The organism is Streptomyces spinosisporus, from assembly GCF_022698145.1.
GTDB lineage: Bacteria > Actinomycetota > Actinomycetes > Streptomycetales > Streptomycetaceae > Streptomyces > Streptomyces spinosisporus.
In genome coordinates this window covers 57,672-112,698 of record NZ_JALDAX010000019.1, presented here as the reverse complement: position 1 = coordinate 112,698, position 55,027 = coordinate 57,672, and the positions used below count along the sequence as shown (strand labels likewise).

Sequence of the window (55,027 nt, the reverse complement as noted above, 5' to 3'; positions counted from 1 at the left end):
ACGGCACCCCGGAGCTCGCCGGCCGCTCGGCCAGCCGGTGGGTGACATCGGCGAGCCACTTCGGATCGCGGTCGCCCAGGATGCGCAGCAGCAGGGCCGGTGAGGTGCGCGACCAGCGCATGTCGGCGGCGGCGATCCAGGCCGCCACGGCCGCCGCGCCCGTCTGGCAGGCCACCCCGGCGACATACAGCGGCGGATAGGCGCGGCGCGAGCCGGCGTCCCAGGGAGCCGCCCGCAGCTCCTTGCGCAGCGCCTTCAACTCCCCGAAGACCGCGCGTCGTTCGGCATCCGTCATCTCGTCGAGCAGGCTCACCGCCTCGGCGGTCCGTCCCGCCCGCACCGCATCCATCAGCGCATTCATCGCACACCCCCGTCGACCCGTGTCCTGCCCTGCTCCACCGCGGCGCCGCCCCGCCGCACCATCCGCACCGCCAGCGCGTGCTTGCACGGCCCCCGGCCGCCGCGGTACTTCGCCCACCACAGACAGCTGCAGCTGAGCACCCCCGCCTCGTCCCGCACCCGGTGCACATGACCGTCCTCGGCCGTCACCGTCCCGAGGGGGCCGTCCAGCGTGACCGCTCCCGCGGCCACCAGCGCCCGGGCCGAGCGCAGTCTCGGGTTGTGCCGCTCCACCCGCTCGGCGTCGTAGGGCAGTTCGCGGTGGAAGTAGGCCGCCTCCGCCGTGTCGTAGCCCACGCGGCCGGAGGTGCCCAGACGGACCAGGGCGGCACGGACCCGCTCGGCGGTGAGACCCGAGGAGGCGGCCAGGTCGGACACGTCGATACGGGGCTCCCAGGCGAGCAGCACCGAGATCAGCTCCGCGTCCTCGGCGGCCTCGTCGGTGGCGAGCGCGTCGAGGACCCCGCCCTCGCCGGAGAACCCGCGCGAGGCGTCCGGCGACAGGGTGAGCGTCAGCCGCATCCCGGGCAGGACGGCCTCCCAGGCACTCGCCACGGAGGCGGCGCCCGCGGCCGCGGGGCCGTAGACCCGCAGCGCCGAAGCGTGCCGCAGGACACGCCGGAGCGCGATCAGCCGCTCCGGTCCGGGCAGGCAGACCGCGCCGGGCACCGGCCGTGTGGTCGGGCGCAGGGTGCCGCCCGCGGGCACCACCCACCGCGGGCCCGTCGCGGCGCCCCGTCCGCCCCCGCGCGGCAGCGCGCGCAGGAACCGCACGGCCTCGGCCGCGGGCAGCTCGGCCCGCAGATCGAAGCCGCCGGCGATCACCTGGGCCTCCGCGAACCCCCGCAGCCATCGGTCCGGCAGCGGCACCTTCTTCTCCACGACCGGCCCGTCCAGCGTCGTGACGGCCAACTCCTCGGGTCCGACCCGCAGATGCAGCGGATCGTCCGAACCGATCCGGGAGAGTGCCTCGCGCAGCGGGTTGTTGACGTCGACGTTCGTCGTGCCGTGGCCCACCTCGCCGCCGTCCAGGCCCGGCTCCAGCACGTCCAGCCGGGCGTACACCCCGCAGCAGCCGGAGAAGGACTCGAAGCGCAGCCGGTCGCCGTTGCCCGTCACCACCGGGTCGAGCGAGGCGTTGAGCTGCCGCTGGTAGTAGCGGACGGCGGCCACGTCCGCCACGGCGAGCAGCCCCGCGGCAGTCACCTGAGGAGACGTCAGGAAGCCTGCGAAGAAACGGGGATGGTCCTCAGCCCCACGGGGTGTCGCACCCTGCGAGGTCTCCAGTCCCAGGCGTCGTCCACCCGCCGAGGACTCCAGCACGGAGGGTCGTCGATAGGCCACGGCCTGCAAAGATCGCGTCATGGAAAAACCGTAGGGGCGACCACTGACAATCGGCTTCGACCTGCGAGAACGGCGGTGCGACAAGGGTTCGCGGATCCGGCGCGGCCGGGCTGCCGGACGCACGAAGGCCGCGCACCGGGGGATGACGCCGGTACGCGGCCTGACGAAAAGGGTACGGGAGTTACTGGCCGACGCGACCCGGCTGCAGCGACTTGGTGAACAGCACGGTGCCGTCGTACTCGCGCAGCCGCACCGTCAGCTCCCCGCTGTCACCGTCGATGTCGACCTCGCCGAAGAACTGGTACCCCTCGGCCGGCGACACGTTCGAGGCGGTCGGCGCCTTGACGAACACCCGGTCCGGGCCGAAGGTGCCGTCGAGCGCGTTGGCCGGGAACGAACCGGCGTTGAGGGGCCCGGACACGAACTCCCAGAACGGCGCGAAGTCCTTGAACGCGGCGCGCGAGGGGTCGTAGTGCTGGGCCGAGGTGTAGTGCACGTCCGCGGTCAGCCACACCGTGCCGGTGATGCGGCGGTGCTTGATGTACCGCAGCAGCTCCGCGATCTGCAGCTCGCGGCCGAGCGGCGCGCCCGGGTCGCCCTGGGCGACGGCCTCGATGTTGGCCTTGCCCTCGTTCGTGTCGGGCACGACGAGGCCGAGCGGCATGTCGGCGGCGATGACCTTCCACACCGCCCGCGACCGCGACAGCTCGCGCTTGAGCCACTCCAGCTGCTCGGCGCCGAGGATGCCCTGCGGGTCGGTCGTCTGGTCGTCGGACGAGTTGGCGTTGCGGTACGTGCGCATGTCGAGCACGAAGACGTCGAGCAGCGGGCCGTGGTGGTGGACGCGGTAGATCCGGCCGTCCGGGCGGCCGCTGATGGTGGAGATGGGGAAGTACTCGGAGAACGCCCGCCGGGAGCGCAGCGCCAGGTCGTCCAGCTTCGTTCCGGCCGGGTACGGGGTCCCGGAGCCGATGACCTCGCCCGGGTACCAGTTGTTGCGGACCTCGTGGTCGTCCCACTGGATGATGTTCGGTACCTGCGCGTTGAAGCGGCGCAGCGCCTGGTCCAGCAGGTTGTAGCGGAAGTTGCCGCGGAAGTCGTCGAGAGTCACCGCGACGTGCGACTTCTCCTCGGTGGTGACGTTGCGGTAGAGGCTGCCGTCGGGCAGTGCCTGGGTCGCCGAAATGGCGCCGTCGGCATAGATGTTGTCGCCGCTGCACAGGAAGAAGTCCGGGTCCGTCCTCGCCATCGCGTCGAAGATCCGGTAGCCGCCGATGGACTCGTTGATGCCCCAGCCCTGGCCCGCCAGGTCGCCGGACCACACGAACCTCACGCCGTCGCGCCGCCTCGCGGGCGCCGTGCGGAAGGTGCCGGTCACCGGCTCGCCGGTACGGCGCGGGTCGTCCGGGTCGGCGAGCAGCACGCGGTAGTGGATCTGCTCGCCCGCGGGCAGGCCGTGCAGCCGGGTCGTGCCGGTGAAGTCCGAGTCCGCACCGAGCAGCGGGCCGTGCCATCTGCGAGGTGCGCGGAACGACTCCGTCGCGGACGTCTCCACGATCATCCGGGCCGGGCGGTCGGAACGCACCCACACCAGGCCCGAGTCGCAGGTCACGTCTCCTGCCTGCACGCCCCAGCCCGCCCTGGGGCGTCCCGAGAGGGCGAAGGCGGGTGCCGCACCGAGAGCGGTGGGCACGGTCAGCGCCGCCGACGCGGCGAGGGTGCCGCGCAGCACGCTGCGGCGGCCCGGGAACGGACGGTGTGACATGGATGCGCCTCCAGGGACGGGATCCGGCCAGTGTGCGATGCCACAACTACTGGTGCGCCGCAGCGCACACGGAAACCACAAGTGAACAACTGACGCCGGAGGCAACGGAATGGGCGTGCGGGGGAGGGGACTTCAAGGCGAAAGAGACCAGCCATACGGCGGCTGTCGGTGCCTTGTGGCGGCGGCTCCGGCACCGGTCACACCGCCTCCGCGGCACGCGCCATCAGCCGTACGCCCGCTCGGATTCGCGCGGGGGAGAGATGCGCGTACCCGAGGACAAGACGTACGCCCTGGTCCTGTTCGTGCCCGGCACGCGCGTGCGTGTAGTCCGTCAGCGGGCGCACGGCGACGCCGGCCGCGGCCGTACGGTCGAGGAAGACGTCCTGCGGACCGTACCGGCGCGGGAGCGCGGCGATGACGTGCAGCCCCGCCGCGATCCCGGCGACCTGCGAGCCCGGGAAGTGCTCCTCCAAGGCGGCCACCAGCGTGTCGCGCCGTTCGCGGTACGCGCGCTGGCAGCGGCGCAACTGCCGGTCGTAGTCACCGCGCTCGACGAAGCGCGCGAACAGCGCCTGGTCGAGGGTGGGATGGCCCAGATCCATGGTGCGCTTGCGCTCGATCACCTCGTCGGCCAGCGACTCCGGTACGAGCAGCCAGCCGAGCCGCAGACCCGGCGCGAGCGACTTGCTGACCGAGCCGGCGTAGGCGACGTGCTCCGGGTCGAGGCCCTGCAGCGCGCCCACTGGGGCGCGGTCGTAGCGGAAGTCGCCGTCGTAGTCGTCCTCCAGGACGAGGCCGTCCACGGAGCGCGCCCAGTCGAGCAATTCGGTGCGGCGGCGTGCGGAGTAGGCGATCCCGGTCGGGAACTGGTGCGAGGGCGTCGTCACCACGGCCCGCACACCCGACTCCCGTAGCGGCCCCACCACGACTCCCTCGCCGTCCAGGGGGAGCGGCACAGTCGTCACGCCGGCCGAGGCGTACAGGGCGTCGTGCTGCGGGCTTCCGGGATCCTCGACGCCGACGGTGCGCATCCCGCGCGCGTGGAGCACGAAGCCGAGCAGGGTCGTCGCCTGCGCCACCCCGGAGACGACGACGATCCGCTCCGGGTCCGCGACCACGCCCCGCCGCCGCGCCAGCAGTTCCGCGAGCGCGGTGCGCAGCCGCGGCAGCCCGCGCGGATCGGGATACCCGAGGTCCTGGTGGGGCAGCTCCGTCAGAACCGCGCGCTGTGCCGCGGCCCAGGCGGAGCGCGGGAACAGCGACAGGTCCGGTGTGCCCGCCACGAAGTCGGCGCGCGTACCGGGGGAGCGCGGGGCGAGGTCACGCGCGCGTGGCGACGCGGCCCGCACGGCACCGCCCACCCATGTGCCGGCGCCCCGCCCGCTGCGCAGATAGCCCTCCGCCGTCAACTGCTCGTACGCCTCGGTGATCAGCCCCCGTGACACCCCGAGATCGGCGGCGAGGTCACGGCTCGACGGCAGCCGCGTACCCGGAGCCAGCCTCCCCGTACGAACCGCCTCGCGCAGCGCCGCCTGAAGTGACCGTCCACGCGTGCGTGCCGGAGCGGAGACGGCGGGCAGCAGCAGCTCCCAGGCGGGGGAGCCGGCGCCCGCATCCGCGCTCTCGGCCGGGCCGGGAGCCTTCGCCCTGTCACGTGCCCGGCCCCGATTGGTCTCCGATGGCGTCATGGAAATGGATCTTAAACCGGACCGCCGTACTGCCTAGCGTCGCCGCCATGAACGCCACCACCGCGCGCGGGTCCCTGCTCGCCGCGCTCGCCTGTGTCCTCGTCGGCGGGTCCTTCACCGCGAACAGCGTCCTCGGCCACTACCCGTACGCGGGCGGCCAGTTCCTGCGCTACGGCCTGGCCTGTGTGCTGCTCCTGCCGCCGGCCCGAGCAGGTGCGCCCGCCCGGTTGCGGGCGCTCGCGCCCCGCCAGTGGCTGCGCCTCGCGCTGCTCGCCGCCGTCGGCATGGTCGGCTTCAACCTGGCGGTGATCGCGGCAGAGCGCTCCGCGGAACCGGCGGTGCCCGGCGTCTTCGTGGGCTGCGCGCCCGTGGCCGTGGGCGTCCTGGTCCCGCTCCTGGACGGGCGCAGGCCCCAACGCACCGTGCTGTGCGGGGCGTTGCTGGTCGCCTGCGGTGCCTTCACCGTCCAGGGGTGGGGCCGTACGGACGGCACCGGCATCGTCTGGTCCGTCTGTGCGCTGGCCGGCGAGGTCGGGTTCGCCGTGCTCGCCGTGCCCGTCCTGCGGCCCCTGGGGCCGCGGCTGCTGTCCGCCACGGTGTGCGGGCTCGCGGCGGTCGAGTCCGCGGCGGCCGGGCTGCTCGTGGACGGCACGGACTGGCTGCGGCGCCCGGACGGCACTGAGACCGCCGCCCTGCTGTGGCAGGCGGCGGTCGTCACCGTCGTCGGCTTCGTGTGCTGGTACATGGGCATGCAGCGGCTCGGTGCCGAGCGTGCCACGCTGTTCTCCGGCCTCATCCCGGTCGCCGCCGCCGGCACGGCCCCGCTCGTCGGAACGGGCTCCTACGGGGCCGCCCAGGCCCTCGGCAGCGCACTCGTCGGCGCCGGAGTCGCCGTGGGTTCCGGTGCGTTGACCCGCGGGCGTGCGTCCTCAGCGGGCGGCGGGCACCCGGCTGCCGTCCAGGATGACGCGGGCGACCAGCGCCGGGTCGTCGTTCATCGGGACGTGCCCGCAGCCGGGCAGCCGCACCAGCCGGGCCCGGGGGATCATCTGCTTGGCGCGCACCCCCTGGCGGCGCACGAGCAGCATGTCCTTGGTGCCCCAGGCCACGGTGACCGGGAGGCCGGGCAGGTCGTCGGTGAACCGGACGGCACGGCCCGCCCGCAGGGTCGCGTCGAACCCCGTCGCCCCCGCGAGGGCCAGCGTCTCGGCGACCACGGCCTCGGGTGAACGGCGGCCGGGGCGGGCGTAGATCGTGCTCGTCAGCATGGTCCGGCCGGCCGCCGAGCGCGACAGCTGCTGTACGAGCGGCAGCGGCAGGCGCCGGGAGATCTGCCGCATCGCGGTCAGCACCCCGAAGGCGTAGCGCCGCTCGGGCTCGGACCAGAAACCTGCCGGGGACAGCGCGGTCACGGACCGTGCGAGCCGCTCACGGCCGAGCTCCAGGGCGAGCAGACCGCCGAGCGAGTTGCCCGCCACATGAGGGCGCTCCAGCCCCAGTGCCTCGCAGAACGCCCCGAACACGGCCGTCGTCGTGGGCAGGTCGTAGGCGAGCCCGTCCGGCAGCGCGGGGGAGACGCCGAAGCCCGGCAGATCCACGGCGATCACGTCGCGTTCGGTCGCGAGGATGTCCACCACCGGGTCCCAGGCCTGCCGGTGATGACCGATGCCGTGCAGCAGGAGCAGCGGTTCGCCGCTGCCCACGCGCGCGTACGACACGGTCACGGGCTGCGGGCCGCGTGGGGAGGGGACCTTGAAGGAGACGGTGGCGGACATGGGTGCTCCTCGTGGGGGCTCGCTGACGGACGCCGTGTAGACAGCTTGTCAGCAATTGCTACCGACGGGTAGTCCCCGATGTCCCCGAGTGCCGACGCAGATGCGCCGACGTCAGTCCCCGGTGTGGAACTGCAGGTTGAAATGCGTCTTGCCCAGGGTGCGCATCAGGTCCACCCACAGCGGCAGGAACATCTCGACACTGCGCGACGAGGCGATGCCGCCCAGGTCGAGCACCCGGTGCGCGGGCCAGCCGAACTCGCCGAGCATGCCGGTGACCTGCTCCTTGGCGCCCGCGTCCTCCCCGCACACGAAGATCTGGTGCTCGCCCGGCACCAGGGAGGGCGCCACCATCACATCGCAGTTCACGGTGTTGAGCGTCTTCACCACGCGCGCGTGCGGATACGCGCGCTGGATCTGCTCGCCCATGCTGTCCGAGCCGACGGGATCGAGCCGCACCTGCCCGTCCTCGAACCCGAGGGGGTTGGAGACATCGACGACGACCTTCCCGTCGAGGTTCCCCGCCCCGGCCGCCTCCAGCGCCGAGAGCGCCACCCGCCCGCCGACCGCGACGACGACCACCTCGGCGGAGGAGGCGGCGTCCTCGAAGGTGCCGGACTGCGCCCCGGCGCCGGCCTCGCGCGCCCACTGCAGGGCGCTCGGATTGTCCTTGGTGCGTGAGCCGAGCGTCACCTCGTGGCCGAGCTCGACCAGCTTGCCGCCCAGCGCTCGCCCCACCACTCCCGTGCCCAGAACCGCGTACCGCATGGCTGCCTCCCCGCGTCCGGACCGCCGCCCACCGGCGGATCGTGGGCCATTCTGCACCGGGACACGAGGATTTCTCCTGGACACAATCAGACACATCCCCTGGGATGGACCCGTGACGACCGACACCGAGACCGACGTCTTCGAAGAGCACCGCCCCGTACTGATGGGGGTCGCCTACCGCATGCTCGGGCGGGTGGCCGACGCCGAGGACGTGGTGCAGGAGGCCTGGCTGCGCTGGTCCGGCGCGGAGCGCGCAGACGTGCGCGAACCGCGCGCCTATCTGGTGCGCATCACCACCCGCCTCGCCATCGACCGGCTGCGCCAGGTCAAGGCGCGCAACGAGGCCTACGTCGGCCCGTGGCTCCCCGAGCCCTACCTGACCGACTTCGAGGACACCGTCCCGGACGCCGCCGAGCGCGCCGTGCTCGCCGACTCCGTCTCGCTGGCCGTCATGGTCGTCCTGGAGTCCCTCTCGCCCCTGGAACGCGCGGTGTTCGTCCTGCGGGAGGCCTTCGGCTACCCGTACGCGGACATCGCCGCCATGCTCGACCGCGGCGAGGCGGCGGTGCGCCAGCTCGCCGGCCGGGCCCGCAAGCACGTCGACGAGCGGCGGCCGCGCTACGAGGTCGATCCCGTACGGCGCCGGGAGCTGACCGAGCGGTTCCTCGCCGCCGCCGGGAACGGCGACCTGGAAGGGCTCCTCGCTCTGCTCGCGCCCGACGTGCGGCTCGTGGGCGACAGCGGCGGCAAGTCCAGGGCGCCGCTGCGGATCCTGGAGAGCGCCGACAACGTGGGCCGCTTCCTCGTCGGGGTCGCCGAGAAGGGCGTGCCGGACGTCTCCGTCCGCTTCCTGGAGCTCAACGGCGGCATCGCGGTCCTGGTCCTGTCGGAGGGCAAGCCCGACAGCGTCTTCCAGGTGGATGTGTACGAGGGCCGCATCCAGTCGGTCTACATCACCCGCAACCCGGACAAGCTGCGGTCCCTGGCCGCCCTCTAGGCCGCAGCCGCCCCGATCTCACGAACGCCGTGTGAACGCTGCGCTGCGAGCACTTCCCGGCGTGCGCACAGGTTCCAGGATTGGTCTTGACCAAGGGTTTGGGCCGCCCTATGGTCGCAGATAAGTGCAACAACCTTTAATAAACAAGGGCGCTAAAACGCCGCCGGAACACGGCGATTGCGGAGGACAGGGTGGGGACCACGCAGTTGGAAACGGTGCCGGAACCGAAGTACTGGCACCTCAAGACCGTGCTCAGTGAGGCATTGGACTCCGAGTTCTCCGTGGGCGAGATCCTGCCCAACGAACGCGACCTCGCCGCCCGCTTCGGCGTCGCCCGCGCCACGCTCCGCCAGGCGCTGGAGCAGCTGGAGCTGGAGGGCAGACTGCAGCGCAGGCGCGGTGTCGGCACGACCGTCGCCCCGCCGCGCGTGGGCGTCGCGGTCGGCACCGAGCAGCACGCCTGGCCGGGGCTCGCGGGCGACGTCTGGCAGCCCGCGGACTGCGTGCAGGCGGCACCGCCCGCCGCCGTCGCCGCGGCGCTGGAGACCGCCCCGGACGAGGCCGTGCACACGGTGCGCCGCTCCCGCGTCTCCCACGGCCAGCCCGTCGCCGCCGAACTGCTCTACGTGCCGGCGTCGTCGGTGCCCGACCTGTCCGCCATAGACGCGCCGTCCGGACCGGCACGCGCGCGTGCCGTGCTGCGTGAACTGCACCGCCTGGAGCTCGAGGGCCGCGACAGCTCCGTGGAGCTGGGCTCCGCCCGCGCGGACGACGCCAAGGAACTGGACCGGCTGCCGGGCGCGCCCGTCCTCGTCGTCACCACCCGCTTCCTCGCCGCCGGCCGCACCGCGGCGCTCTCCGTCGCCACCTACCGCGCGGACACCTGCCGGCTGACCTTCGGCGACTCCGGAGGCGTGGAGATCCACCAGACACCCGAGCGCCGGGCCTCCTAGCGCCCCACACCCCCCAAGAACAACGATGCCCCGGAGCCAACTCCGGGGCATCGTGCGTTGCATCGGCTGCTCGACACCGAGCCGGGGAGGCTCAGCGCCGGGCCGTCACCGTGCCCTCCACCGCGAACAGCTGCTCCTCCACATGGTCCAGGGCGAGCCGGAGCGCGCCCGTCGCCACGGCGGCCTCGCCGAGCAGCGACAGGGCCACCTTCGGCGGACGCAGGCAGTAGCGCGCCAACTCGCGGCGCAGCGGCTCCAGTACGCCGTCCAGACCGGACGCCCAGCCGCCGACGACGACGAGCTCCGGGTCCAGGGCCAGGACCAGCGCGGCCACGTCGTGCACGAGCCGCTGGATGAAGCGCTCGACGGCCGCGAGGGCCCGCTGGTCGCCCTCGCGGGCCTGCGCGAAGACCTCGGCGACCGCCTGCTCGTCGAGCGGGTGCAGCGGCTCGTCGGTGGTGGACAGCAGCGTCTCGGGAGTCGCCTCGCGGCCCAGCAGATGCAGCGCCCCGATCTCGCCGGCCGCCCCGCCGTACCCGCGGTGCAGCTGCCCGCCGATCAGCGAACCGGCCCCCGGGCTCAGTCCCGCCAGCACGAACACCACGTCGTCGGACTCGCCGGCCGCCCCCTTCCAGTGCTCCGCGACCGCCGCCGCGTTGGCGTCGTTCTCCACCAGCACCGGGCACTTGAAGGACCGGCTGAGCCGCTCGCCGAGGCGCAGCCCCGTCCACCCGGGAAGCGCCGCGCACAGCTTCACCGTGCCGTCGGCCTCGACGATCCCGGGGGAGGCGACCCCCACGGCCCGCAGCGAGCCGCGCGAGACCCCGGCCCGGCGCAGCAGCTCCGCCACCGTGGTGCGCAGCCGGTCCAGACGCTCGTCGGCGGGAGCCGACTCGTCGACGTCCTTGGCCGCCGAGCCGAGCACCCGGCCGTCGAGATCGGCCAGCAGCGCGGCCACCCGGTGCGACCCGATGTCCAGGCCCAGCAGATGCCCCGCCTCGGCCCGGAACCGGAAGCGCCGCGCGGGCCGTCCCTGCCGTCGTACGACGCTCTCGTCGGGCGCCTTCTCGACGACGTAGCCCGCCTCGATGAGTCCTTCGACGACACCCTCGACGGTCGGCCGGGACAGCCCGGTCACCCGGGTGATCTCGGTCAGTGTCGCCGCATCCGTGGCACGCAGCGCGTGCAGCACCACCGCGGAGTTGATCCTTCGCAGCAGCGAGGGATCCCCGCCGGTCAGCTGCCCCAAGGTCTCGTCCTCCCAGCTCGTGCGCGTGTTGGCCGGATCGTACTCGGCGCGGCGGAGCCCGGCGAGTGCCAGGGGACGGCCGACCGGCCGGCCGGCAGGCCCGGGCCCGGTGCCGCACACGGGCCGCCGGGCATGACGGCCCACCAATTGTCAGTGCCACGCGCTTTACTGCATCACATGGACATCGCGAAGTGGCTGTCCGTCGTCGACCAGCTGTGCGTCCGGGAGTTCCCCCGGGAGCACGTCAGGACGGACGTCGGCACAGGCGGACCGGGATATCTGATAGCCGAGTTACAGACCAGCGACGACTTCTACGAGGACGACGGCAGCGGGCGCGAGGAGACGGAGGCACAGTACGAGGCCGACCGGGACGGGCTCGGAGCGCTGCTCACCGAGCGCTGGGGGGCGGTGGACCGCTTCAGCCTGCACAGCGTGTTCGTCCGCGCCATGGACGGCGAGGACATCGACGAGCCCTGGCGCTCCCTCAGCAACCACGTGCCGGACGTACACCTGTGGACGTGCGAGTCCGGCCGCTGGATCGGCCTGGCGATCTCCCAGTGGGACGCCGAACTGCCCCTCCAGCTGCTGGCCATAGCCACCGACGTGGACCCGCACTGACCCCTCAGGCCTGCGCCGCCACCCGCAGCCGCGCGAACTCCTCGGCCATCGTCGCCGCCGTCCAATGCGCGTTCAGCCCGCTGGGATTGGGCAGCACCCACACCCGCGTGTCGCCGATCGTCCGCTCCTGCGGCCCCACCCGGGCCTTGCGGTCGTCGAAGGCCGCCCGGTAGGCGGTGACCCCCACCACCGCCAGCCAACGCGGCCGCAGCTTCGCCACCTTCAGCGCCAGCAGCCGCCCGCCCTCGCGGTACTCCTCCGCGCTCAGCTCGTCCGCCCGCGCGGTCGCACGTGCCACGACATTCGTGATGCCGAGCCCGTACGACACCAACTCACCCTGTTCCGACGGCTTCATGAGCCTCGGCGTGAAGCCGGACAGATGCAGCACCGGCCAGAAGCGGTTGCCGGGCCGGGCGAAGTGGTGGCCCGTCGCGGCCGTCATCAGGCCCGGGTTGATGCCGCAGAACAGAACACGAAGGCCGTCCGCGACCACGTCGGGTACGAGGCGGTCGCGGGCGGCCTCCAGTTCCGCACGGGTGAAGCGGGTCAGAGGATCGCCCCCGGCGTGTAGCCCGCGGCCTCCGGGTGCTGCTTGGCGATCTCCTCGATACGGGCGACGACGACACCGACCTGGTCGGCGGCCGCACCGGTGAAGGACAGCTTGTCGGCCATCAGCGCATCCAGCTGCGCGCGGTCGAGCGGGATGCGGGCGTCCGCGGCGAGCTTGTCGAGGAGCTCGTTGCGCTCGGCACCCTGCTCGCGCATCGCGAGCGCGGAGGCGACCGCGTTCTCCTTGATCGCCTCGTGGGCGACCTCGCGGCCGACACCCGCCCGCACCGCGCCCATCAGCACCTTCGTGGTGGCCAGGAACGGCAGATAGCGGTCCAGCTCGCGCGCGACCACGGCCGGGAAGGCGCCGAACTCGTCGAGCACCGTCAGGAACGTCTCCAGCAGACCGTCCAGCGCGAAGAACGCGTCCGGCAGCGCCACCCGGCGCACCACCGAGCAGGACACGTCGCCCTCGTTCCACTGGTCGCCCGCCAGCTCACCGGTCATCGAGGCGTACCCGCGCAGGATGACCATGAGGCCGTTGACGCGCTCGCAGGACCGCGTGTTCATCTTGTGCGGCATCGCGGAGGAGCCGACCTGGCCCGGCTTGAAGCCCTCGGTGACCAGCTCGTGCCCGGCCATCAGCCGGATCGTCTTCGCCAGCGACGAGGGCGCCGCCGCCAGCTGCACCAGCGAGGTGACGACCTCGTAGTCCAGCGAGCGCGGGTAAACCTGGCCGACCGAGGTGAACGCCTGCGAGAAGCCCAGGTGCCGGGCGATCCGGTCCTCCAGCTCGGCGAGCTTGCCGGCGTCGCCGCCGAGCAGGTCCAGCATGTCCTGCGCCGTGCCGACCGGGCCCTTGATGCCGCGCAGCGGGTACCGGCCCAGCAGCTCCTCGACGCGGCCGTACGCCACGAGCAGTTCGTCGGCGGCGGTCGCGAACCGCTTGCCGAGGGTCGTGGCCTGCGCGGCGACGTTGTGCGAGCGGCCGGCCATGACCAGCTCGGCGTACTCGCCCGCCAGCCTGCCCAGTCGCGCCAGCACCGCCACCGTGCGGTCGCGCATCAGCTCCAGCGAGAGCCGGATCTGCAGCTGCTCGACGTTCTCGGTGAGGTCGCGGGAGGTCATGCCCTTGTGCACGTGCTCGTGCCCGGCGAGGTCGTTGAACTCCTCGATCCGCGCCTTCACATCGTGCCGCGTGACCTTCTCGCGCTCGGCGATGGAGGCCAGGTCGACGGTGTCGAGGACCCGCTCGTAGTCGGCGATCGCCGTCTCCGGCACCTCGATGCCGAGGTCCTTCTGGGCCCGCAGCACGGCGAGCCAGAGCTGCCGCTCCAGCTTCACCTTGTGCTCGGGCGACCAGAGCACGGCGAGCTCGGTGGAGGCGTAGCGTCCGGCGAGGACGTTCGGGATGCGGGGCTTGGCGGGCGCAGAAGTCACGTGTACGGATTCTACTGGCGATTCGTGCAGGCCAGCGCCACGCCCCCGTTCGTCCGAAGCTACGAGATCTGCGTCACCGCAGCTGGGGACGGGTCACCCCGGCCGGGAGTCGGCGAGCTCCGCCAGTACGTCCGCGTGGCACAGCTCGGGTGTGCACCAGCAGGCGAGCGTGCGCCCGCGCAGGTCGGGGACCAGTCCGAGGAGTTCAGGACGCTCCAGCAGATAGGCCCGGTACAGCGCCATGACCTCGGTGCGGGTGCCGTCGCGACGGCGCTTCGGGGTGTCGTGGGCGAAGGGGTTGTACAGCGGGTGCCGGGGCAGGTCCCAGCCGCCCATGGTCCAGCGGCGGCCGACGTGGACGACCTCTTCGGGGGCGCGTTCCAGCCGCGGGCCCCATTCGTGGATGCGGCCCCTGACGTTGGTCACCCGTGTCGCCACGGCGGTCGCCTACGTCGCCGGGCCCTCGTAGGGCAGCAGCTCGGGGCGCTTGGGCGGCAGTCCGTCGCCGGAGGAGCGGCCGGTCAGACGGCGGCCGATCCACGGCAGCAGATGCTGCCGGGCGAAGCGGACGTCGGCGATCCGCCGGTTGACCCAGCCCGGGGGCGGTGTCATGGCCATCGGCGTGTGCCAGTCGGCGTCCTCGGGGGCGTAGCCCAGCGTCTGCCAGACCGCCTCGGCGACCCTGCGGTGGCCCTCGGCCGTCAGATGCAGCCGGTCCACGTCCCACATGCGGGGGTCGCTGAGCGACTCCGCGCCGTACAGGTCGACGACCACCGCGCCGTGCCGCTCGGCCAGCTCGTCGACGACCGAGAACAGCTCCTCCATGCGCGGCCGGAAGCGTTCCAGGACCGGGCCGCGCCTGCCCGGGCTGCGCATCAGCACCAGCTGTTCGCAGGCCGGGGCCAGCCGCTCGACGGCCTCGGTGAGCAGGGCCCGGACGCGCCCCATGTCGCACTTGGGCCGCAGGGTGTCGTTGAGCCCGCCGACCAGCGTGATCACGTCGGGGCGCATGGCGACGGCCACGTCGACCTGCTCGGCGACGATCTGCCCGATCAGCTTGCCGCGCACGGCGAGGTTGGCGTAGCGGAATCCGGGGGCGACCGCGGCCATCCGTGCGGCGAGGAGATCGGCCCAGCCACGGTAGGTACCGTCCGGCAGCAGGTCCGACATGCCTTCGGTGAAGGAGTCGCCGAGCGCGACCAGGCTGGTGTGAGAGGGGTTCTTCTGCATGGCGACAGCGATGGTAACCCGGGTGCATACCCGTCGGTCGGTCGGCCCGGCGCTCCCGTCGGACCGTTCCCTCAGGACCCCTCACGCCCGCTGTCCGAACAGCTCCCTCAGCACGTCCTCCATGGTCACCAGACCGGCCAGCAGGCCGTCGTCGCCGAGCACCGCCGCCAGGTGCGTACGGCTGCCGCGCATCGCGGTGAGCACGTCGTCCAGCGGTGTGCCCGCACGGACGCTCGCGATGGACCGCATGTCCCGCACCCGGAACGGCGTGTCCCTGCCGGGGGCGTCCAGCGCGTCCTTGACGTGCAGATAGCCGACGATGCGGCGCCCGTCGTCGACCACCGGGAAGCGGGAGAAGCCCGAGCGCGCGGAGAGCTGCTCCAGTTCCTCCGGGGTGACGCCCACGCGCGCGTAGACGACGCGTTCGAGGGGGAGCACCACGTCGCGCACCGGGCGGCGGCCCAGCTCCAGCGCGTCGTTCAGCCGCTCCCGCGCGCGGTCGTCGATCAGGCCCGCCTCGCCCGAGTCGCGCACGATCCGGGCGAGCTCGGCGTCCGAGAAGGTGGCCGCGACCTCGTCCCTGGCCTCCACCCGCAACAGCTTGAGCAGGGCGTTGGCGAAGGCGTTGACGGTGAAGATGACCGGGCGCAGCGCACGGGACAGGGCGACCAGGGGCGGACCGAGCAGCAGCGCGCTGCGCACCGGCTCCGCGAGGGCGACGTTCTTGGGGACCATCTCGCCGAGCAGCATGTGCAGATACGTCGCGAGGGTCAGCGCGATCGCGAAGGACACCACGTGTCCCGCGCTCTCGGGCACGCCCACGGCGTGGAAGACGGGCTCCAGCAGATGCGCGATGGCGGGTTCCGCGACGATGCCGAGGACCAGCGTGCACAGGGTGATGCCGAGCTGTGCGGCGGCCAGCAGCGCGGACACGTGCTGCAGCCCCCACAGCACGCTCCTGGCCCGCCGGTCGCCCTCCTCCGCGTGCGGCTCGATCTGCGAGCGGCGCACGGAGATCAGCGCGAACTCGCCGGCGACGAAGAAGGCGTTGACGACCAGGGTCGCAAGACCGATCAGCAGCTGTACGGCGGTCATCGGGCGTCCTCCGGCTCGTCCTTCGGGTCGGCGTCGGCCGGCGGGGCGTGCAGCACCACGCGCGCGGCGCGGCGCCCCGAGGCGTCCACGATGTCGAGCCGCCAGCCGGCGACCTCCAGGCGGTCGCCGACGGCCGGGATGCGGCCCAGCTCCGCCGCGACGAGGCCCGCCAGCGTCTCGTACGGCCCCTCGGGCGCCCGGAGTCCTACCCGTACCAGCTGGTCCATCCGTGCGGAGCCGTCGGCCGAGTACAGCGCGCGCCCCTCGTCGTCGCGGCCCGCGGAGGCCAGGTCGGGCGTCTCGTGCGGGTCGTGCTCGTCGCGCACCTCGCCGACGACCTCCTCGACGATGTCCTCCAGCGTGGCCACGCCCGCGGTGCCGCCGTACTCGTCGATGACGACGGCCATGGTGCGCCTGCCGGACAGCCGGTCGAGCAGCCGGTCGACGGTGAGGGTCTCCGGGACGAGCAGCGGCTCGCGCATCAGCTCGGAGACCGGCGTGCGGGTGCGGCGCTCGGCGGGTATCGCCACGACGTCCTTGACGTGTGCGGTGCCGACGACGGAGTCGAGGGTGCCGTGGTAGACGGGGAAGCGGGACAGCCCGGTCGCCCGGGTCGCGTTGGCGACGTCCTCGCAGGTCGCCTTCGCGTCGAGGGCGATGACCTGGACGCGCGGTGTCATCACGTTCTCCGCGGTCAGGTCGGCGAGGTTGAGCGTGCGCACGAACAGCTCGGCGGTGTCGGGCTCGAGGGCGCCCTCCTTGGCGGAGTGCCGGGCCAGCGCCGCGAGCTCCTTGGGCCCGCGCGCGGAGGCCAGCTCCTCCGCGGGCTCCAGGCCGAAGCGGCGCACCACGCGGTTCGCGGTGTTGTTGAGATGGCTGATGAAGGGGCGGAAGGCGGCGCTGAACCAGCGCTGGGCGTTGCCGACCCGCTTGGCCACGGGCAGCGGCGAGGAGATCGCCCAGTTCTTGGGCACCAGCTCGCCGACGACCATCAGGAAGACGGTCGACAGCGCCGTGCCCAGCACCAGGGCGACGGAACGCGCCGCCGCGTGCGAGATCCCGAGGGCCTCCAGCGGGCCCGCGATCAGCTTGGCGACGGAGGGTTCGGCGAGCATGCCGACGACCAGGTTGGTGACGGTGATGCCGAGCTGCGCTCCGGAGAGCTGGAACGTGAGGTTCCGTACGGCCTTGAGGGCTCCGGAGGCGCCGCGCTCGCCGCGTTCCGCGGCCCGTTCGAGCTCGCTCCGCTCGACCGTGGTCAGGGAGAACTCGGCAGCGACGAAGGCACCGCAGGCGAGCGACAGCAGGATCGCCACCAGCAGCAGGAGCACTTCGGTCATCGGGTCACCTCCGTCCCATGATCGGACAGGGCGGACGGGACCGCGCGGTGTTGCCGGTACTGACGACTGGGAGGCTCGCCCATGGGCGGACGCTCACACACCTTTCATCGGGGATCGGGACGACCCCTCAATGGTAAAGGATCGGCAAAGCGCTTACTCGGACACCTCTGCCAGCGGTTTCACCCACCGCCGCCACTTCTCCTCCGGCTGGTACCCCGCCGCGCGCCAGGCATGGTGGGCGGTCTCGTTGCGGACCAGCACCATCGCGTCCCCGCGCCGCCCGCCGAGCCGTACGAAGCGCTCCTCGGCGGCGGCCAGCAGGACCGAGCCGATGCCCCGGCGGCGCCGCTCCGGGTGCACGGCCAGCCGGTACAGGTGGCAGCGCCAGCCGTCGAAGCCCGCGATCACCGTGCCCACCAGTTCGCCGTCGAGTTCGGCGAGCAGCAGCGCCTCGGGGTCCCGCCCGACCAGCCGCTCCACGCCGTTCCGGTCGTCGCTGATGCTGGTGCCCTCGGCGGCCGTCTTCCAGAAGGCCAGAACGGTGTCGAGATCGGCGGGGGTCGCGGCGCGTATCCGAAGCTCAGGCGTACGGGGAAGCTCGGACATACGGGGAGGCTCAGTCATACGGGAATCCCATCACGCGCCCCTGTCCGGCAGGCGGAATTCCAGCATCCGGACGACGTCCCCGTCAGCGGCCGCGCAGCGCCGCGACGACCGGTGCGAACGCCTCCATGTACGGTTCCAGGACCGTCAGATACGAGAAGCCGTACCGCTCGCGCTGGGCCCCCACCTGGGCGACGATCTCGTCCACGGTGCCGACCAGCAGGACCGGCAGCCGCAGGGCCTGCTCCACGGTCGTGTCGGGGACCCGTTCCACCAGCGGCCGGACCGCCGCCGCACGGTCGTCGGTCACGACCACCAGCTGGATGAGCAGGTTGAGTTCGGCCGGCTCCTCGCGGCCCTCGGCGAGGCGCCGATAGCGGGCCACGTTCCCCTCCAGCTCCGCCGGCGCGACGGGCACGAGCCGTCCGGTCGTGCTGCCCGGCACCAGACGCGCGCCCGTGAACGCCGCGATGTCGGCGTGCTCGGCGGTGAGCCTCATCATCCGCGAGCCGTTGCCGCCGATCATCAGCGGTACGCGCTTCTGCACCGGCTGCGGCCGGTGGTCGTCCGAGCCGAGCAGCCGGTCCAACTCCTCGACGGTGCGCCGCAGATGGTCCACGCGCTCGCGCGGAGAGCCGAACGGCAGCCCGGCCGCGTCGTGTTCGGCCTGGACATAGCCCGTGCCGAGCCCCAGTTCCAGTCGGCCGCCGGTCAGGGCGTCGGTGGTGGCGACCTCACGGGCCAGCAGGGCCGGGTTCCAGAAGCCCGCGTTGAGCACGAACGTGCCGAGGCGCGGCCGTTCGGTGACCGCGGCCGCGGCGACCAGCGCCGGGAAGGGCGCGACCATGCCGAGATGGTCGGGTACGTGGATCACGTCGTAGCCGAGCTCCTCGGCCCTACGGCACTTCGCGCGCCACTCCTCGGCGGGCGCGGGAACGGCCAGGCTGACTCCGAAGCGGAACGAGTGCTGCATGAACTCTCCCCACCGGCACGCGACTTGAGCACGTGCGCGATTGCATCACTCGTGCGCGATGGCCGCCAGCACATTCATGCGGGACGCACGCAACGCGGGCAGCAGCGCCGCCACGATGCCCACCACGGCCGAGCCGATCACCACCGCGACGATCGTGGTCCACGGAATGGCCAGCGCCTTCATGCCCTGCAGCGCCAGCACCTGCTGGGTGCACACGCCCCACACCAGGCCGAGGGCGAGCCCGAGGACCGCGCCGAAGACGGCGATGACCACCGACTCCAGCCGGATCATCCGGCGCAGCTGACGCCGGGCCAGGCCGATGGCCCGCAGCAGCCCGATCTCCCGGGTGCGCTCCACGACCGACAGGGCGAGGGTGTTGACGACACCCAGCACGGCGATGATGATCGCCAGCCCGAGCAGCGCGTACACCAGATAGAGCAGCACGGCGATCTGGTCGTGCACCAGCTTCTTGTAGTCGGCCTGGTCGCGCACCTGGACCTGCGGATAGGCGTCGAGCGTCTTGTCGAGGTTCGTGCGCAGCCGGTCGGGGTTCGTACCGTTGGACGCGTTCACGTACAGCGCGGAGTCCTGCCCGCCGGGGATGTACTTCTCGACGGTCGCGATGCCGAAGAACAGGCCGCCCTGCATGCCGAAGCCGCCGCTGTTGTCCTGGTCGGTGAGCGCGGCGACCCTCATCCGGGTCCGCTGCCCGCCGGGGAACTCGACCGGCAGCGTGCTGCCGACCCGTACGTCGTGGTCCTTTGCGAAGTCGACGTCCATGCCCAGGCCGCCGGGCGCCAGCGCGGCCCCGGTGTTCCCGGCCGCGTAGGTCACGTGCGCGACGTCGTCGACGCCGTCGTCGTAGCCCGCGGCCGTCGTCTCGACCCGCTTGCCGTCCGGCAGCCGTACGGCGACGGGTGCGAACCGCTGCCGTACGACGAGGCCGACGCCCTCGGTGCCGCGCACCTTGTCGGTGACCTCCTTGGAGAACGGCACGAAGTTGTTGTTCTGGATCACGAAGTCGGCGCCCAGCGTCTTGTCGATCTGCTCGTCGAAGGACTTGGACATCGAGGCACTGGCCACCGACATGCCGCCGACCAGGGCGAGCCCGACCATCAGGGCGGCCGCGGTCGCGCCGGTACGGCGGGGGTTGCGCAGGGCGTTGCGCTGGCTCATGCGGCCGATCGAGCCGAACACGGCCGGGAAGGCGGCGCCCAGCACCCGGATGACCGGCCGGACCAGGAGCGGTCCGGCGATGACGGTCGCGATCAGGGTGAGCACCACGCCCAGGCCAAGGAACGAGGCGGAGGACGCCGTCTTCGCCGCCGTGACACAGCCCACCAGGGCGGCCGCGCCGAGCACGCCGACGACCGAGCCGACGATCGCCCGCGTCCTGAGCGGCTTGCCGACCCCCGCGATCTCGGCGTCCGCGAGGGCCGCCATCGGCGAGACGACGGCCGCGCGGCGGGCCGGCAGATACGCCGCCACGAAGGTCACGCCGACGCCGACGACGTACGCCGCCACGGGAGTCGCCCAGCCGATGACCATCTCGGTGGTCTTCAGGTTCATCCCGAACGCGCTCATGAGCTTGATCAGCCCGGCCGCGAGCCCGATGCCGACGGCCAGGCCCAGCGTCGAGCCGACCAGGCCGAGCAGGACCGCCTCCGTGAGCACCGACCGCCGCACCTGCCGCCGGTCGGCGCCGAGGGCCCGCAGCAGGCCCAGTTCACGGGTGCGCTGCGCGATCAGCATGGAGAAGGTGTTGACGATCAGGAAGACACCGACCAGGACGGCGATCCCGGCGAAGCCGAGCATCACGTACTTGATGACGTCGAGGAAGCCGCCGAGGTCCGCCGCGGCCGACTTGGCCTGTTCGTCGGCCGTCTTGATGTCGTACGTGCGGGCGCCGACCGAGTCGACGACCCGGGTCTTGAGCTGCGCGTCGCTCACGCCCTTCGCGGCCATCACCTCGATGCTCGTGGCCTTGGCCGCCGTGCCGAGCAGCTGGTCCGCGGCGGTCTTCGGGTCGAGGAAGACCAGGGCGGCGCCCGGGTTGGTCGTCTTGAAGGTGGCGATGCCGACGACGCGGACCCGGAAGGTGCCCGGCTGGGCCAGCACCGTCAGGGTGTCGCCGATCTTCACGTCCTTCTTGTCGGCGGTGTCGGCGTCCAGAAGCGCCTCGCCGCTGCCCCGCGGGGCATGACCCGAGGTCAGCGCCACGGGGCTGCGGTCGGTGACGTACCAGTCGGCGGCGATGGTCGGGGCGCCGGTGGTGGGACCGACCGACTTGTTCCTGCTGTCGACGACGGTGATGTTCTGCACGCTCACGTCCGCGTGCACCGAGGCGACCCCGTCGACCTTCGCCACCCGGTCCGCGAGCGAGGCGGGCACGGTCTGTGCCTCGCCCGTGGGGACCTGCGACTTCAGGTCCTGGCGCGGTTCCACCGTCACATCCGCGGAGGTGGAGGCGAAGAGCCGGTCGAAGGTGCGGGTGACCGTGTCGGAGAAGATCAGGCTGCCCGCGACGAACGCGACGGACAGGACGATCGCGAGGGCGGACAGCAGCAGCCGCCCCTTGTGCGCGAGGAAACTCCGGAGCGTCGCCTTCAGCACCGGTTCACTCCTGCTCGTCCGTCTCGAACTGCCCGTCCGTCTCGAACCGCTTGTCCCTCTCGAACTGCCCGTCGGTCTCGAACTGCTCGTCCGTCTCGAACTGGCTGCGGATCACGTCGAACCGCTTCATCCGCTCCAGCACCGCCTCCGCCGTCGGCCGCTCCATCTCGTCCACGATGCGCCCGTCGGCGAGGAAGAGCACCAGGTCGGAGTGGGCCGCGGCGCCGGGGTCGTGGGTGACCATGACGACGCTCTGGTTCAGCCGGTCGACGGCCTCCCGCAGGAAGCCGAGGACCTCCAGGCCGGCCCGTGAGTCGAGGTTGCCGGTCGGCTCGTCCGCGAAGATCAGCTCCGGCCGTGAGGCCAGCGCACGCGCACACGCCACGCGCTGCTGCTGGCCGCCGGACAGCTGCGAGGGCCGGTGCCCCAGCCGGTCGCGCAGCCCGAGGGTGTCGATGACCTGGTCCAGCCACTTCTCGTCTGGCTTCTTGCCCGCGATGTCCATGGGCAGCGTGATGTTCTCGGCCGCGTTCAGCGTCGGGATCAGGTTGAACGACTGGAACATGAACCCGATCCGGTCGCGGCGCAGCCGGGTCAGCTCCCGGTCCTTGAGCCCCGTGATCTCGGTGTCGCCGAGCCACACCTGACCGGCCGAGACCGTGTCGAGCCCCGCCAGGCAGTGCATCAGCGTGGACTTGCCGGAGCCGGAGGGCCCCATGACCGCGGTGAAGCGGCCGCGCGCGATGTCCACGTCCACCGAGTCGAGGGCGAGCACGGTCGTCTCGCCCGAGCCGTACGCCTTGGTCAGGCCCCGGGCGCGAGCCGCGATCCCGTCGGCCGGTGCCCGGCCCGGGGCGTGCTCCGCAGCTGATGTGGACAAGGCTGCCTCCTCGCTCACCTGGACGTGCGACGCGCTCGTCCCGGCCGAGCGTAATGTGAGCCGGCCCACACCCGAAATCCACCGTGAGTGCTGGTCGCTCTCCACCCCAGGTCGAATCCCTGGTACCGGTGTAAGGGGCACTCTCCACCCACGGGACGAGAACCGGGCACCGGCGGACGGCCACTTGCCGGTGCTAGCATCCTGGCGCTAGCTTCTAGGTATGGCGAAGACCCAGTTGAACGTGCGAGTGGACGAGGGCACGGCCCGCGCCGCCCGCGAACGCGCCCTGGCCCGCGGTATGAGCGTCAATCGCTATATCGAAGAGCTGGTCAGACAGGACACCGGCGAGGTCGGCCACACCTTCGTGGAGGCCGCCGCCGACTTCATGAAGCAGTACGAGTCCGTGTTCGCGGAGGAGTTCGACACGGAGCGTGCGTCCGGCCGGAGCGAAGGTCGTCGCTGATCCCTTGAGCCATCTCAGCATCGACCTCGCCTGGCTGCTCATGCTCGCCGAACAGAAGACGCCCGGAGACCCCCAGGTCACCGACTGGGGAGCCCTCGTCGCCGCCGTCGCACGCCACGAGGCGGAGATATTCGACGTCCCCGTCTACGACAGCCCGCACGCGCGCGCCGCCGCACTGCTCCAACTGCTCATCCACGTCCCGGCACTGGAACGCTCCAACGCGCTGTTCGCCTCCGCCGTCGCCTACGCCTACCTGGTCGCCAGCGGCCTCAAGGTCGCCACGTCGCCCGTCCAGGTCCGCGAACTGGCCCGGCTCGTCAAGAGCGGGGAGGCGACGGTCTACGACATCGCGGCGGAACTGCGTCAGTGGACGGTGGCCTGAGTCTTTTCGGAGTCTTCGGGCCGCCAGGCCGCGCCCAGCACACAGTACGAGGTCGGCAGGGTCGGGCCGTGCTCGGGCATTATCACCCGCCGGTACGGGCCGAGTTCGAACCCGGCGGCGCGCAGGGCGGCGATCGGGTCCCGGGCCAGATGGCAGCCGCCGTTGAGCGGTGGCCACAGGGTGCGGTCCAGGGCGCGCTGGGTGACGTGCATGATCCGCCCGCCGCCGCGACCGTGCTCGAAGAACCGCACCATGCCGCCCGGCCGCAGCACCCGCCGCGCCTCGGCGAGCGCACGCGGCACGTCGCGCACGCTGCACAGCACCAACGAGATCACCGCCGCGTCGTAGGCCTCGCTCTTGACCGGCAACGCCTCCGCGGCACCCGGCACGACGTCGACGGGCACCTCGCTGCGCAGAGCGGCCTCGACGGCCAACTGCCGCAGGCTGCGCTCCGGTTCGATCGCCACGACTTCGGAGACCGTGCGCGGGTAGTGCCCGAAGTTCAGGCCGTTGCCCGCGCCGATCTCGATCACCCGGCCGGACAACCCGGCCAGCAGCCGGTCGCGGACCGCACCCATCCCCATCCGGGTCTCGGCGTTCACGCTGGCCCGGGCGTAGTAGCGGGCGAACAGCGGGTGGTGCACAGGATCCCGGGCCGCCTTCACGGAGCCGGGGGACCGAAGGGCCATGGGACCTCCCTCGCCGGACGTGCCTCATGACGATTGTCCCCCGCGCCGACCCGACGCACCCGCGCCGTCCACACCGGTGACCCGGAGATCGAGGCACCTGTGTGCGACGGCTTCGGCGCCCGCACCTCCTCCTCACCCCCGTGGCCCATACGAGTGGCGGCCCGGCCTCCCGTCGTAAAGATTGCTGCACAGCGAGGGGTTGTGCGTACGACGAAGGGTGTTTCCATGACAGATCCACGGCGCTCGGTGCGGCATGCGTACCGATTCTGCATAGCCGCGCTCGCCGCCCTCACCGTGATCCCGGCGGCGAGCATCCCCCAGGCGGCCGCCGTGTCGCACACCTCCACGGTCACCGCGGTGCAGGCCGCCGACGGCGGAGAGCCGGACGGCGCCGACACGCTGTCCACGGGATGGCAGACGCCCTGGGGCATCTCATTCCTCCCGGACGGAGCCGCGGCCCTGGTCACCGAGCGGCTGTCCTACCAGGTCTACCGCCTCGACCGGGACGGCAACAGGGACTGGGTCGGCGAGGTGCCGTACACCGTCCCGGAGCCGTACGAAGAGGGCGCCGGAGGGCTGCTGGGGGTCGCCGTGTCGCCGACCTGGGACGGCAAGAAGGACAAGCAGGTGTTCTTCGTGCACACCACCGAGACCGAGACCCGCGTCGTGCGGATGGACTACGACGGCTCGTCGCTCAGCAACTACACCCCCGTCCTCACCGGCATCAGGCGCGGCGGCGACCACAACGGCGGCCGTATCGCCTTCGGCCCCGACGGATACCTCTACGTCACGACCGGCGACGGCCTCCAGCCCGAACTCGCCCAGGACACCGACTCGATCAACGGCAAGATCCTGCGGATCACCAGGAGCGGCGCACCCGCCCCCGGCAACCCGTTCGGCAACCACGTCTACAGCTACGGCCACCGCAATCCGCAGGGCCTGGCCTGGGACCGCAACGGGCGGCTGTGGTCGGCGGAGATCGGCAACCAGGAGCAGGACGAGCTCAATCTGATCGAGCCGGGCGCCAACTACGGCTGGCCCACGTGCGAGGGCAGCTGCGACACCGACGGCATGACCGACCCGAAGGCCACCTTCGTCCCGGAGAAGGGCGTACCCGCCCAACTCGCCGTCGTACGCAACGTCCTGTACGTGTCGTCGCTGCGCGGCCAACGCCTGTGGCGGGTCCCGATCGACGGCGACAGCGAGCGCATCGGCACCATGTCCGACTTCTACGCCGGCGACTACGGCCGGCTGCGCGCCATCGCCAAGGTGCCCGGAGCGGACGAACTGTGGCTCGGCACCAGCGACCTCGGCTACGGCAAGGACAAGATCCTGCGCGTGCCCATCAAGTAGGCCCTCCACGTAGGCCCCCAGGCCCCGTACAACCGAAAGGACCCGCCCCGATGAACGAGACCAAGGAACAGCCGAAGCCGGTCGAGTCGGCCCCCAAGAACGAGACGGACAGGGCGACTTGGCAGCCGCCCTCCTACGAGGTCGTCGACACCGCACTCGAGGTCACCGCCTACTCCCTCAACTCCCGCTGACCGACACCATGCTGCTGCTGGTACTCGGCACCGCCGCCGGCGGCGGCATCCCCCAGTGGAACTGCGCGTGCCCCGGGTGTTCCGGGGCGCGCGCGGATCCGCGCCGTCGCCGCCGCCACGCATCCCTCGCCGTCCGCACCGACGACGGCCGCTGGTACGTCGTCAACGCGACCCCCGACATCGGCGACCAGATCGACGGCCGCCCCGAACTCCGACCGGGGCCCGGCACCCGCGACACACCCCTCGCCGGAATCGTCCTCACCGACGCCGAACTCGACCACACACTCGGCATCGCACGGCTGCGCGAGACCGACGGCCTCCAGGTCGTTTCGACCGCCCCGGTCCGCCAGGCACTGCTCGACCGACTGCACCTCGGCGACGTACTGGCGCCGTACACCTCCATGACCTGGCGCGAGCTGCCGCAACGCGGCGCCGAACCGTTGGACCGGGACACGCCGGGCCTGCGGATCACCGGCATCCCGGTGTCGGGCAAGCGCCCGCGCTACGCCGCCGACGCACCCGAGGACGACGCATGGGTCGTCGCGCTGCGGCTCTACGACCCCGGGTCCGGCGCGACCGCGCTGTACGCCCCCGCGCTGGCCGCCTGGCCGGACTCCCTCGACCGGGCCGCCGCCGAGGCCGACTGCGTCATCGTCGACGGCACCTTCTGGGATGACGAGGAGCCCCGCCGCACGGGCATCTCCGAGCGCACCGCGACCGGCATGGGCCATCTGCCCATCGAGGGCCCGGGCGGAACGGCCGAGCGGCTCGCCCGGCTCTCCGCCCGCTGCCTCTACACGCACCTCAACAACACCAACCCCCTCGTCGACCCGGCGGCGCCCCAGCACAAGACGCTCGCGCGGCTGGGCCTCGAGGTGGCGAACGACGGGACGGTGATCGAGCTGTGACGACCACGGCAGCCACAACGACGACGGCAGTGACTACGACCACGACAGCCACGACGACGGCCGCGCCGCCCGCGCAGCCCTGGAGCCCCGCGGAGTTCGAGGCGCGGCTGCGCGCCGTGGCCGAGGAGCGGTACCACGACCGCCACCCCTTCAACCTCCGTATGCACAGCGGCGATCTGAGCCCGGACGAACTGCGCCGCTGGATCGTCAACCGCTTCCACTACCAGCGCCACATCCCCGTCAAGGACGCCCTGATCCTCGCCAAGCTGGACACCCCGGCGCTGCGCCGCATGTGGCTGCGCCGCATCCAGGACCACGACGGCGAGCAGCCGGGAGAGGGCGGCATCGAACGGTGGCTGCGGCTCGGCGAGGCGGCCGGCCTGGACCGCGCGAGGCTGCTCGGCGCCGAGGCCGTGCTGCCGGGGGTACGGCTGGCGGTCGAGGGATACGTCAACTTCTGCCGGCTGCGCCCGCCCCTGGAGGCCGTCGCCGCGTCGCTGACCGAACTGTCCGCCCCGGACCTGATGCGCACGCGTATCGACGCCTTCGAACGCCACTACCGGTGGATCGAGTCCGAGGGTCTCGTCTACTTCCGCACCCGTGTCTCCCAGGGGCGGCGCGACAGCCGTGAGGCGCTCGACCTCGTGCTCGGCTGGGCCCGCACCCGTGAGGACCAGGAACGGGCCGTGGCCGCGCTGCGGTTCAAGTGCGACGTGCTGTGGTCGCTGCTCGACGCCGTGGACCGAGCGGACCCGGAGGAGGAGTCGTGAGCGTGGCGGCCGTGGCCGACTGGCGTCCCGGGCCGGCGCCCGCCGTCGTCCTGCGGCACGACCGGGCACGCGGCACGGATCTGCTGCTGCTCCCCGAACGCGTCGTCGTGCTCAAAGGCGCGGCTGGAACGATTCTCGGCCTGTGCGACGGAACCCGAACCGTGGGGGACATCGTCTCCGAACTGGCCGACCGCTTCCCCGGCGCGCCCGTGGCCGGCGACGTCCCTGCCTTCCTCGACCGGCTGCGCACGGAGGGCTGGCTGCGATGACGACCGCACCCGACCGCCCCTGGGCCCTGCTGGCCGAACTCACCCACGCCTGCCCGCTGCACTGCGGATACTGCTCCAACCCGCTGGAGCTGACCCGGCGTTCACGCGAGCTCGACACCGATCAGTGGGCCGAAGTGATGCGCCAGGCAGGGGAGTTGGGCGTGGTCCACACCCATCTCTCCGGCGGGGAACCGCTGTTGCGCCGCGACCTGGCAGCGATCGTGACCGCCGCGGAACATGCCGGCATCTACACGCAACTGGTCACCAGCGGCGTGGGCCTGGACCGGGCGCGGTTGTCGGAACTGACCGGCGCCGGGCTGCGCAGCGTCCAACTGTCGGTCCAGCACGCCGACCCGGACGCCTCCGACCGGATCGGCGGACGCAGGTCCTTCGCGGACAAGGAACGGGCCGCCGCGCTCGTCCGGGAGGCGGGTCTGCCGCTTGGCCTCAACGTCGTCCTGCACCGCGAGAACCTCGACGCCGTGGACGCCGTCGTCGAACTGGGCCTGGCCTGGGGCGTGGACCGCATCGAACTGGCCAACGCCCAGTTCTACGGCTGGGGTCTGCTCAACCGCGCCGCACTGCTGCCCACCCGCGACCAGCTCGCCCGGGCCCGGGACGCCGTCGGGCGATGGCGCGAACGGCTCGCGCAGGACGGTCCCGAACTGGTGTGGGTCGTCCCCGACTACTTCGACGGTGAGGCCAAACCGTGCATGGGCGGCTGGGGCGCCGTCTCGCTCACCGTCACCCCCGACGGCACCGTCCTGCCGTGCCCGGCCGCGGCCTCCCTGCCGGACCTCGACCCGCCGAACGTCCGCGACCACCCGCTGGACTGGATCTGGGACCACTCCAAGGCCTTCACCCGCTACCGCGGCACCGACTGGATGCCCGATCCCTGCCACAGCTGCTCCCGCCGCGACCAGGACTTCGGCGGCTGCCGCTGCCAGGCCCACGCCCTCACAGGCGACCCCACCCGCCCCGACCCGGCCTGCCACCTCTCCCCGGACCACCACCTGATCCAAGCCCTGACGGAAGAGGACGCAGCCGCGCCGAAGGGACGCCCGACACCCATCAGACGCCGAACACCGCTCCGCCCCAAGACGGCGGGCCAACGGCTCTGACCGGCCCGCGCCAGCCGCTACGCCCCCTCCCGCCCCCGGAACCCCTCCGCGTCCCACGTTCCGTGCAGGCGTGGTGCCAGCCAGCTTGGTGCATGGGTGCGGAAGTCGGTGGGTGTCAGGGTGGCTGCGCCTGCCGGCAGGGCGCCCAGTAGGGGGGCCGCGGACACGTCCGGGAGGTCTGTCAGGTTGCAGCGGGAGGCGAGGTCGGGGGAGGGGGGCCAGCTGCCGATGACCACGCCCAGCAGGTCCAGGTGGCGGCCGCGCAGTTCGCGTGCCGTCAGCTCGGTGGTGTTGAGCGTGCCGAGTCCGGCGGACGCCACGACCAGCACCGGCGCCCGCAGCAGCTGCGCCGCGTCCGCCAGAGTGCCGCCCGCCGGGTCGAACCGGACGAGCAGCCCGCCCGCCCCTTCGACCAGCACCAGATCGTGGTCGGTGGCCAGCTTGGCGGCGGCCTCGGCGACGTCCTGCGGACGCACCGGCGCCATCCCGGCCCGCCTGGCCGCCGTCCCCGGCGCCAACGGCTCGGGGTAGCGGGCGAGTTCGGCGGTCGTGACGGCTCCCGCGAGCCGCGCGACCTCGGCGGCGTCCCCGGGCTCGTCCGGACGTACCCCTGTCTGTGCCGCCTTGAGTACGGCCACCGAACGGCCTGCCGCGAGGGCGGCCGCGGCGACCGCGGCGGTCGTGACCGTCTTGCCGACCTCCGTGCCGGTGCCCGTGATCACCAGGATCCGCATGGTCACCCCTCCCGTGCCGCCGCGCACACCGCGCGCGCGATCCGTGCCAGGTCCGCGTCCCCGGTGACGTACGGCGGCATCGTGTAGACCAGGTCGCGGAAGGGCCGCAGCCACACGCCCTCGCGCACGGCGGCCTCGGTCGCGGCCCTCATGTCGACCTCGTGGTCCAGCTGGACGACCCCGATCGCGCCGAGCACGCGCACGTCCCGCACACCCGGAAGCTCCCGCGCCGGAGCGAGGCCCTCGCGCAGTCCCGCCTCGATCCGCTTGACCTCGCCGAGCCAGTCCTGGCCGAGCAGCAGCTCGACGGAGGCACAGGCGACGGACGCGGCGAGCGGGTTGCCCATGAAGGTCGGGCCGTGGGCCAGCACCGGCACCTCACCCCGCGAGATGCCGTCGGCCACCGCGGACGTGCACAGGGTCGCCGCCATCGTCATGTAGCCGCCGGTCAGAGCCTTGCCCACACACATCACGTCCGGCGTCACCGCCGCATGGTCCGCCGCGAACAGCGCGCCGGTGCGCCCGAATCCGGTCGCGATCTCGTCGAACACCAGCAGCACGCCGTGCGCGTCGCACGCCTCGCGCAGCACCCGCAGATAGGCGGGGGAGTGGAACCGCATGCCGCCCGCGCCCTGCACCACCGGCTCGACGATCACCGCGGCCAGCTCGTCGGCGTGCTCCGCGATCGCCGAGCGCAACTGCTCGGCGTACGACTCCTCGTACGCGGCCGGAGGCGCGTCCACAAACACCTGCCGCGGCAGCACCCCGGTCCACAGCTCGTGCATCCCGCCCTCGGGATCGCACACCGACATCGGCTGCCAGGTGTCCCCGTGGTAGCCGCCGCGCCAGGTCAGCAGCCGCTGCTTGCCGGGGCGGCCCAGCGAACGCCAGTACTGCAGACACATCTTGACCGCGACCTCGACCGACACCGAGCCGGAGTCGGCCAGGAACACATGCTCCAGACCGTCGGGCGACATGTCGACAAGGAGCTTTGCCAACCGGACGGCGGGCTCGTGGGTGAGCCCGCCGAACATCACATGGCTCATCCGGCCGAGCTGCTCGCGCGCGGCCTCGTTGAGCACCGGGTGGTTGTAGCCGTGGATCGCCGACCACCACGAGGACATTCCGTCGACGAGCTCGCCCGAGCCGTCCGCCATCCGCAGCCGCACCCCGCTCGCCGACTCCACGACGAGCGGCGCCACCCGGCCGGGCATGGGGCCGTACGGATGCCACACATGCCGCCGGTCCAGATCGAGCAGTTCGGGGACGGACAGCTCAGGCATTGGGCGCGAGGTCCGTTCCGGCACCGCGGCGGCGAACGGCGACCAGGTCGGTCCGCGCCTCGTTGACGGTGGACGCGGCGACAGCGGGAGCGGCCGTACCGCAGACGCCCCCGCCCTCGTGCGACCCGCACCCGGCGTCCTCGTGCGACCCGCACCCGGCACCGGCGTGCGAGCCGCAGCCGCCCCCGGCCGTGACCCGGTGCTCCGGCAGGGTGACGTCGCCGGCGCCCTCCACCTCGAAGCCCGCGTCCGCGATCATCTCCAGGTCGGCCTTGCCCGCCTGGCCCTCGCTGGTGAGGTAGTCGCCGAGGAAGATCGAGTTGGCCAGGTGCAGGGCGAGCGGCTGCATCGTGCGCAGATGGACCTCACGGCCGCCCGCGATGCGCACCTCGACGTCCGGGCACACGAACCGCACCATCGCCAGGATCCGCAGACAGCGCTGCGGGGTCAGGTGCCACTCCGCGGCCAGCGGCGTGCCCTCCATCGGGATCAGGAAGTTCACCGGCACCGAGTCCGGGTCCAGCTCACGCAGCGCGAACACCACATCCACCAGGTCCTCGTCGCTCTCGCCCATGCCCGCGATCAGACCCGAACAGGCGGACAGCCCGGCCGCGTGCGCCTTGGACACCGTGTCCACCCGGTCGGCGTACGTGTGCGTGGTCGTGATGTCCCCGTACGTCGCCTCGGACGTGTTGAGGTTGTGGTTGTAGGCGTCCGCGCCGGCCTCACGCAGCCGCTCGGCCTGGCCGTCGGAGAGCAGACCGAGGCAGGCGCACACCTCGACGTTCTCGTTCTCGTCCTTGATCGCCTTGATGGTGCCCGCCACCCGGTCGATGTCCCGGTCGGTCGGACCGCGCCCGGACGCCACCAGACACACCCGCTTGGCTCCGCCCGCCAGGCCCGCGGCGGCGGCCTGCGAGGCCTGCTCGGGCTTGAGCCAGGTGTACTTCAGGATGTCGGCCTTCGAGCCGAGGCGCTGCGAGCAGTACGAGCAGTCCTCGGGGCACAGGCCCGACTTGAGGTTGACGAGATAGTTGAGTTTCACCCGTCGGCCGAACCACTTCCGGCGCACCTTCCCGGCCGCGGCCACCACGTCGAGCACGTCGTCGTCGGAAGTGGCGAGAACGGCCAGAGCTTCCTCGCGGGTCGGCAGCTCGCGCCGAAGCCCCTTGTCCACCAGCGTGTTCAGCAGGTCCATGAGAGCCGATCCTGTCCTACCGACCCGTCCGGGGCCAAGGAGAGAAGGAACAACAGCGGCACTTCGCTGTGTGTGGATTGCCACATCATGGGATGCGGCCCGTGCGGCTAGTGTCTGTCCACTGCCTACAAAAGCCCCGGAGGAGTCATGGCGTTCGGCTGGATCGACGAACAGGCCGAGCTGCGCCGCCGAGCCAATCTGGTCCGGACGCTGCGGCCGCGCCCGGCAGACTCCCCGCTGCTCGATCTGGCGAGCAACGACTACCTGGGTCTGGCCCGTCACCCGGAGGTCACCGAGGGTGCGGCACGGGCGGCGCGGACCTGGGGCGGCGGTGCGACCGGCTCCCGGCTCGTCACCGGAACGACCGAGCTGCACGCCGAGCTGGAGCGCGAGCTGGCCGACTTCTGCGGCTTCGAGGCGGCCCTGGTCTTCTCCTCCGGCTACGCAGCCAACCTCGCCGCGGTCGCCACGCTCGGCCCGCACGGCTCGCTGATCGTCTCGGACGCGGGCAACCACGCCTCGCTGATCGACGGCTGCCGACTGGCCCGGGGCGCACGGCAGGTGGTCGGACACGCCGACCCGGAGGCCGTGCGCAAGGCGCTGCGCACGCACGAGGGCCCGGCGGTGGTGGTGTCGGACACGGTCTTCTCGGTCGACGGCGACGCGGCCCCGCTGGCCGAACTCGCCGCCGCCTGCCGGGAGCGCGGCGCGGGACTGCTGGTCGACGACGCCCACGGCCTCGGCGTCCTCGGCGACGGCGGCCGCGGTGCCGCGCAGGCGGCGGGCCTCGCGGGCGCCGACGATCTCGTCGTGACCGTGACGCTGTCCAAGTCGCTCGGCAGCCAGGGCGGGGCCGTCCTCGGCCCGGCCCGGGTCATCGACCATCTGGTCAACGCCGCGCGGACGTTCATCTTCGACACGGGACTCGCCCCCGCCGCGGCGGGGGCGGCCCTGGCGGCGCTCAGGCTGCTGCGCCGCGAACCGCAGCGGGCGGCACGGGCGCGCACGGTGGCCACCGACCTGTACGCACGGCTGACCGCCGCGGGTCATCAGGCGGTACGCCCGGACGCCGCGGTGGTGTCGGTGCGCGCTCCGTCCCCGGAACAGGCCGTCACATGGGCGGCCCACTGCCGTACGGCAGGCCTGGCCGTGGGCTGCTTCCGTCCCCCTTCCGTGCCCGACGGCATCTCACGGCTGAGACTGACCGCCCGTGCGGACCTGACCGGGGCAGAGATCGAACGCGCTGTCCTGCTGATCGGCGAGACGCGACCATGAGTCGGCGTGACACGGCCGTGCGCCGCACGATGCAGGACTGATCAGGTCGTCAACGCGGCCGTGAAGTCCGTCCAGCTCCCGGGGGAGAAGAACAGGGCGGGCCCGGCCGGGTCCTTGGAGTCGCGCACGGCGAGCAGTCCGGCCCATGGACCTGAGCGCGGCACAGTCGTCTCTACGCAGTTGTTGGCTCCCGTGCTGTAGCTGCTGCGCAGCCACCGCACGGCGGGCAGATCGATACTGGAAGGAACGTTCCGAGGCAGTACGGACATGGTGCCTCCTTACGCGCCGTCACCTATCCCGGCGATGTATTCCAACGAGTCCTCGGGTGAAAGGGCGTGGTACTGAAGGGCGTTGAAGGCCTCGGTATAGGCCTGGAGGTCTTCTTTCCGTTCCAGATAGAGGCTACTCGTCAAGTGGTCGAGAACAACCACGTCCAGATCAGAAGTGCTCGCAAACGAGAAAATTACGAAAGGGCCTGTGACACCGACATGTGCACCGGCGGCGAACGGCAGTACCTGCAGCCGTACTTGGGGCAGCTGCGCCGCCTCCACGAGTCGCTCCAGCTGACGCGCCATGACGTCGGGGCCGCCGACCTCCCGGTGCAGTACCGCCTCGTCCAGCACCGCGCTGAGCTCCAGCGGCGGATCCGAGCGCAGTACGTCCTGCCGGGCCAGGCGCACCTCGACCAGGGCGTCCAGCCGGTCGTCGTCCAGTCCGCCGACCGCGGCCCGGGTCACCGCCGTTGCGTACTCGGGCGTCTGCAGCAGTCCGGGCACGACGGACGTCTCCAGCGTGCTCATCGCGCTCGCCTGGGACTCGAGACTGATGAAATCGCGGTAGGTCGGCGGCAGTACCCCGCGATAGGCGTGCCACCAGTGGTGCCGGCCGTTGCCGTCGTCCGATCCGGCCAACACCATGAGCAACTCCCGCAGTTGGGCGTCGGCCACGGCGTACGCGTCGAGGAGTAACCGCACGTCGGCCGGTTTGACCCCGCTGGCGCCCGTCTCGATCCGGCTCACCTTCGACTGGTGCCAGCCCACCAGCCGGGCCGCCTCACCACTCGTGAGCCCCGCGCTCGTGCGCAACGAACGCAGTTCGGCGCCCAGCTTCCGGCGACGCACCGCGGGACCGTGCTGCATGCGCTACTCCTTACTCCTTCCGAGCCACCCAAATACGGTCTCCCGTCGTAGAGTTCACCGCATCGAGCGACAGATATATGCATATCTTGGTGGATCGCCACCCGTGACGGGCGCAGTAATGGCAGTCTGGCGACGAAGCACCAGTCCGGGACCGTACTCGAACAATCCACTCCGTGTCGGACCCCGGTCCCGTGGGAAAGGGACGACCGCGCCATGGCAGACCATCTGGAAGCATCCGTCACTCTGCCGAGCGAACCGGCCTCGGTATCGGCGGCCCGAGGCTACGTGGTCGAGACGCTGGCCGAGTGGGGGCTTCCGCCGGGCACGGAAACCGCCGAGACCATCCGGCTCATCGTGTCCGAACTCGCCACCAACGCCGTACAGCACACCTTCGGGCAGTCACCCACCTTCACGGTGGACATCGAGCTCGACCGTGACGAACAACTGCGCATCGGCGTCACGGACTCCCACCCCCGTTTCCCCAAACGCCTGCCGGCCGCCGTCCAGCAGGACAACGGCCGGGGCATGGTGATCATCCGCTGGCTGGCGGCCGAATGCGGCGGCAGACTCCGGGTGCGGCCCACCAGGGAGGGCGGCAAGACGGTGTCCATCGAACTTCCCTGGAGCGTACCGGCGGAGCCGGTGGTCGCGGGAGGCCAGCAGGAGCCGTAGGCACGAAAAAAGGGCGCGCCGCACCGGGTCCAGGGGCGGGGCGCGCCGGGCCGGGGCCCGCGGGGCGACGGCCTGTCAGGCGGCGGTCGCCCCGCGGGAGAGTCAGCTGACCCGGCCGTACCAGACGCTCTTGGTCCAGATCTTCTGCAACTTGACGACGTCCCCGGTCTTGGGGGCGTGCCAGATCTTCCCCTTCCCGGCGTAGATGCCCACGTGGTAGACGCTGGAGCCCGAGTGGAAGAACACGAGGTCTCCGGCCTTGCGGCTCTTCGCGGAGATGTGGTGACTCCTGTTGTACTGCTGGGCCGCCGTACGGGGCAGCTTCTTGCCCGCCTTCTTGAACGAGTACAGCGTGAGCCCGGAGCAGTCGAACCTGCGCGGCCCCGTGGCGCCCCATTTGTACGGGGAACCCTTCTTGGAGGCCGCGATCTTGAGTGCCTTGGTCGCCGGCGTGGCAGCCGCGGCGTCCGATGCGACACCCGGGACCACGATGGAGCCGCCCACTGCGGCGATGGTCAGCGCCGAGGCCGTACCGGCCCGGGCCATCAGCGACGGGACACGATTGAGCGCAGTCATGCGCAACCCTTCGTCAGCCGCCTGTGAAGGATGACCTGTCGGATTCGGGCTGGCGAAGTTGCCCGGCCGCTGCTGCGGCTTCACCCCAAGGGCTGCTCGATGCGGTCATGGCGTGACCGTCCCGGCGACCCGTCGTGCCTGGGTCCTCCACTCCTGCCGATCCACTCCTGTCGACCGGTCATCCGGGCGGCGGCAGGACTCGGCGTCCGCCCGGACCGCCCCGCCGCTGTGGCGGGGGCTTGTCGTCAGACAGGGATCTTCACCTACCGAAGTCCGAAAATCCCAATGGAAACGGGGGTTTGTGTTGTTACTCACCACTCACCCGTTCGGGTGGACACCCCTGCGTTCGAACGGGCGTTGAGGGTCCCGACGAGCCCCGGACCAGCAGCGGAACACCTCATTCCGGCCGCGGTCCACGCGTGTTGCGCAACCAGAACCGCCGGAAAAAAGGAGCCGTGTCTACGCCAAAAGGCGGTACGTCATTTGGTCCGTTTGAGCCCGGGTCCGGACGCTTCGCCGCCGCGGCGAGGTGTCCGGACCATGTGCACGTGCGTCAACTGTCGGACTGCGGCGGCACGGTGACCCTGGCGGTGCGCCGGTCGCCGTCCAGGACCCGCAGCGCCCGCCGCAAGGTCTGCGCGTGCAGTTCGGTCTCGCCGCGCTGGTGCATCGTGGCCAGCGCGTCGCGCAGCTCCGCCGCCTTGCCCACCAGCGCCTGGGCGGCGCGCAGTCCGCGGTAGGTGTCGCCGTGATGCGCCGGGTTGATCCGGCCGAGCAGGTCGACCACGTCGAGGTAACAGTCGATCAACTCGCCCTCGGCGCGCGTGAGGGCGGGCAGCGGGGGGAGTTCGGGTGGCAGCACCGGCCGCTCACCGCCCGGTGGGCGGGGCGAGGGTGGACCTGCGGTTGCTGACGATGCGGTCCACCAGCCCGTATTCCAGCGCGCCTTGGGCGTCCAGGATGTGGTCGCGCTCGATGTCGGCGCTCACCTGCTCGTGGGTGCGGCCCGTGTGCCGGACCAGCATCTCCTCGAGGCGGGTGCGCTGCCGGGTCAACTCGTCGGCCTGGATGGCCAGATCGCTGGCCTGGCCCTCGACCGGCTCGTACAGCGCGGGCTGATGGATCAGCACACGTGCGCCCGGGAGCGCGAGCCGCTTGCCCGGGGTGCCGGCGGCCAGCAGTACGGCGGCCGACGCGCCGGCCTGTCCCATGCAGATCGTCTCCACGTCGCAGCCGACGTACTGCATGGTGTCGTAGATCGCGGACATGGCCGTGAGGGAGCCGCCGGGGGAGTTGATGTAGAGCGAGATGTCGCGGTCCGGGTCCTGGTACTCGAGGTGCATGAACTGCGCCATCACGTCGTTGGCCGACGTGTCGTCGATCTGTGTGCCGAGGAAGACGATGCGCTCCTCCAGCAGCTTCGAGTACGGATCCATCGTCTTGTTCCCGAAGCTGGTGCGTTCGGTGAACTCGGGCAGGACGTAGCGGGCGGACGGTCGGGTCATGGCGCACCCCTTCACGCAGAGCGGTCTCTCGCGGAGCTGTCTCTGTAAAAAATGTACAGGACGTACATGACGTTATGATGGGGGTATGGCCTACGAGATTCCGGTGACGCAAGCCAGGGCTGAACTCGCCGACCTGATCAACCGAGTGGTGTACGGCAGCGAGCGCGTCGTCGTCACCCGCCACGGCAAGCCTCTCGTCGCCCTTGTATCCGCCGCCGACCTGCAGCGACTCGAAGAACTCGACCGCCTCGAACAGCCCACCGACGACCAGGTGATCAGCGCGGTCTCCACGGTCCGCGAGGTCACTTCAGCTCCGCGCGAACGCCAACGCTTCGGGATCGCGGCGGAGCACCGGGGGGCGAATCCGTCCTGACCCGCGGGGGCCCTGGGCGGGGCCTTTGACGGGGGCTGGTCTTCGGGGAGGCGGCTGGTCTCGGGGGTGCTGGATTGAGGCGGCTGGGCGGGGTGGCTGCGGTGTCGTCGGGGGGCGGGCGTCTGGGCTGTGGGCTCTTGTGTGGCGTCCGGGGGCCTGACGGGTCTTTCGGCTGTCGGCTGGTCCTGAGGCTGGTCGGCTTTGTGGCGTAGGGGGAGGGCGTGCCCTGAGGTGCGCCGGGCTGGGCCCCTCCGGGGCCTGCGGCGGGTGGCGGGCCTTCAGGCTGGCGCTGGTTTTCAGGCGCCTGGGCGGGGTGGCGCTGCGGCGTCATCGGGGGGCGGGGCGCGCGTCTCTGTCGTGGTCTTCTGCGCGGCGGGCCGGGGCGCGTGACGGGCCTTTCGGCTGTTCTTGAGGCTGTCGGACTTGTGGCGTGCGGGAGGGCGTGTCCTGAGGTGCGCCGGGCTGGGCCTCTCCGGGGCCTGCGGCGGGGGACGGCCTTCAGGGGGCGGTTGGTCTTGGGAGTGCTGGTTTGAGGTGCCTGGGCGGGTGGGCCTGCGATGTCATCGGGGGGCGGGCGGGTGTCTGTGCCGTGGGCTCCTGTGTGGCGTCCGGGGCGCGTGACCGACCTTCTCGGCTGTCGGCTGGTCCTGGGGCTGGTCGGCTTTGTGGCGTGGGGGAGGGCGTGTCCTGAGGTGTGCCGGGGCGGGCCCTCCGGGGCGCGCGGCGGGTGGTTGGCCTTCAGGGGGGCGTCAGCTGCGGGGTCGGGGTGAGGTGTTCTGCGGTGACGCAGGACCGTGCACCCCCGTCCGCTACAGCGGGGATGCACGGTCGGCTTGGGGTGGGGGTGGTCAGGTGGCGGGGGTGAGTTCTCGTTCGGGGGTGGGGTGGGCGGTCTTTGGACGGCCCTTCAGGGCGTTGCCGAGGAGTACGGCGCCCAGGCCGAGGACGGCCCACCAGGTGAGGGTCAGGGCGGGGCCGGTCGCGGCGGCGCCGTCGAAGAAGGAGACCGAGCGGAGCAGTGTCGTGCCCGCGCCCGGCGGGAGCCACTGGCCGATCGTGCCGACCGGCTCGGGCAGCATCTGCGGGGCCGAGGGGGCGCCGGAGAACGGGTTGCCGAACAGCATCACCAGGCCCGAGGCGATCCCGATGCCGGCGGGGCCGACGAGGGCCCCGAGGCCGGCGACCGCACCGCTCACGGCCAGGGTCGCAAGGCCGAGCACGCCGGCCTCCGCCCACCAGTCCCCGGTGAGCACCCCGAGCCAGCTGTCCGTGATGCCCGCGGCGGCCGCACCGACCAGGGCGGCGGACCCCAGCAGCGCGATCACCGCACGTACGCCCCGCAGCCCGATCAGAGTGATCACCGAGCCCGCCGCGATCCCGGCAAGGGCGAGCGGCAGAACACTGGCGTTCAGCGCGGCGCCGCGGGGGTCGTTCGCGGGAGCGGCCACCACATCGTCGGTCTGCACCTGCGTGCCGGTGGCCGCAGCCTGCTCGGACACCGCCTGCTGGAGCAGCTGCGCCACCACCGGGCCCGCGGCCGACGCGGTCAGCAGCTTCGGGCCGTGGGGGGTCACCACGACCGCGCCGTATACGGTCCGGTCCTCCACGGCGCCCCGGGCGGCCGCCTCGTCGGCGTAGTGGTGGATCTCGAACGCGCCCTTGTGCTGCGTTAGTTGCTTCTCCACCGGTGCCGTGGCGGCGGCGGGTCCGGCCACCCCGAGCGGCAGGTCGCGGGGCGCGGTGCGGGCGGCGGGCCAGGCGAAGGCCCACAGGGCGAGGGCGGCGATGGCGGGGATCAGGACCAGGACCACGATCAGCCGGCGGGCGTGGGCCCTTGCGGGGGTAGCGGATGCGGGGGACATGGGTTCCTCTCTCGTGTCTCGTGGCGCGGCTCCCGTGGCGGAGCTCAAAAAGAAGGATCGTTCGTTTTTGTGATGCCACCACCGTCCTGCGGATCCGGGGCCTTGTCAAGAAGGAATGTTCGTTTTAGCTTGGGGACCATGGCCCGCGTATCCCAGGAACACCTCGACGCCCGCCGCCGGCAGATCCTCGACGGCGCCGCCGTGTGCTTCGCCCGCAACGGCTTCCACGCCACGTCCATGCAGGACGTGCTGAAGGAGGTCGACCTCTCGGCCGGGGCCGTGTACCGCTACTTCAGCGGCAAGGAGGCACTCATCGCCGCGATCGTCGCGGAGGTGCTCGACCAGGTGCACGAGGGCTTCGAGGAAGGGGCGCGCAGCACCCCGCCCCCGCCGCCCGACACCCTGGTGGCCTCGGTCCTCAGCCGCGTCCTCGCGACCAAGGCCTCCGTGACCGTCGACGGTCGGCCCGCGTTCCCGCGCCTGATCATCCAGGTGTGGACGGAGGTCCTGCGCAACGAGGAGCTCGCGACCATCCTGAAGCAGGGCTACGGCGCCGTGCAGGAGACCTGGGGGCGCATCGTCGAGGCGTACCAGGACGCCGGAATGATGCGGTCCGACGTGAACGCGGACCATGTGGCGCGCACGATGATGGCCGCCGCGATGGGCTTCCTCGCACAGCAGGCCCTGTTCGGCCCCGCACCGGTCGAGGTCCTCGAGGACGGACTGCGGGGGCTGATGAGCGCCCAGGGCGAGCCCGCTCGATCACCCCTCGGTTAACGTGACCGAAACCCGGTCCAACTAGCCTCCGATCCACGCCATCAGGGACTTTGCCCCGTGGCCGAGGCGACCGGACCCCGCACGGTCCGGATGAGGACGGTGAGGTGGGACGTGCAACTGACCCCGCACGAACAGGAGAGGCTGCTGATCCATGTCGCGGCCGACGTCGCCGAGAAGCGCCGCGCCCGCGGGCTGAGGCTCAACCACCCCGAAGCGGTCGCGCTGATCACCTCGCACATCCTCGAAGGCGCCCGTGACGGCCGTACGGTCGCCGAACTCATGGCGTCCGGGCGGAAGTTGCTCACCCGCGACGACGTCATGGAGGGCATCCCCGAGATGATCCACGACGTACAGGTGGAGGCGACCTTCCCGGACGGCACCAAGCTCGTCACCGTCCACGACCCGATCGTCTGAGGTGCCGCGATGATTCCCGGCGAGATCCTGTTCGCGGACGAGCCCGTCGCATACAACGAGGGCCGCGAGGTCACCCGGCTGACCGTCCTCAACGCCGCCGACCGGCCCGTCCAGGTCGGCTCCCACTACCACTTCGCCGAGGCCAACCCCGGGCTGGACTTCGACCGTGCCGCCGCGCGCGGCAAGCGCCTCGACATCCCTGCCGGTACGGCCGTGCGCTTCGAGCCCGGCATCCCCGTCGAGGTGGCGCTCGTCCCGATCGTCGGCGCACGCGTGGTGCACGGGCTGCGCGGGGAGACCGGAGGTGCCCTCGATGCCTGAGATCTCACGGGCCGCGTACGCCGACCTGTTCGGCCCCACCACGGGTGACCGCATCCGCCTCGCCGACACCGACCTGCTGATCGAGATCGAGGAGGACCGCTGCGGCGGGCCCGGACTCGCGGGCGACGAGGCGGTGTTCGGCGGCGGCAAGGTGATCCGCGAGTCCATGGGCCAGTCGCGCGCCACACGCGCGGACGGCACCCCGGACACCGTCATCACCGGTGCGGTGATCGTCGACCACTGGGGGATCGTCAAGGCCGACGTAGGGCTGCGCGACGGCCGGATCACCGGCATCGGCAAGGCGGGCAACCCCGACACCATGGACGGCGTGCACCCCGACCTGGTGATCGGCCCCGAGACCGAGGTCATCGCCGGCAACGGCCGGATCCTGACCGCCGGGGCCATCGACGCGCACGTCCACTTCATCTGCCCGCAGATCGCCGACGAGGCGCTGTCCGCGGGCATCACCACACTGGTGGGCGGCGGCACCGGACCGGCGGAGGGCTCCAAGGCGACCACGGTCACGCCCGGACCGTGGCACCTCGCGCGGATGCTGGAGGCGATGGAGCAGTACCCGCTCAACATCGGCCTCCTAGGCAAGGGCAACACCGTGTCGCACGAGGCGATGCTGTCGCAGATCCGCGGCGGCGCCCTGGGCCTGAAGCTGCACGAGGACTGGGGCTCGACGCCAGCGGTCATCGACGCGTCGCTGACCGTGGCGGATCAGACAGGCATCCAAGTGGCCATCCACACGGACACGTTGAACGAGGCCGGGTTCGTCGGCGACACCCTCGCCGCGATCGCCGGACGCGGCATCCACGCCTACCACACCGAGGGCGCGGGCGGCGGGCACGCGCCGGACATCATGACCGTCGTCAGCGAGCCGCACGTGCTGCCGAGCTCGACCAACCCGACCCGGCCGTTCACCGTCAACACCGCCGAGGAACACCTCGACATGCTGATGGTGTGCCACCACCTCAACCCCGCCGTGCCGGAGGACCTGGCCTTCGCCGAGTCGCGGATCCGGCCGTCCACCATCGGCGCGGAGGACATCCTGCACGACCTGGGCGCCATCTCGATCATCTCCTCCGACTCGCAGGCCATGGGCCGGGTCGGCGAGGTCGTGCTGCGCACCTGGCAGACGGCCCATGTGATGAAGCGGCGCAGGGGCGCGCTGCCGGGCGACGGGCGGGCGGACAACCGGCGGGTGCGGCGCTACGTCGCCAAGTACACGATCAACCCCGCGCTCGCACAGGGACTCGCCCAGGAGATCGGATCGGTTGAGACGGGCAAGCTCGCCGACCTCGTGCTGTGGGAACCGGCGTTCTTCGGCGTCAAGCCCCAACTCGTCCTCAAGGGCGGGCAGATCGCCTACGCGCAGATGGGCGACGCCAACGCCTCCATCCCCACCCCGCAGCCGGTGCTGCCCCGGCCCATGTACGGGGCGATCGGGCGGGCGCCCGCCACGAACTCCGTCAACTTCGTTGCGCCGCTGGCGATCGAGGACGGGCTGCCCGAGCGGCTCTCGCTCGGCAAGCGGTTCGTCGCGATCGAGTCGACGCGCGGGGTGACCAAGGTGGACATGAAGGAGAACGACGCCCGGCCGCGGGTGCGGGTCGATCCCGACAGCTTCGCCGTGCAGATCGACGGGGAGCTGGTGGAGGCGACGCCTGCGGCCGAACTGCCCATGGCCCAGCGGTACTTCCTCTTCTGATGTCGATTCTGAAGCCGACTCCGGTGTCGAGTCTGATGTCGATTCTGGTGCCGGTTCTGATTCCGCGGCGGCGTGAGGGTGAGGTGATGCCATGTCCAGGGCCGCGCTTCTGATGCTGGCCGACGGACGGTTTCCCGCCGGGGGGCATGCGCACTCCGGTGGGGCCGAGGCGGCGGTGAAGGCCGGGCGGATCACCGGGGCCGCCGACCTGGAGGAGTTCTGCCGGGGGCGGCTGCACACGGCCGGGCTGGTCGCCGCGTCGCTGGCTGCCGCCGCCGTACTCCGTGTGCCGGTGCGGGAGTTGGACGCGGCCGCGGATGCCCGGACGCCCTCGCCCGCGCTGCGGGTTGCCGCGCGCAAGCTGGGGCGGCAGCTGATGCGGGCCGCGCGGGCGGCCTGGCCGTCGCAGGAACTCGATGCCGTGGCGCGGGAGTTCCCCAAGGGGGCGCATCAGCCGGTGGTGTTGGGGGTGGTGGCGCGGGCCGCCGGGCTGGGGGCGTCGGACGCGGCTCACTGTGCGGTGTATGAGAGTGTGAGTGGGGCGGCCGGTGCAGTGGTGCGGCTGCTGAGTCTTGATCCGTTCGATGCGAGCGGGGTGTTGGCGCGGCTGGCGCCCGAGGTGGATCGCGTCGCGGATCTGGCGGTGGAGGCGGGGCGGGGGGCCGTTGTCGAGGGGGTGGGGGCCTTGCCTGCGGCGTCGGCCCCGTTGTTGGAGATCGGGGCGGAGGTGCATGCCGGGTGGGGGGTGCGGTTGTTCGCGTCGTAGGGGGTTCGCCCCCGCCGCCCCTACCCGGCCCGTCCCCAGGGGCTCCGCCCCTTCGACCCCGCCGAGGGGCTCCGCCCCCTGGACGCCCATCGGCCTGAACGGCCTCGTCCTCAAACGCCGGACGGGCTGAAAAGAAGGGAGCTGCTGCCATGCATCTCGACCACACCCACGACACCACCCCCGCGGCCCTCGGTGCCGATGCCCGGCGTCCCGATGGGGCGCGGCGTGCGTTGCGGATCGGGCTCGGGGGGCCGGTCGGGTCCGGGAAGACCGCGACTGTTGCCGCGCTGTGCCGGGCGTTGCGCGAGGAGTTGTCGCTCGCTGTTGTCACCAACGACATCTACACCTGCGAGGACGCCGAATTCCTGCTGAGGGAAGCCGTGTTGCCGCCGGAGCGGATCACCGCCGTGGAGACGGGGGCGTGTCCGCACACGGCGATCCGGGACGACATCTCCGCCAATCTGGAGGCCGTGGAGGATCTGGAGGACGAGGTGGGGCCGCTGGATCTGATCCTGGTGGAGTCCGGTGGGGACAATCTGACGGCGACCTTCTCGAAGGGGCTCGTCGACGCCCAGATCTTCGTGATCGACGTGGCGGGCGGTGACGACATTCCGCGCAAGGGCGGGCCCGGGGTGACGACGGCCGATCTGCTGGTCGTCAACAAGACCGATCTCGCGCCGTACGTCGGATCCGACCTCGACCGGATGGCCGCCGACGCCAAGGCACAGCGGGCCGAACTGCCCGTCGTGTTCCAGTCGTTGCGCACCGGGAGCGGTGTGCAGGATGTCGCCGCGTGGGTGCGGGCGCAGCTCGCGGCGTGGACGGCGTGACGGCATGACGGTGAGCGGGGTGCGGGCCTCCGCGAGGATCGTCGCCCGGGCCGACGGCAGGGGTGGTACGGCGCTGCCCGTCCTGGAGGGTGAGGGTCCGCTGGCGCTGCGGCGGACGCGGGGGAGTGGTGGCGAGGCCCGGGTGATGCTCGTGGGGGCGATGAGCGGGCCGCTCGGCGGGGACGAGTTCGCGGTGCGGGCCGCGGTGGAGAGCGGGGCGCGGCTGCGCGTCGGCTCGGCCGCGGCCACCATCGCGCTGCCCGGGCAGTCGAAGGGCGCGGCCCGCTACGACGTACGGCTCGACGTCGCCGACGGGGCCGAACTGCACTGGATGCCCGAGCAGTTGATCTCCGCGCAGGGCAGCGATCTGTACGTCACGACCAGGGTCGTGCTCGGTACGGGCGCCCGCCTCGTGCTGCGAGAGGAGCAGGTACTGGGCCGGGCCGACGAGCAACCCGGTCGCCTGACCAGCCGTCTTACGGTATGCATCGAGGGGCGGACCCTCCTCGACCAGGAGCTGTCCTGCGGCCCCGGGGCACCGAGCGGCTGGGACGGGCCCGCCGTGCTGGGCGGGTGTCGAGCGGTGGGGCAACTCGTTGTCGTGCGGCCGGAGTTCGGGGCGGGAGCGGTGGCGGGGGCCGTGGGCGAGGGGGTTGCGATCATGCCTCTCGGGGGGCCCGCCGTACTGGTGAGTGCCGTAGCGGCCGATGGCCTGCGCCTGCGACGTGCACTGGACGAGGCACTGGCCTGTCTCGGGTGATCTCCGCTCAGCGGGACGCTTTTCTCCGTTTATCGGATTGGTAAAGAAGGTCAACGACCCCTGTTCTCAGACAGTTCACAGCCGAAAGGATCCCCCTACCCATCACATGACGCAGGGGGAGGGTCCCACTTGAGGGGAATGAGACGGAACAGGCGGATCACCGCGCTCGGCTCGGCCGGCGCGCTCGTGACCGCCACACTCATAGCCGGCGCCGTCGCGGCGCCGACTGCCAGCGCGAACGCGGACTCGCGCCACGGGCAGGACCGCGAGGCCCGCGGCGCTGCCATCGCCGCCCAGCGGGCGGCCAAGACCGGCATCGACTGGGCGGACTGCCCCGCCGACTGGGGTCTGGCCAAGCCGATCCAGTGCGGCTGGGTCAGCGTGCCGGTGGACTACGCCAAGCCGTACGGCAAGCAGATCAAGCTCGCCGTCGACCGCATCGGCAACACCGGGACGAAGGACGAGCGGCAGGGCTCGCTCGTCTACAACCCCGGCGGCCCCGGCGGTTCCGGACTGCGCTTCCCGACCCGGGTCACCACCAAGAACCCGGTCTGGGCGAACGTGGCCAAGGCCTACGACTTCGTGGGCTTCGACCCGCGCGGCGTCGGCCACTCCGCGCCCATCTCCTGCATCGACCCGCAGGAGTACGTCAAGGCGCCGAAGATGGACCCGGTGCCGGACAGCGAGGCCGACAAGCTGGCCCAGCGCAAGCTGGCCCGCGAGTACGCCGACGGCTGCGCCGAGCGCACCGGCAAGGCGATGCTCTCGCAGATGACCACGCCGAACACCGTGCGCGACCTGGACGTGATCCGTGCCGCGCTCGGCGAGAAGAAGCTCAACTACCTGGGCGTCTCCTACGGCACCTACATCGGCGCCGTCTACGGCACCATGTTCCCCGGCCATCTGCGCCGGATGATCGTGGACAGTGTGGTCAACCCCTCCAAGGAGAAGATCTGGTACCAGGCCAACCTGGACCAGGACGTCGCCTTCGAGGGCCGCTGGAAGGACTGGGAGGACTGGGTCGCCGCCAACGACGCCGCCTTCCATCTCGGCACCACGCGCGCCGCGGTGCAGGCCAAGTGGCTCGAACTGCGCGCCACCGCCAAGAAGAACCCCATCGGCGGGGTCGTCGGCCCGGCCGAGCTGATCGGCTTCTTCCAGAGCGCTCCGTACTACGACTCCTCGTGGGTGCCGGTCGCGACGGTCTTCAGCAAGTACGTCGCCGGCGACACCCAGGCGTTGGTCGACGCCGCCGCCCCGGACCTGTCGGACACCGCGGGCAACATCTCCGCGGAGAACGGCAACGCCGTCTACACGGCCGTCGAGTGCACGGACGCCAAGTGGCCCACCAGTTGGCGGAAGTGGGACCGGGACAACACCGCGCTCAACAAGAACTACCCGTTCATGACCTGGGCCAACGCCTGGCTGAACCTGCCGTGCGCCACCTGGCCGGTGAAGCAGCAGACCCCGGTGAACGTCAGGACGGGCAAGGGCCTGCCGCAGGTCCTGATCGTGCAGTCCACGCGTGACGCCGCCACTCCGTACGAGGGCGCCGTCGAACTGCACCACCGCTTCAAGGGCTCCCGCCTGATCACCGAGAAGGACGCGGGCTCGCACGGTGTGACCGGTCTGGTCAACCCGTGCATCAACCAGAAGGTGGACGCCTACCTGCTGAGCGGCAAGCTGGACGGCAAGGACGTGACCTGCACCCCGCACGCCACGCCCAAGCCGTAACAGAGGGCCGTACGACGGTGAGGGGCGGCCCGGAGAGATCCGGCCGCCCCTCACTCATGTCCACGTCCACGGGCCCTATCCCAGCGGCATCCGCCGGAAGCGGCGCTCCTTCTCGGCGGTGCCGTCCGCCGCGGCCTGCTCGGCCTTGACGACCGCCGCGTACTGGTCGACGTACTCCTGCTCGGACAGCGACAGGATCGCGTACATGATCTCGTCGGTGATGGCGCGCAGGATCGCCTTCTCGTTCTCCATGCCGGCGTAGCGGGAGAAGTCCAGGGGCTTGCCGAAGCGGATGACCACGGGGTGCACGTTCGGGATGACCTTGCCGGGCGGCTGGGCCTCGAAGGTGCCGATCATCGCGCAGGGGATCACCGGGACCTGGGCCTTGAGCGCCATCACCGCGACCCCGACCTTGCCCTTGTAGAGGCGGCCGTCGTGCGAGCGGGTGCCCTCCGGGTAGATGCCGAGCAACTCGTCCTTGCGCAGCACGCCGAGCCCCTCGCGGATCGCCGCCTGGCCCGCCTCCTTGCCGGTGCGGTCGACCGGGATCTGCCCGGCGCTGCGGAAGAAGGCCGCGGTCAGACGGCCCTTGATGCCGGGACCGGTGAAGTACTCCTTCTTCGCGAGGAAGGTGATGCGGCGTTTGAGGATCGCCGGCATCAGGAAGTGGTCCGAGAACGACAGATGGTTTCCGGCGACGATGGCCGCACCCTCCGCCGGTACGTTCTCCAGGCCCTCGATACGGGGCCGGAAGACCAGTCTCAGCAGGGGGCCCAACAACACGTATTTGAGCACGTAGTAGAACAAAGGGGTCGCTCCTCGCTCCGGCGGATCGCCCGTGCCGCCTCGTTCCAGCAGGTCAACCGGCGTGTCGTGGGGGTGCCAGTGTAAGTGCAGGCGCAGTTCGCCGGAACACGGCGGACGCCGCGTCGCGCGGGTGGGGACGACTGCCGCACCAGCCTCCAGTCACCGGCCCCGCACAGCAACCCGATGGCACATCATGGCGCGATCACGCTCAACTGCTGGCGGACGCCGGACTCTTGCGCGCCAGGGCGGCGACGTCGGAGCAGCCGGTGCTCGCCGGGGTCTCGGGATCCTGGAGGCTCGGACGTCAGGTCGGAGACTCCTCCAGGGACTGCTCCGCCCAGATCACCTTTCCTTCGGGTACGAAGCGGGTGCCCCAGCGGCGGCTGAACTGGGAGACCAGCAGCAGCCCGCGGCCGCCCTCGTCCGTGGTGCGCGGATGGCGCAGATGAGGGGCGGTGGCGCCGCCGTCGGAGACCTCGCAGATCAGCGCCCGCTCCTTGATCAGACGCAGCCGGATGGGCCCGGAGGCGTACCGGATGGCGTTGGTGACCAGCTCGCTCACCACGAGCTCGGTGGTGAAGGCCAGTTCGTCCAGGTCCCAGGCGGCCAGCTGCCGCGCGGCCTCCTTGCGGGCGTCGGCGACCACGGCCGGATCGGCGGGCAGGTCCCAGTCCGCGACCTGACCCTCGCCGAGGAGCCTGGTGCGGGCCATCAGCAGGGCCACGTCGTCGTGCGGGCGGGCCGGGACCAGTGCGTCCACCACGGCACGGCAGCGCAGGTCCAGCGAGGGCTCGACCCGCTCCAGGGCGCGGCGCAGCCGTTCGCGGTCCGCGTCCACGGCCCAGTCGCGGGCCTCGCGGGCCAGCAGCCCGTCGGTGTGCAGGGCGAGGGTGCTGCCCTCCGCGAGGGCCAGCTCCACCGCCTCGAAGGGAGGTCCACCGGTGCCGAGCGGCGTGCCCTGCGGGAGGTCCACGAAACTGACGGAGCCGTCGGGAAGGACGACGGCGGGGGCGGGGTGGCCCGCGGCGGCCATCGTGCACTGGCCGTCGACGGGGTCGTAGACGACGTACACACAGGCGGACCCGGAGACCTGGACGTCGTCGTCCTCCGTGGCGCCTTCTTCGAGGCTGGTCCGCGCCGCCAGGTCGTCGAGGTGCGCGAGCACCTCCTCCGGCGGCAGGTCCAGCGCCGCCAGGGTGCGTACGGCGGTACGGAGCCGGCCCATGGCCGCGGCGGCGTCGATGCCGTGGCCCGGGACCTCGCCCACGACGAGGGCGACCCGGGCGCCGGACAGCGGGATGAGGTCGTACCAGTCGCCGCCGAGACCGGTCAGCTCGTCGGCCGGCCGGTAGCAGGCGGCCACGTCCACCGCGTTCTGCTCGGGCAGCTTGCGGGGCAGCAGGCTGCGCTGCAGCACCAGTGCGGCATCACGCTCCCGGGTGTAGCGGCGGGCGTTGTCCACGCAGACCGCCGCCCGCGAGACCAGGTCCTCGGCCAGGCTCAGATCGTCCTCGTCGAACGGTTCCTGGCGGCGGCGCCGGAAGAAGGTGGTGACGCCCAGCGTGACGCCTCGCGCGCGGATCGGCACGATCATCACCGAGTGCAGCCCCAGCTCCAGGAAGGTCGCCGCGCGGTCGTCGGTCATGTCGGTGGCCCACGTCGTGGCGAGGGGGTCGAGACGCTCCTCGCGCCAGGAGGTGCCCGTGGTCAGGCAGCGGATCGGCGGCGACCCGGCGAGATACCTCGCCACCCCGCCGACCTGGACGACGGCTTCCGGGACGCCCGGGTTCACCGACTGCTGCCCGGCCCGGCGCAGCGGCACGAGTTCGGTGGAGCTGAGCGGACCGGGCGGGAGCTCGGCGCCGCGCAGCACCGACTCCAGCAGATCCACGGAGACGAAGTCGGCGCAGTCCGGCACCGCCACCTCGGCCAGTTCCTGCGCGGTCTGCACGATGTCGAGCGAACGTCCGATGCGCTCGCCGGCCCGGTCGAGCAGGGCGAGGCGCTGCCGCGCGCGGTGCCGCTCGGTGATGTCCACGACCGTGTAGTAGACGCCCATCGGGCGGCCCTGCTCGTCCTCGAGCCGGGTGAACGACAGCATGTGCGCGGTCTCGCGGTGCGGCGCCGAGCGCACATGGCCGACCTGCTCGTAGCCGAAGACCGGCTCCCCGGTCTCCAGCACATGCCGCATCTGCGTCTCGATGCCCGCGGGGTCCAGGCCGGGCTGGATCTCCCCGATCCGCCGCCCGAGGCGCTCGGCGGCCGAGCCGCCGCCGAACTGCTCCAGCGCGGCGTTCGACCACACACAGCGCAGGGTCGTGTCCACGATCGCTATGCCGACGGGGGAGCCGGTGACCATCTGCTCCAGCACCTCACGGCTCATGTCCCAGCCCGGCGCCCCGGCCATATCGGACAGCAGCACCAGCCAGCGGGGGGAGCTGCCCGGCTCCGCAGCCGGAGTGACCCGCGCCATCACCCTGACCTGGCCGCCGCCCTTGCGCCGCACGGTCAGCAGCCCCGACCAGCCGCCGTCCCTGCGGCAGCGCTCGGCCAGCTCCGGAACCCGCGCGGCGTCCTCGTCGGTCAGCAGCGCGGTCACCCTCGTGCCCACCACCTCGGAGGCGGCGTAGTGCAGCAACCGCTGGGCATCGCGTGTCCAGCTGATCACCGCACCCTGCGCGTCGAGCAACAAGGGCACGGCGTCGGCCACGTCGAACCGCCGCCGGGCGACGTCCTGCTCCTTGTGAGTGCCCACGGCCGACCTCTCTGTCGCTGAGAGTGGTCTACCACCTCTTGCCCCAATCTTCACCACTTCGTGCATTGGGGGCAGACCCTGGGGGGTGCCTGCGGCGGCTGCTTCGGGGGTGGGGGTTGGGCTGCGTTGGTGGGTTGGCGGGGTGCCGGCCTTGGGAAGTCGGGTGGGGACGGTTGCTGGCTTCGGCGCTGGGGTGCTGAGTCGCCTCGGTGGGTTGGCCGGGTGCTGGCTTCGGAGGGTGGGGACGGGGACGGTCGCTGGGTACGGCTGGGGTGCTGGGTCGCCATGGTGTGCCGGCCGGGTGCGGGTCCCCGGGAGGGGCGGGTGCGTGGAGGGACGCTGCCGCGGGCTGGGGTGGTGACCTGCCGCCGTGCGTGGGCCGGGGCGCGGGGCGTGGCCCGTTGCCGGCCCGGGCTGGGGTGGTGACCTGTCTGCGCGTCGGTTGGGTGGAGGCGTCGGGGAGGGTGCGCGGACCACGGCTCCCACCGGCGGGGTGGTGGCCCGTTCTTGTGCGTCAGCCCGGTGCAAGCTCCGGGGCGGGCGAAGGGTGGCCGAATGCGACGGCCTCCGGCCGGGGTGGTGACCCGCTTTCGTGCCGCGCCCGGGGGCAGGTGTCGGGCGAGCGGCGGGGCGGGGACGACCGTGGCCCTGGGCTGGGGTGCTGGGTCGCCTTGGTGTGCTGGCCGGGTGTGCCGGAGAGGGTGGGGCGCGGACCACCGTTCCCACCGGCGGGGTGGTGGCCCGTCCTGGTGCGTCAGCCCGATGCAAGCCCCCCGGGGCGGGCGAAACGGCGGCCCCGGCCCGGGGGGACCTGCTTTCGCGCGGCGTTCGGGTGCAGGTGCCAGGAGGAGCGAGGTCGCGGCGGACGGCCGCCCGCCGCGGCCGGGGCCCGCCCCCGTGTGTCAGGTCGGTGCAGGCGTCGCCAAGGGCGGAGGCGGCTGTGGCTGATGCCCGGCCGGGGTGTGACCCCCCTCGCGGATCAGCCCGTGGCGAGCTCGAGCGAGGGGGGTGCGGGGGTGGCGGCCGCCGGGTGGGGTTACCCCAGTACCTTCTCCAGTGCCCCCAGTGCCGACTCCAGCTCGTCCCCCGTGATCGTCAGGGGTGGGGCCAGGCGGATGGTGGAGCCGTGGGTGTCCTTGACCAGGATGCCCTCGTGGAGGAGGCGTTCGCCGATTTCGCGGCCGGTGCTGATGGCCGGGTCGATGTCGACGCCGGCCCAGAGGCCGCGGGCGCGGAAGGTGGTGACGCCCTTGCCGGTCAGGGACGTGAGGCCGTCGCGGAGCAGTTCGCCCAGTTCGGCCGCCCGGCGCTGGAACTCGCCCGTCTCCAGGAGTTCGACCACGGCCGTGCCGACCGCGGCGGCCAGGGGGTTGCCGCCGAAGGTGGAGCCGTGTTCGCCGGGACGCAGCACGCCCAGGACGTCCCGGCGGGCGAGGACCGCGGAGACCGGGACGATGCCGCCGCCCAGCGCCTTGCCCAGCAGCAGCATGTCCGGGACGACGCCCTCGTGCTCGACGGCCAGGGTGCGGCCGGTGCGGCCGAGCCCGGACTGGATTTCGTCCGCGATGAACAGGCAGCCCTTGCGACGGGTCACCTCGCGCACGCCGGACAGATAGCCGTCGTCCGGGATGACGACCCCCGCCTCGCCCTGGATGGGCTCGATGAGCACGGCGGCCGTGGTCTCGTCGACCGCCGCCTCCAGCGCCGCCAGGTCGTTGTACGGCACGATCCGGAAGCCCGGCGTGAACGGCCCGAACCCCTGACGCGCCGTCTCGTCCGTGGAGAAGCTGACGATCGTCGTCGTACGGCCGTGGAAGTTGTCCGCCGCGACCACGATCGTCGCCCGGTCGGCGGGGACGCCCTTGACCTCGTAGGTCCATTTGCGGGCCACCTTGATGCCGGACTCGACCGCCTCGGCGCCGGTGTTCATCGGCAGCACCATGTCCAGGCCGGTCAGTGCGGCCAGCCGCTCGGCGAACCCGGCCAGCTTGTCGTTGTGGAAGGCGCGCGAGGTCAGGGTCAGCCGGTCCAGCTGGCGGTGGGCGGCCTCGATCAGGGCCGGGTGGCGGTGGCCGAAGTTCAGTGCCGAGTAGCCCGCCAGCATGTCCAGGTAGCGGCGGCCCTCGACGTCCTCCACCCAGGCGCCCTCCGCGCGCGCCACCACCACGGGCAACGGGTGGTAGTTGTGCGCCAGCACCGGCTCCTCGGCACGGATGAGGTCGGCGGACGAACGGGCGGTCACAGGTGCGGTCATGAACGGATCTCCTGAGTGCAGCACTTGATGCCGCCGCCTGCCTTGCGGAACTCGGACAGGTCGACGGGCACGGGGACATAGCCGCGGTCGCCGAGGGCGGAGGCGAGCGCCTCGGCCTGGGGCGCGATGAAGACGTTGCGGCCGTCGGAGACGGAGTTGAGGCCGAAGGCCAGCGCGTCGTCGAGCGTGGCGAGCACGGCGTCCGGGTACAGCCGCGCGAGCACCTCGCGGCTGCCCGGCGAGAACGCCTCCGGGTAGTACGCGACGTTGTTGCCGTCGGCGGAGTCGTCCAGCACGAACAGCGCCGTGTCCAGGTGGTAGAAGCGCGGGTCCACCAGGGTCAGGCTGATCACCGGGTGCCCGAAGAACTCCTGCACCTCGCGGTGCGCCTCACGGGTCGTACGGAATCCGGTGCCGGCCAGGACGTAGCGGCCCGTCCAGACGAGGTCGCCCTCGCCCTCGCAGACGGACTCGGGCCGGTGCACGTCGAAGCCCGCCGACTTGAACCAGGTGTCGTAGTGGGTGGACTCGGGGCGCCGCTCGGGCGCGTGGAAGAGGGCGCCGAAGACACGGCCGTCGACGACGACCGCGGAGTTCGCGGCGAAGACCATGTCCGGCAGGCCGGGGGCGGGATCCACGGCGTCCACGGTGTGGCCGTGCGTGCGGTAGGCGCCGATCAGCGCCTGCCACTGCTCCTGGGCGAGATCGACGTCGACCGGGGCGTCGGGCCGCATCCAGGGGTTGATCGCGTACTGCACGGCGAAATGTCTGGGTTCGCAGACGAGGAAGCGCCGCCGGCGCGGCACACGCGAGTCGGGCACGAAGGGGTTCCTCCGCTTCCTGAGTGTCGACTGGGGGTTGACACCACGGTAGGAAGTGACCGCAACGAGCGACAAGGAACGAGAATTGCGTGTCCGCGCAGGAATGCTGCGTCTTGGGCCGATTCCGCGCAGCGCTGCTGCGCATTCGCATCTGTTTTCGGGTTTATTCCGGTGCGGCCTGGGTGGCGCCCGCCTCCGGGCTCTCCGGCAGCAGATGGGACAGCACCATCACGCTGATCGTCTTGCGGATGAACGGCTCGGTGCGGATGCGCTCCAGCACCTCCTCGAAGTGCTCCACGTCCCGCGCCCGCACATGCAGCAGCGCGTCCGCGCCGCCGGTCACCGTCATCGCGGCCGTGATCTCCGGGTGGTTGCGCACCACCTCCGTCAGCCGCCGCGGCGGGGCAGCGCCCTCGCAGTACACCTCGACGTACGCCTCCGTGCGCCAGCCCAGCGCGGACGGCTCCACCGTCGCCGTGAAGGCGGTGATCACACCCGTCTCGCGCAGCCGGTCCACACGCCGTTTGACCGCGGTGGACGACAGTCCGACCTCCGCGCCGATCTCGGCGAAGCTGGTCCTGGCATTGACCATCAGCGCATTGATGATCTTCCGGTCGGTCTCGTCGAACGGCGCGGGCCTGCTGTTCATGTCCGCACTGTATCCAGCACGAACGTCCATGCCGGGCACATGTCCAGCCGTCCTGATTCCACCTAGACTCCGGATTCATGCTGCGCGCCCTCGCCGTCGACGACGAACGCCCCTCGCTGGCGGAACTGCTCTACCTGCTGAACGCGGACCCCCGCATCGGCAGCGTGGAGGGCGCCGGTGACGCGACCGAGGCGCTGCGCCGCATCAACCGGGCGCTGCAGTCCGGGCCGGGCGGGCCCGAGGCCATCGACGTCGTCTTCCTCGACATCCACATGCCCGGCCTCGACGGGCTCGACCTGGCCCGGTTGCTGACCGGGTTCGCCAAGCCACCGCTGGTCGTGTTCGTCACCGCGCACGAGGACTTCGCCGTGCAGGCCTTCGACCTCAAGGCCGTCGACTACGTCCTCAAGCCCGTGCGCAAGGAGCGGCTCGCCGAGGCGGTGCGCCGGGCCGCCGAACTCACCGGCGCCGCCCCCCGCATCCCGGTGCACGAACCCGACCCCGACCACATACCCGTCGAACTCGGCGGCGTGACCCGCTTCGTCGCCGTCGACGACATCACCCATGTCGAGGCCCAGGGCGACTACGCCCGGCTGCACACCGACCGGGGCAGCCATCTCGTCCGCATCCCGCTCTCCACCCTGGAGGAGCGCTGGCGCTCCCGCGGCTTCGTGCGCATCCACCGCCGCCACCTCGTCGCCCTGCGTCACGTCGGCGAACTCCGCCTGGACGCGGGCACGGTGAGCGTCCTGGTCGGCGGCGAGGAGCTCCAGGTCAGCCGGCGGCACGCCCGCGAACTGCGGGACCTGCTGATGAGGAGGCCCTAGCCGTGCCGGGCCAGGACCCCGCCGAGCGCCGCGTCGTCGTCACCGGCCCGCCCCGCCGCGCCCGCCGGGCCTCCGGCTACTACCGCCCGCGCACCGAGATCGACGAACAGACCACCCTCGGCCACACCTACGTCCGGTCCCTCATGCGCAGCCAACTGCGCGCGGGCCTCGCCGTGTTCGCGTTCCTCGTGCTGCTCGTCGGCCCGCTGCCGCTGGTGTTCGCGGCCATGCCGGACGCCCGCCGCCTGGAATGGGCGGTCCTCGGCTTCTGCCTCTACGCCCCGCTGGTCCTGCTCGCCCTGTGGTACGTACGGCGCGCCGAGCGCAACGAACGGGACTTCGTGCGACTCGTAGAAGACCGATGAACTCCAGCTACGCCGTTCCCGCAGTGGCCCTCGTCGTCGTGGTGACCGTCCTCGTCGGCGCGTTCGGCCTGCGCATATCCCGCACCACCTCCGACTTCTACGTCGCCTCCCGCACCGTCGGCCCGCGCCTGAACGCGGCCGCCATCAGCGGCGAGTACCTCTCCGCCGCCTCCTTCCTCGGCATCGCGGGCCTG

At 71.9% G+C, this 55,027-nt stretch carries 57 protein-coding genes and 1 pseudogene (2 of these 58 only partly in view); 26 read left to right on the top strand and 32 right to left on the bottom strand.

The genetic code is table 11. From position 1 onward, the window contains the following. From MQN93_RS36000 to pdxR, 4 genes are all read right to left on the bottom strand, one after another. Positions 1–361 carry the 5' end (the start) of a DUF7824 domain-containing protein gene (locus tag MQN93_RS36000; protein WP_242712840.1) on the bottom strand. The gene continues 2,327 nt to the left of window position 1, outside the view, so the window shows 361 of its 2,688 coding nt (coding positions 1–361); its start codon is at positions 359–361; the stop codon falls past the left edge of the window. After that, entirely contained in the window at positions 358–1,764 is a 1,407-nt protein-coding gene (locus MQN93_RS35995) for an SWIM zinc finger family protein (protein WP_242712839.1), read from the bottom strand. The genes MQN93_RS36000 and MQN93_RS35995 overlap by 4 nt, the downstream gene beginning before the upstream one ends. 160 nt (positions 1,765–1,924) lie before the next feature. Continuing rightward, complete coding sequence (locus MQN93_RS35990) at positions 1,925–3,508, bottom strand: alkaline phosphatase D family protein (protein ID WP_242712838.1); 1,584 nt, start codon at positions 3,506–3,508, stop codon at positions 1,925–1,927. 197 nt (positions 3,509–3,705) lie between these two features. Then, a complete protein-coding gene (pdxR, locus tag MQN93_RS35985) occupies positions 3,706–5,196 on the bottom strand; it encodes a MocR-like pyridoxine biosynthesis transcription factor PdxR (protein ID WP_242712837.1) in 1,491 nt (496 codons plus the stop codon). On the opposite strand from pdxR, the pseudogene MQN93_RS44550 reads away from it, so the two are divergent. Next, positions 5,187–5,600, top strand: a pseudogene (locus MQN93_RS44550) (DMT family transporter); the annotation flags it as partial. The gene pdxR and the pseudogene MQN93_RS44550 overlap by 10 nt on opposite strands. Positions 5,601–6,125: 525 nt before the next feature. On the opposite strand, the gene MQN93_RS35975 reads toward MQN93_RS44550, so the two are convergent. Further along, positions 6,126–6,971 carry an alpha/beta fold hydrolase gene (locus tag MQN93_RS35975; RefSeq protein ID WP_016433997.1) on the bottom strand — a complete coding sequence of 282 codons (846 nt, stop codon included), beginning with the start codon at positions 6,969–6,971 and terminating at the stop codon, positions 6,126–6,128. Positions 6,972–7,082: 111 nt separating this feature from the next. Further along, complete coding sequence (locus MQN93_RS35970) at positions 7,083–7,736, bottom strand: NADPH-dependent F420 reductase (RefSeq protein ID WP_242712836.1); 654 nt, start codon at positions 7,734–7,736, stop codon at positions 7,083–7,085. A gap of 112 nt (positions 7,737–7,848) precedes the next feature. On the opposite strand from MQN93_RS35970, the gene MQN93_RS35965 reads away from it, so the two are divergent. Together MQN93_RS35965 and MQN93_RS35960 are read left to right on the top strand one after the other, a co-directional pair. Then, a complete protein-coding gene (locus tag MQN93_RS35965; protein WP_242712835.1) occupies positions 7,849–8,733 on the top strand; it encodes an RNA polymerase sigma-70 factor in 885 nt (294 codons plus the stop codon). A gap of 191 nt (positions 8,734–8,924) precedes the next feature. Continuing rightward, positions 8,925–9,686, top strand: a complete 762-nt coding sequence (locus tag MQN93_RS35960) for a GntR family transcriptional regulator (RefSeq protein WP_016433994.1) — start codon at positions 8,925–8,927, stop codon at positions 9,684–9,686. A gap of 91 nt (positions 9,687–9,777) precedes the next feature. Here the strand turns inward: MQN93_RS35960 and MQN93_RS35955 are convergent, their stop codons facing one another. After that, complete coding sequence (locus MQN93_RS35955) at positions 9,778–10,935, bottom strand: ROK family transcriptional regulator (RefSeq protein WP_037782120.1); 1,158 nt, start codon at positions 10,933–10,935, stop codon at positions 9,778–9,780. 177 nt (positions 10,936–11,112) lie between these two features. Between MQN93_RS35955 and MQN93_RS35950 the strand changes: the two genes are divergently transcribed. Further along, positions 11,113–11,553, top strand: coding sequence for a hypothetical protein (locus tag MQN93_RS35950; RefSeq protein ID WP_242712834.1), 441 nt, complete (start codon positions 11,113–11,115; stop codon positions 11,551–11,553). A 4-nt stretch (positions 11,554–11,557) separates the two neighbouring features. On the opposite strand, the gene mug is transcribed toward MQN93_RS35950, so the two are convergent. The 10 genes from mug to MQN93_RS35900 form a co-directional block, all read right to left on the bottom strand. Further along, positions 11,558–12,103, bottom strand: a complete 546-nt coding sequence (mug, locus tag MQN93_RS35945; protein ID WP_242712874.1) for a G/U mismatch-specific DNA glycosylase — start codon at positions 12,101–12,103, stop codon at positions 11,558–11,560. Next, a complete protein-coding gene (purB, locus tag MQN93_RS35940) occupies positions 12,100–13,542 on the bottom strand; it encodes an adenylosuccinate lyase (RefSeq protein WP_242712833.1) in 1,443 nt (480 codons plus the stop codon). The genes mug and purB overlap by 4 nt, the downstream gene beginning before the upstream one ends. Before the next feature lie 93 nt (positions 13,543–13,635). Further along, positions 13,636–13,980 (bottom strand): DUF4326 domain-containing protein, encoded by a 345-nt coding sequence (locus MQN93_RS35935; protein ID WP_242712832.1) that lies wholly within the window; start codon positions 13,978–13,980, stop codon positions 13,636–13,638. A gap of 9 nt (positions 13,981–13,989) precedes the next feature. After that, the gene (locus MQN93_RS35930) at positions 13,990–14,772 is read right to left on the bottom strand and encodes an SGNH/GDSL hydrolase family protein (protein ID WP_242712831.1); all 783 of its coding nucleotides are present in this window, start codon (positions 14,770–14,772) and stop codon (positions 13,990–13,992) included. 81 nt (positions 14,773–14,853) lie between these two features. Continuing rightward, a complete protein-coding gene (locus MQN93_RS35925) occupies positions 14,854–15,867 on the bottom strand; it encodes a hemolysin family protein (RefSeq protein ID WP_242712830.1) in 1,014 nt (337 codons plus the stop codon). Further along, entirely contained in the window at positions 15,864–17,207 is a 1,344-nt protein-coding gene (locus MQN93_RS35920) for a hemolysin family protein (protein ID WP_242712829.1), read from the bottom strand. The genes MQN93_RS35925 and MQN93_RS35920 overlap by 4 nt, the downstream gene beginning before the upstream one ends. 153 nt (positions 17,208–17,360) lie before the next feature. After that, entirely contained in the window at positions 17,361–17,813 is a 453-nt protein-coding gene (locus MQN93_RS35915; RefSeq protein ID WP_242712828.1) for a GNAT family N-acetyltransferase, read from the bottom strand. A gap of 82 nt (positions 17,814–17,895) precedes the next feature. Beyond that, the gene (locus MQN93_RS35910; protein ID WP_242712827.1) at positions 17,896–18,783 is read right to left on the bottom strand and encodes an LLM class F420-dependent oxidoreductase; all 888 of its coding nucleotides are present in this window, start codon (positions 18,781–18,783) and stop codon (positions 17,896–17,898) included. Between the two features lie 45 nt (positions 18,784–18,828). Continuing rightward, complete coding sequence (locus MQN93_RS35905) at positions 18,829–21,396, bottom strand: ABC transporter permease (RefSeq protein ID WP_242712826.1); 2,568 nt, start codon at positions 21,394–21,396, stop codon at positions 18,829–18,831. A gap of 4 nt (positions 21,397–21,400) precedes the next feature. Further along, positions 21,401–22,276, bottom strand: a complete 876-nt coding sequence (locus tag MQN93_RS35900) for an ABC transporter ATP-binding protein (protein WP_016433960.1) — start codon at positions 22,274–22,276, stop codon at positions 21,401–21,403. Between the two features lie 220 nt (positions 22,277–22,496). On the opposite strand from MQN93_RS35900, the gene MQN93_RS35895 reads away from it, so the two are divergent. Together MQN93_RS35895 and MQN93_RS35890 are read left to right on the top strand one after the other, a co-directional pair. After that, positions 22,497–22,739 carry a hypothetical protein gene (locus MQN93_RS35895; RefSeq protein WP_016433959.1) on the top strand — a complete coding sequence of 81 codons (243 nt, stop codon included), beginning with the start codon at positions 22,497–22,499 and terminating at the stop codon, positions 22,737–22,739. A 4-nt stretch (positions 22,740–22,743) separates the two neighbouring features. Beyond that, positions 22,744–23,121, top strand: a complete 378-nt coding sequence (locus tag MQN93_RS35890) for a hypothetical protein (RefSeq protein WP_037782108.1) — start codon at positions 22,744–22,746, stop codon at positions 23,119–23,121. Here the strand turns inward: MQN93_RS35890 and MQN93_RS35885 are convergent. Next, positions 23,103–23,810 carry a class I SAM-dependent methyltransferase gene (locus MQN93_RS35885; RefSeq protein WP_242712825.1) on the bottom strand — a complete coding sequence of 236 codons (708 nt, stop codon included), beginning with the start codon at positions 23,808–23,810 and terminating at the stop codon, positions 23,103–23,105. The two genes, MQN93_RS35890 and MQN93_RS35885, sit on opposite strands and share 19 nt — an antisense overlap. 225 nt (positions 23,811–24,035) lie before the next feature. Between MQN93_RS35885 and MQN93_RS35880 the strand changes: the two genes are divergently transcribed. Genes MQN93_RS35880 through pqqE form a run of 6 tightly spaced genes read left to right on the top strand, consistent with a single transcriptional unit; the run spans position 24,036 to position 28,422 of the window. Next, entirely contained in the window at positions 24,036–25,163 is a 1,128-nt protein-coding gene (locus MQN93_RS35880) for a PQQ-dependent sugar dehydrogenase (protein WP_242712824.1), read from the top strand. A gap of 50 nt (positions 25,164–25,213) precedes the next feature. Next, entirely contained in the window at positions 25,214–25,354 is a 141-nt protein-coding gene (gene pqqA / locus MQN93_RS35875; protein WP_242712823.1) for a pyrroloquinoline quinone precursor peptide PqqA, read from the top strand. 8 nt (positions 25,355–25,362) lie between these two features. Further along, positions 25,363–26,262, top strand: a complete 900-nt coding sequence (pqqB, locus tag MQN93_RS35870; protein ID WP_016433954.1) for a pyrroloquinoline quinone biosynthesis protein PqqB — start codon at positions 25,363–25,365, stop codon at positions 26,260–26,262. Positions 26,263–26,291: 29 nt separating this feature from the next. Next, positions 26,292–27,032, top strand: a complete 741-nt coding sequence (gene pqqC, locus MQN93_RS35865; RefSeq protein WP_242712822.1) for a pyrroloquinoline-quinone synthase PqqC — start codon at positions 26,292–26,294, stop codon at positions 27,030–27,032. Next, positions 27,029–27,301 carry a pyrroloquinoline quinone biosynthesis peptide chaperone PqqD gene (pqqD, locus tag MQN93_RS35860; protein WP_242712821.1) on the top strand — a complete coding sequence of 91 codons (273 nt, stop codon included), beginning with the start codon at positions 27,029–27,031 and terminating at the stop codon, positions 27,299–27,301. Before pqqC ends, pqqD begins: the two co-directional genes overlap by 4 nt. Further along, on the top strand, positions 27,298–28,422 hold the full coding sequence (gene pqqE, locus MQN93_RS35855) for a pyrroloquinoline quinone biosynthesis protein PqqE (RefSeq protein ID WP_242712820.1): 1,125 nt from the start codon (positions 27,298–27,300) through the stop codon (positions 28,420–28,422). Before pqqD ends, pqqE begins: the two co-directional genes overlap by 4 nt. A 17-nt stretch (positions 28,423–28,439) precedes the next feature. On the opposite strand, the gene bioD is transcribed toward pqqE, so the two are convergent. The 3 genes from bioD to bioB are packed head-to-tail and all read right to left on the bottom strand — an operon-like array spanning position 28,440 to position 31,637. Further along, the gene (gene bioD, locus MQN93_RS35850) at positions 28,440–29,156 is read right to left on the bottom strand and encodes a dethiobiotin synthase (protein WP_242712819.1); all 717 of its coding nucleotides are present in this window, start codon (positions 29,154–29,156) and stop codon (positions 28,440–28,442) included. Positions 29,157–29,158: 2 nt separating this feature from the next. Beyond that, the gene (locus MQN93_RS35845) at positions 29,159–30,439 is read right to left on the bottom strand and encodes an adenosylmethionine--8-amino-7-oxononanoate transaminase (protein WP_242712818.1); all 1,281 of its coding nucleotides are present in this window, start codon (positions 30,437–30,439) and stop codon (positions 29,159–29,161) included. Next, positions 30,432–31,637, bottom strand: a complete 1,206-nt coding sequence (gene bioB, locus MQN93_RS35840) for a biotin synthase BioB (protein ID WP_242712817.1) — start codon at positions 31,635–31,637, stop codon at positions 30,432–30,434. Before bioB ends, MQN93_RS35845 begins: the two co-directional genes overlap by 8 nt. 147 nt (positions 31,638–31,784) lie before the next feature. Between bioB and MQN93_RS35835 the strand changes: the two genes are divergently transcribed. After that, positions 31,785–32,912 (top strand): 8-amino-7-oxononanoate synthase, encoded by a 1,128-nt coding sequence (locus MQN93_RS35835; RefSeq protein ID WP_242712816.1) that lies wholly within the window; start codon positions 31,785–31,787, stop codon positions 32,910–32,912. Between the two features lie 41 nt (positions 32,913–32,953). Here MQN93_RS35835 and MQN93_RS35830 read toward each other — a convergent pair whose 3' ends face one another. Both MQN93_RS35830 and MQN93_RS35825 read right to left on the bottom strand, forming a co-directional pair. Next, positions 32,954–33,181, bottom strand: a complete 228-nt coding sequence (locus tag MQN93_RS35830; protein WP_016433946.1) for a DUF397 domain-containing protein — start codon at positions 33,179–33,181, stop codon at positions 32,954–32,956. A gap of 9 nt (positions 33,182–33,190) precedes the next feature. After that, entirely contained in the window at positions 33,191–34,051 is an 861-nt protein-coding gene (locus MQN93_RS35825; RefSeq protein WP_016433945.1) for a helix-turn-helix domain-containing protein, read from the bottom strand. Positions 34,052–34,264: 213 nt separating this feature from the next. Between MQN93_RS35825 and MQN93_RS35820 the strand changes: the two genes are divergently transcribed. After that, the gene (locus MQN93_RS35820; protein WP_016433944.1) at positions 34,265–34,723 is read left to right on the top strand and encodes an ATP-binding protein; all 459 of its coding nucleotides are present in this window, start codon (positions 34,265–34,267) and stop codon (positions 34,721–34,723) included. A 102-nt stretch (positions 34,724–34,825) separates the two neighbouring features. Here the strand turns inward: MQN93_RS35820 and MQN93_RS35815 are convergent, their stop codons facing one another. The 3 genes from MQN93_RS35815 to MQN93_RS35805 all read right to left on the bottom strand — a co-directional run bounded on the left by MQN93_RS35815 (position 34,826) and on the right by MQN93_RS35805 (position 36,804). Beyond that, positions 34,826–35,299: a C40 family peptidase gene (locus MQN93_RS35815; RefSeq protein WP_016433943.1), complete on the bottom strand. Its 474-nt coding sequence runs from the start codon at positions 35,297–35,299 to the stop codon at positions 34,826–34,828. 553 nt (positions 35,300–35,852) lie between these two features. Then, positions 35,853–36,161, bottom strand: coding sequence for a hypothetical protein (locus MQN93_RS35810; RefSeq protein ID WP_016433942.1), 309 nt, complete (start codon positions 36,159–36,161; stop codon positions 35,853–35,855). A gap of 7 nt (positions 36,162–36,168) precedes the next feature. Further along, positions 36,169–36,804, bottom strand: a complete 636-nt coding sequence (locus MQN93_RS35805; RefSeq protein ID WP_242712815.1) for an ATP-dependent Clp protease proteolytic subunit — start codon at positions 36,802–36,804, stop codon at positions 36,169–36,171. A gap of 85 nt (positions 36,805–36,889) precedes the next feature. Between MQN93_RS35805 and MQN93_RS35800 the strand changes: the two genes are divergently transcribed. After that, complete coding sequence (locus MQN93_RS35800; RefSeq protein ID WP_242712814.1) at positions 36,890–37,177, top strand: type II toxin-antitoxin system Phd/YefM family antitoxin; 288 nt, start codon at positions 36,890–36,892, stop codon at positions 37,175–37,177. Between the two features lie 848 nt (positions 37,178–38,025). On the opposite strand, the gene MQN93_RS35795 is transcribed toward MQN93_RS35800, so the two are convergent. Continuing rightward, positions 38,026–39,039, bottom strand: a complete 1,014-nt coding sequence (locus MQN93_RS35795) for an ABC transporter permease (protein WP_242712813.1) — start codon at positions 39,037–39,039, stop codon at positions 38,026–38,028. A gap of 138 nt (positions 39,040–39,177) precedes the next feature. Between MQN93_RS35795 and MQN93_RS35790 the strand changes: the two genes are divergently transcribed. The 8 genes from MQN93_RS35790 (at position 39,178) to MQN93_RS35755 (ending at position 46,355) form a co-directional block, all read left to right on the top strand. Beyond that, positions 39,178–39,816 carry a TetR/AcrR family transcriptional regulator gene (locus MQN93_RS35790; RefSeq protein ID WP_242712812.1) on the top strand — a complete coding sequence of 213 codons (639 nt, stop codon included), beginning with the start codon at positions 39,178–39,180 and terminating at the stop codon, positions 39,814–39,816. A gap of 111 nt (positions 39,817–39,927) precedes the next feature. Further along, positions 39,928–40,230, top strand: coding sequence for an urease subunit gamma (locus MQN93_RS35785; protein ID WP_037782101.1), 303 nt, complete (start codon positions 39,928–39,930; stop codon positions 40,228–40,230). Between the two features lie 9 nt (positions 40,231–40,239). After that, the gene (locus tag MQN93_RS35780; protein WP_242712811.1) at positions 40,240–40,551 is read left to right on the top strand and encodes an urease subunit beta; all 312 of its coding nucleotides are present in this window, start codon (positions 40,240–40,242) and stop codon (positions 40,549–40,551) included. Further along, positions 40,544–42,265: an urease subunit alpha gene (locus MQN93_RS35775; protein ID WP_242712810.1), complete on the top strand. Its 1,722-nt coding sequence runs from the start codon at positions 40,544–40,546 to the stop codon at positions 42,263–42,265. The genes MQN93_RS35780 and MQN93_RS35775 overlap by 8 nt, the downstream gene beginning before the upstream one ends. Positions 42,266–42,356: 91 nt before the next feature. Then, the gene (locus MQN93_RS35770) at positions 42,357–43,031 is read left to right on the top strand and encodes an urease accessory protein UreF (protein WP_242712809.1); all 675 of its coding nucleotides are present in this window, start codon (positions 42,357–42,359) and stop codon (positions 43,029–43,031) included. A gap of 149 nt (positions 43,032–43,180) precedes the next feature. After that, the gene (ureG, locus tag MQN93_RS35765) at positions 43,181–43,861 is read left to right on the top strand and encodes an urease accessory protein UreG (RefSeq protein ID WP_242712808.1); all 681 of its coding nucleotides are present in this window, start codon (positions 43,181–43,183) and stop codon (positions 43,859–43,861) included. A gap of 4 nt (positions 43,862–43,865) precedes the next feature. Then, positions 43,866–44,621 carry an urease accessory protein UreD gene (locus MQN93_RS35760; protein WP_242712807.1) on the top strand — a complete coding sequence of 252 codons (756 nt, stop codon included), beginning with the start codon at positions 43,866–43,868 and terminating at the stop codon, positions 44,619–44,621. 138 nt (positions 44,622–44,759) lie between these two features. Continuing rightward, positions 44,760–46,355, top strand: coding sequence for an alpha/beta hydrolase (locus MQN93_RS35755; protein ID WP_242712806.1), 1,596 nt, complete (start codon positions 44,760–44,762; stop codon positions 46,353–46,355). A 75-nt stretch (positions 46,356–46,430) separates the two neighbouring features. On the opposite strand, the gene MQN93_RS35750 is transcribed toward MQN93_RS35755, so the two are convergent. The 5 genes from MQN93_RS35750 to MQN93_RS35730 all read right to left on the bottom strand — a co-directional run bounded on the left by MQN93_RS35750 (position 46,431) and on the right by MQN93_RS35730 (position 53,641). Further along, complete coding sequence (locus tag MQN93_RS35750; protein ID WP_016433930.1) at positions 46,431–47,162, bottom strand: lysophospholipid acyltransferase family protein; 732 nt, start codon at positions 47,160–47,162, stop codon at positions 46,431–46,433. Positions 47,163–47,466: 304 nt separating this feature from the next. Then, entirely contained in the window at positions 47,467–49,917 is a 2,451-nt protein-coding gene (locus MQN93_RS35745) for a SpoIIE family protein phosphatase (RefSeq protein WP_242712805.1), read from the bottom strand. A 1,036-nt stretch (positions 49,918–50,953) separates the two neighbouring features. Further along, a complete protein-coding gene (gene rocD, locus MQN93_RS35740) occupies positions 50,954–52,171 on the bottom strand; it encodes an ornithine--oxo-acid transaminase (protein ID WP_242712804.1) in 1,218 nt (405 codons plus the stop codon). Beyond that, on the bottom strand, positions 52,168–52,992 hold the full coding sequence (gene ddaH, locus MQN93_RS35735) for a dimethylargininase (RefSeq protein ID WP_242712803.1): 825 nt from the start codon (positions 52,990–52,992) through the stop codon (positions 52,168–52,170). The genes rocD and ddaH overlap by 4 nt, the downstream gene beginning before the upstream one ends. Positions 52,993–53,155: 163 nt before the next feature. After that, a complete protein-coding gene (locus MQN93_RS35730; protein WP_016433926.1) occupies positions 53,156–53,641 on the bottom strand; it encodes an Lrp/AsnC family transcriptional regulator in 486 nt (161 codons plus the stop codon). A 77-nt stretch (positions 53,642–53,718) separates the two neighbouring features. On the opposite strand from MQN93_RS35730, the gene MQN93_RS35725 reads away from it, so the two are divergent. The 3 genes in view from MQN93_RS35725 to MQN93_RS35715 are tightly spaced (at most 2 nt apart) and all read left to right on the top strand, a layout consistent with a single transcriptional unit that may run on beyond the window. Beyond that, a complete protein-coding gene (locus MQN93_RS35725) occupies positions 53,719–54,468 on the top strand; it encodes a LytR/AlgR family response regulator transcription factor (RefSeq protein ID WP_016433925.1) in 750 nt (249 codons plus the stop codon). Between the two features lie 2 nt (positions 54,469–54,470). Next, positions 54,471–54,833 (top strand): hypothetical protein, encoded by a 363-nt coding sequence (locus MQN93_RS35720; protein WP_242712802.1) that lies wholly within the window; start codon positions 54,471–54,473, stop codon positions 54,831–54,833. After that, positions 54,830–55,027, top strand: the beginning of a protein-coding gene (locus tag MQN93_RS35715) for a sodium/solute symporter (protein ID WP_242712801.1). 1,515 nt of this gene lie beyond the right edge of the window; 198 of the gene's 1,713 nt are visible here — the first part of the coding sequence; its start codon is at positions 54,830–54,832; its stop codon lies off the right edge, out of view. The genes MQN93_RS35720 and MQN93_RS35715 overlap by 4 nt, the downstream gene beginning before the upstream one ends.

Excerpts from the sequence above, each read along its gene's own strand:
- MQN93_RS35760 (WP_242712807.1), top strand. The coding sequence starts at position 43,866 with ATGACGGTGAGCGGGGTGCGGGCCTCCGCGAGGATCGTCGCCCGGGCC.
- ureG (WP_242712808.1), top strand. The coding sequence starts at position 43,181 with ATGCATCTCGACCACACCCACGACACCACCCCCGCGGCCCTCGGTGCC.
- MQN93_RS35775 (WP_242712810.1), top strand. The coding sequence starts at position 40,544 with ATGCCTGAGATCTCACGGGCCGCGTACGCCGACCTGTTCGGCCCCACC.
- pqqB (WP_016433954.1), top strand. The coding sequence starts at position 25,363 with ATGCTGCTGCTGGTACTCGGCACCGCCGCCGGCGGCGGCATCCCCCAG.
- MQN93_RS35825 (WP_016433945.1), bottom strand. The coding sequence starts at position 34,051 with ATGCAGCACGGTCCCGCGGTGCGTCGCCGGAAGCTGGGCGCCGAACTG.
- MQN93_RS35755 (WP_242712806.1), top strand. The coding sequence starts at position 44,760 with ATGAGACGGAACAGGCGGATCACCGCGCTCGGCTCGGCCGGCGCGCTC.
- MQN93_RS35895 (WP_016433959.1), top strand. The coding sequence starts at position 22,497 with ATGGCGAAGACCCAGTTGAACGTGCGAGTGGACGAGGGCACGGCCCGC.
- MQN93_RS35920 (WP_242712829.1), bottom strand. The coding sequence starts at position 17,207 with ATGACCGAAGTGCTCCTGCTGCTGGTGGCGATCCTGCTGTCGCTCGCC.
- MQN93_RS35915 (WP_242712828.1), bottom strand. The coding sequence starts at position 17,813 with ATGTCCGAGCTTCCCCGTACGCCTGAGCTTCGGATACGCGCCGCGACC.
- MQN93_RS35770 (WP_242712809.1), top strand. The coding sequence starts at position 42,357 with ATGTCCAGGGCCGCGCTTCTGATGCTGGCCGACGGACGGTTTCCCGCC.
- MQN93_RS35795 (WP_242712813.1), bottom strand. The coding sequence starts at position 39,039 with ATGTCCCCCGCATCCGCTACCCCCGCAAGGGCCCACGCCCGCCGGCTG.
- pdxR (WP_242712837.1), bottom strand. The coding sequence starts at position 5,196 with ATGACGCCATCGGAGACCAATCGGGGCCGGGCACGTGACAGGGCGAAG.
- bioD (WP_242712819.1), bottom strand. The coding sequence starts at position 29,156 with ATGCGGATCCTGGTGATCACGGGCACCGGCACGGAGGTCGGCAAGACG.
- MQN93_RS35930 (WP_242712831.1), bottom strand. The coding sequence starts at position 14,772 with ATGCAGAAGAACCCCTCTCACACCAGCCTGGTCGCGCTCGGCGACTCC.
- MQN93_RS35790 (WP_242712812.1), top strand. The coding sequence starts at position 39,178 with ATGGCCCGCGTATCCCAGGAACACCTCGACGCCCGCCGCCGGCAGATC.
- MQN93_RS35975 (WP_016433997.1), bottom strand. The coding sequence starts at position 6,971 with ATGTCCGCCACCGTCTCCTTCAAGGTCCCCTCCCCACGCGGCCCGCAG.
- MQN93_RS35830 (WP_016433946.1), bottom strand. The coding sequence starts at position 33,181 with ATGTCCGTACTGCCTCGGAACGTTCCTTCCAGTATCGATCTGCCCGCC.
- MQN93_RS35820 (WP_016433944.1), top strand. The coding sequence starts at position 34,265 with ATGGCAGACCATCTGGAAGCATCCGTCACTCTGCCGAGCGAACCGGCC.
- pqqE (WP_242712820.1), top strand. The coding sequence starts at position 27,298 with ATGACGACCGCACCCGACCGCCCCTGGGCCCTGCTGGCCGAACTCACC.
- MQN93_RS35995 (WP_242712839.1), bottom strand. The coding sequence starts at position 1,764 with ATGACGCGATCTTTGCAGGCCGTGGCCTATCGACGACCCTCCGTGCTG.
- MQN93_RS35725 (WP_016433925.1), top strand. The coding sequence starts at position 53,719 with ATGCTGCGCGCCCTCGCCGTCGACGACGAACGCCCCTCGCTGGCGGAA.
- MQN93_RS35950 (WP_242712834.1), top strand. The coding sequence starts at position 11,113 with ATGGACATCGCGAAGTGGCTGTCCGTCGTCGACCAGCTGTGCGTCCGG.
- MQN93_RS35800 (WP_242712814.1), top strand. The coding sequence starts at position 36,890 with ATGGCCTACGAGATTCCGGTGACGCAAGCCAGGGCTGAACTCGCCGAC.
- bioB (WP_242712817.1), bottom strand. The coding sequence starts at position 31,637 with ATGGACCTGCTGAACACGCTGGTGGACAAGGGGCTTCGGCGCGAGCTG.
- MQN93_RS35815 (WP_016433943.1), bottom strand. The coding sequence starts at position 35,299 with ATGACTGCGCTCAATCGTGTCCCGTCGCTGATGGCCCGGGCCGGTACG.
- MQN93_RS35805 (WP_242712815.1), bottom strand. The coding sequence starts at position 36,804 with ATGACCCGACCGTCCGCCCGCTACGTCCTGCCCGAGTTCACCGAACGC.
- rocD (WP_242712804.1), bottom strand. The coding sequence starts at position 52,171 with ATGACCGCACCTGTGACCGCCCGTTCGTCCGCCGACCTCATCCGTGCC.
- MQN93_RS35780 (WP_242712811.1), top strand. The coding sequence starts at position 40,240 with ATGATTCCCGGCGAGATCCTGTTCGCGGACGAGCCCGTCGCATACAAC.
- MQN93_RS35910 (WP_242712827.1), bottom strand. The coding sequence starts at position 18,783 with ATGCAGCACTCGTTCCGCTTCGGAGTCAGCCTGGCCGTTCCCGCGCCC.
- MQN93_RS35885 (WP_242712825.1), bottom strand. The coding sequence starts at position 23,810 with ATGGCCCTTCGGTCCCCCGGCTCCGTGAAGGCGGCCCGGGATCCTGTG.
- MQN93_RS35835 (WP_242712816.1), top strand. The coding sequence starts at position 31,785 with ATGGCGTTCGGCTGGATCGACGAACAGGCCGAGCTGCGCCGCCGAGCC.
- MQN93_RS35990 (WP_242712838.1), bottom strand. The coding sequence starts at position 3,508 with ATGTCACACCGTCCGTTCCCGGGCCGCCGCAGCGTGCTGCGCGGCACC.
- pqqA (WP_242712823.1), top strand. The coding sequence starts at position 25,214 with ATGAACGAGACCAAGGAACAGCCGAAGCCGGTCGAGTCGGCCCCCAAG.
- MQN93_RS35845 (WP_242712818.1), bottom strand. The coding sequence starts at position 30,439 with ATGCCTGAGCTGTCCGTCCCCGAACTGCTCGATCTGGACCGGCGGCAT.
- MQN93_RS35925 (WP_242712830.1), bottom strand. The coding sequence starts at position 15,867 with ATGACCGCCGTACAGCTGCTGATCGGTCTTGCGACCCTGGTCGTCAAC.
- MQN93_RS35880 (WP_242712824.1), top strand. The coding sequence starts at position 24,036 with ATGACAGATCCACGGCGCTCGGTGCGGCATGCGTACCGATTCTGCATA.
- MQN93_RS35730 (WP_016433926.1), bottom strand. The coding sequence starts at position 53,641 with ATGAACAGCAGGCCCGCGCCGTTCGACGAGACCGACCGGAAGATCATC.
- MQN93_RS35970 (WP_242712836.1), bottom strand. The coding sequence starts at position 7,736 with ATGCGGTACGCGGTTCTGGGCACGGGAGTGGTGGGGCGAGCGCTGGGC.